The organism is Maribellus sp. CM-23, assembly GCF_021354595.1.
Taxonomy (GTDB): domain Bacteria; phylum Bacteroidota; class Bacteroidia; order Bacteroidales; family Prolixibacteraceae; genus Draconibacterium.
Window position 1 is genome coordinate 115343 of record NZ_JADWYJ010000006.1, and the last position, 57671, is coordinate 173013.

At 42.3% G+C, this 57671-nt stretch carries 52 protein-coding genes (2 of these 52 running past the window's edge); 13 read left to right on the forward strand and 39 right to left on the reverse strand.

The window, feature by feature from the left end:
• From INQ51_RS19200 to INQ51_RS19210, 4 genes are all read right to left on the reverse strand, one after another.
• Positions 1 to 1159, reverse strand: the 5' portion of a protein-coding gene (locus tag INQ51_RS19200; protein ID WP_233379574.1) for a DUF4157 domain-containing protein. The gene continues 245 nt to the left of window position 1, outside the view; only the first 1159 of its 1404 coding nucleotides appear in the window; it begins with the start codon at positions 1157 to 1159; its stop codon lies off the left edge, out of view.
• A gap of 211 nt (positions 1160 to 1370) precedes the next feature.
• A complete protein-coding gene (locus tag INQ51_RS19205) occupies positions 1371 to 2129 on the reverse strand; it encodes a DUF5018 domain-containing protein (RefSeq protein WP_233379575.1) in 759 nt (252 codons plus the stop codon).
• Positions 2130 to 2147: 18 nt separating this feature from the next.
• On the reverse strand, positions 2148 to 2282 hold the full coding sequence (locus INQ51_RS22550; RefSeq protein WP_262909959.1) for a hypothetical protein: 135 nt from the start codon (positions 2280 to 2282) through the stop codon (positions 2148 to 2150).
• Between the two features lie 33 nt (positions 2283 to 2315).
• The gene (locus INQ51_RS19210; protein ID WP_233379576.1) at positions 2316 to 3347 is read right to left on the reverse strand and encodes a leucine-rich repeat domain-containing protein; all 1032 of its coding nucleotides are present in this window, start codon (positions 3345 to 3347) and stop codon (positions 2316 to 2318) included.
• A gap of 581 nt (positions 3348 to 3928) precedes the next feature.
• Between INQ51_RS19210 and INQ51_RS19215 the strand changes: the two genes are divergently transcribed.
• On the forward strand, positions 3929 to 4135 hold the full coding sequence (locus tag INQ51_RS19215) for a hypothetical protein (protein WP_233379577.1): 207 nt from the start codon (positions 3929 to 3931) through the stop codon (positions 4133 to 4135).
• Between the two features lie 77 nt (positions 4136 to 4212).
• A complete protein-coding gene (locus INQ51_RS19220) occupies positions 4213 to 5175 on the forward strand; it encodes an NAD(P)-dependent alcohol dehydrogenase (protein ID WP_233379578.1) in 963 nt (320 codons plus the stop codon).
• Between the two features lie 122 nt (positions 5176 to 5297).
• Here INQ51_RS19220 and INQ51_RS19225 read toward each other — a convergent pair whose 3' ends face one another.
• The 10 genes from INQ51_RS19225 to INQ51_RS19270 form a co-directional block, all read right to left on the reverse strand.
• Positions 5298 to 5903: a short chain dehydrogenase gene (locus INQ51_RS19225; RefSeq protein WP_233379579.1), complete on the reverse strand. Its 606-nt coding sequence runs from the start codon at positions 5901 to 5903 to the stop codon at positions 5298 to 5300.
• 319 nt (positions 5904 to 6222) lie between these two features.
• The gene (locus INQ51_RS19230; RefSeq protein ID WP_233379580.1) at positions 6223 to 6612 is read right to left on the reverse strand and encodes a nuclear transport factor 2 family protein; all 390 of its coding nucleotides are present in this window, start codon (positions 6610 to 6612) and stop codon (positions 6223 to 6225) included.
• Between the two features lie 31 nt (positions 6613 to 6643).
• Positions 6644 to 7435 carry a hypothetical protein gene (locus INQ51_RS19235; RefSeq protein ID WP_233379581.1) on the reverse strand — a complete coding sequence of 264 codons (792 nt, stop codon included), beginning with the start codon at positions 7433 to 7435 and terminating at the stop codon, positions 6644 to 6646.
• Positions 7436 to 7887: 452 nt separating this feature from the next.
• Positions 7888 to 9054, reverse strand: coding sequence for a DUF819 domain-containing protein (locus INQ51_RS19240; RefSeq protein WP_233379582.1), 1167 nt, complete (start codon positions 9052 to 9054; stop codon positions 7888 to 7890).
• A 181-nt stretch (positions 9055 to 9235) separates the two neighbouring features.
• A complete protein-coding gene (locus tag INQ51_RS19245) occupies positions 9236 to 10354 on the reverse strand; it encodes a sodium ion-translocating decarboxylase subunit beta (protein ID WP_410796522.1) in 1119 nt (372 codons plus the stop codon).
• 540 nt (positions 10355 to 10894) lie between these two features.
• Positions 10895 to 11320 (reverse strand): biotin/lipoyl-containing protein, encoded by a 426-nt coding sequence (locus INQ51_RS19250; RefSeq protein WP_233379584.1) that lies wholly within the window; start codon positions 11318 to 11320, stop codon positions 10895 to 10897.
• Between the two features lie 60 nt (positions 11321 to 11380).
• Complete coding sequence (locus tag INQ51_RS19255) at positions 11381 to 11746, reverse strand: OadG family protein (protein WP_233379585.1); 366 nt, start codon at positions 11744 to 11746, stop codon at positions 11381 to 11383.
• Positions 11747 to 11758: 12 nt separating this feature from the next.
• Complete coding sequence (locus tag INQ51_RS19260; protein ID WP_119438474.1) at positions 11759 to 13318, reverse strand: acyl-CoA carboxylase subunit beta; 1560 nt, start codon at positions 13316 to 13318, stop codon at positions 11759 to 11761.
• 26 nt (positions 13319 to 13344) lie between these two features.
• On the reverse strand, positions 13345 to 13749 hold the full coding sequence (gene mce, locus INQ51_RS19265) for a methylmalonyl-CoA epimerase (RefSeq protein WP_119438475.1): 405 nt from the start codon (positions 13747 to 13749) through the stop codon (positions 13345 to 13347).
• Between the two features lie 215 nt (positions 13750 to 13964).
• Positions 13965 to 15275 (reverse strand): acetyl-CoA hydrolase/transferase family protein, encoded by a 1311-nt coding sequence (locus INQ51_RS19270; RefSeq protein ID WP_233379586.1) that lies wholly within the window; start codon positions 15273 to 15275, stop codon positions 13965 to 13967.
• Between the two features lie 307 nt (positions 15276 to 15582).
• On the opposite strand from INQ51_RS19270, the gene INQ51_RS19275 reads away from it, so the two are divergent.
• The 5 genes from INQ51_RS19275 to INQ51_RS19295 all read left to right on the forward strand — a co-directional run bounded on the left by INQ51_RS19275 (position 15583) and on the right by INQ51_RS19295 (position 20895).
• Entirely contained in the window at positions 15583 to 16095 is a 513-nt protein-coding gene (locus INQ51_RS19275; protein ID WP_233379587.1) for a ferritin, read from the forward strand.
• A 117-nt stretch (positions 16096 to 16212) separates the two neighbouring features.
• On the forward strand, positions 16213 to 18399 hold the full coding sequence (locus tag INQ51_RS19280) for a RelA/SpoT family protein (protein ID WP_233379588.1): 2187 nt from the start codon (positions 16213 to 16215) through the stop codon (positions 18397 to 18399).
• An 18-nt stretch (positions 18400 to 18417) separates the two neighbouring features.
• Positions 18418 to 19542: a glycerate kinase gene (locus INQ51_RS19285; RefSeq protein ID WP_233379589.1), complete on the forward strand. Its 1125-nt coding sequence runs from the start codon at positions 18418 to 18420 to the stop codon at positions 19540 to 19542.
• A 21-nt stretch (positions 19543 to 19563) separates the two neighbouring features.
• A complete protein-coding gene (locus INQ51_RS19290; protein ID WP_233379590.1) occupies positions 19564 to 19842 on the forward strand; it encodes a tetratricopeptide repeat protein in 279 nt (92 codons plus the stop codon).
• A 204-nt stretch (positions 19843 to 20046) separates the two neighbouring features.
• Entirely contained in the window at positions 20047 to 20895 is an 849-nt protein-coding gene (locus INQ51_RS19295; protein WP_233379591.1) for a tetratricopeptide repeat protein, read from the forward strand.
• Positions 20896 to 21246: 351 nt separating this feature from the next.
• Here the strand turns inward: INQ51_RS19295 and INQ51_RS19300 are convergent, their stop codons facing one another.
• From INQ51_RS19300 to INQ51_RS19415, 24 genes are all read right to left on the reverse strand, one after another.
• Entirely contained in the window at positions 21247 to 22692 is a 1446-nt protein-coding gene (locus tag INQ51_RS19300; RefSeq protein ID WP_233379592.1) for a capsule assembly Wzi family protein, read from the reverse strand.
• Positions 22693 to 24081 carry an exopolysaccharide biosynthesis polyprenyl glycosylphosphotransferase gene (locus INQ51_RS19305; protein WP_233379594.1) on the reverse strand — a complete coding sequence of 463 codons (1389 nt, stop codon included), beginning with the start codon at positions 24079 to 24081 and terminating at the stop codon, positions 22693 to 22695.
• Between the two features lie 233 nt (positions 24082 to 24314).
• Complete coding sequence (locus tag INQ51_RS19310) at positions 24315 to 25265, reverse strand: UDP-glucuronic acid decarboxylase family protein (protein ID WP_233379595.1); 951 nt, start codon at positions 25263 to 25265, stop codon at positions 24315 to 24317.
• A 202-nt stretch (positions 25266 to 25467) separates the two neighbouring features.
• A complete protein-coding gene (locus INQ51_RS19315) occupies positions 25468 to 26190 on the reverse strand; it encodes a sugar transferase (RefSeq protein WP_233379596.1) in 723 nt (240 codons plus the stop codon).
• Positions 26191 to 26323: 133 nt separating this feature from the next.
• The gene (locus INQ51_RS19320; protein WP_233379597.1) at positions 26324 to 27544 is read right to left on the reverse strand and encodes a glycosyltransferase family 4 protein; all 1221 of its coding nucleotides are present in this window, start codon (positions 27542 to 27544) and stop codon (positions 26324 to 26326) included.
• 35 nt (positions 27545 to 27579) lie between these two features.
• Positions 27580 to 29127 carry an alginate lyase family protein gene (locus INQ51_RS19325; RefSeq protein WP_233379598.1) on the reverse strand — a complete coding sequence of 516 codons (1548 nt, stop codon included), beginning with the start codon at positions 29125 to 29127 and terminating at the stop codon, positions 27580 to 27582.
• A gap of 219 nt (positions 29128 to 29346) precedes the next feature.
• Entirely contained in the window at positions 29347 to 31560 is a 2214-nt protein-coding gene (locus INQ51_RS19330; protein WP_233379599.1) for a bi-domain-containing oxidoreductase, read from the reverse strand.
• A gap of 163 nt (positions 31561 to 31723) precedes the next feature.
• The gene (locus tag INQ51_RS19335) at positions 31724 to 32839 is read right to left on the reverse strand and encodes a glycosyltransferase (RefSeq protein ID WP_233379600.1); all 1116 of its coding nucleotides are present in this window, start codon (positions 32837 to 32839) and stop codon (positions 31724 to 31726) included.
• The gene (locus tag INQ51_RS19340; protein ID WP_233379601.1) at positions 32839 to 33255 is read right to left on the reverse strand and encodes an acyltransferase; all 417 of its coding nucleotides are present in this window, start codon (positions 33253 to 33255) and stop codon (positions 32839 to 32841) included. The genes INQ51_RS19335 and INQ51_RS19340 overlap by 1 nt, the downstream gene beginning before the upstream one ends.
• A 116-nt stretch (positions 33256 to 33371) precedes the next feature.
• Positions 33372 to 34682 carry an O-antigen polymerase gene (locus INQ51_RS19345; protein ID WP_233379602.1) on the reverse strand — a complete coding sequence of 437 codons (1311 nt, stop codon included), beginning with the start codon at positions 34680 to 34682 and terminating at the stop codon, positions 33372 to 33374.
• Positions 34682 to 35821 (reverse strand): glycosyltransferase family 4 protein, encoded by a 1140-nt coding sequence (locus INQ51_RS19350; RefSeq protein WP_233379603.1) that lies wholly within the window; start codon positions 35819 to 35821, stop codon positions 34682 to 34684. Before INQ51_RS19350 ends, INQ51_RS19345 begins: the two co-directional genes overlap by 1 nt.
• Positions 35793 to 37160, reverse strand: a complete 1368-nt coding sequence (locus INQ51_RS19355; RefSeq protein WP_233379604.1) for a lipopolysaccharide biosynthesis protein — start codon at positions 37158 to 37160, stop codon at positions 35793 to 35795. The genes INQ51_RS19350 and INQ51_RS19355 overlap by 29 nt, the downstream gene beginning before the upstream one ends.
• Positions 37161 to 37763, reverse strand: coding sequence for an acyltransferase (locus INQ51_RS19360; RefSeq protein ID WP_233379605.1), 603 nt, complete (start codon positions 37761 to 37763; stop codon positions 37161 to 37163).
• 139 nt (positions 37764 to 37902) lie between these two features.
• Positions 37903 to 39183 carry a non-hydrolyzing UDP-N-acetylglucosamine 2-epimerase gene (wecB, locus tag INQ51_RS19365; protein ID WP_233379606.1) on the reverse strand — a complete coding sequence of 427 codons (1281 nt, stop codon included), beginning with the start codon at positions 39181 to 39183 and terminating at the stop codon, positions 37903 to 37905.
• A gap of 92 nt (positions 39184 to 39275) precedes the next feature.
• Positions 39276 to 40478, reverse strand: a complete 1203-nt coding sequence (gene wecC / locus INQ51_RS19370; protein ID WP_233379607.1) for a UDP-N-acetyl-D-mannosamine dehydrogenase — start codon at positions 40476 to 40478, stop codon at positions 39276 to 39278.
• A 325-nt stretch (positions 40479 to 40803) separates the two neighbouring features.
• Positions 40804 to 42609: an SLC13 family permease gene (locus tag INQ51_RS19375; RefSeq protein WP_233379608.1), complete on the reverse strand. Its 1806-nt coding sequence runs from the start codon at positions 42607 to 42609 to the stop codon at positions 40804 to 40806.
• 139 nt (positions 42610 to 42748) lie between these two features.
• Complete coding sequence (locus INQ51_RS19380; protein ID WP_233379609.1) at positions 42749 to 44167, reverse strand: UDP-glucose 6-dehydrogenase; 1419 nt, start codon at positions 44165 to 44167, stop codon at positions 42749 to 42751.
• A gap of 218 nt (positions 44168 to 44385) precedes the next feature.
• Positions 44386 to 46743 carry a GumC family protein gene (locus INQ51_RS19385; RefSeq protein ID WP_233379610.1) on the reverse strand — a complete coding sequence of 786 codons (2358 nt, stop codon included), beginning with the start codon at positions 46741 to 46743 and terminating at the stop codon, positions 44386 to 44388.
• Positions 46744 to 46965: 222 nt separating this feature from the next.
• Positions 46966 to 47766: a polysaccharide biosynthesis/export family protein gene (locus INQ51_RS19390; RefSeq protein WP_233379611.1), complete on the reverse strand. Its 801-nt coding sequence runs from the start codon at positions 47764 to 47766 to the stop codon at positions 46966 to 46968.
• Positions 47767 to 47859: 93 nt separating this feature from the next.
• On the reverse strand, positions 47860 to 48261 hold the full coding sequence (locus tag INQ51_RS19395) for a BT0820 family HAD-type phosphatase (protein WP_233379612.1): 402 nt from the start codon (positions 48259 to 48261) through the stop codon (positions 47860 to 47862).
• A gap of 20 nt (positions 48262 to 48281) precedes the next feature.
• Positions 48282 to 48809, reverse strand: a complete 528-nt coding sequence (locus tag INQ51_RS19400; protein ID WP_233379613.1) for a hypothetical protein — start codon at positions 48807 to 48809, stop codon at positions 48282 to 48284.
• A 265-nt stretch (positions 48810 to 49074) separates the two neighbouring features.
• Entirely contained in the window at positions 49075 to 49872 is a 798-nt protein-coding gene (locus tag INQ51_RS19405; protein WP_233379614.1) for a hypothetical protein, read from the reverse strand.
• A 139-nt stretch (positions 49873 to 50011) separates the two neighbouring features.
• A complete protein-coding gene (locus INQ51_RS19410; RefSeq protein ID WP_233379615.1) occupies positions 50012 to 50536 on the reverse strand; it encodes a UpxY family transcription antiterminator in 525 nt (174 codons plus the stop codon).
• Between the two features lie 183 nt (positions 50537 to 50719).
• A complete protein-coding gene (locus tag INQ51_RS19415) occupies positions 50720 to 51373 on the reverse strand; it encodes a peroxiredoxin (protein WP_233379616.1) in 654 nt (217 codons plus the stop codon).
• A 468-nt stretch (positions 51374 to 51841) separates the two neighbouring features.
• On the opposite strand from INQ51_RS19415, the gene rpmB reads away from it, so the two are divergent.
• The 4 genes from rpmB (at position 51842) to ftsY (ending at position 53584) form a co-directional block, all read left to right on the forward strand.
• Positions 51842 to 52084: a 50S ribosomal protein L28 gene (gene rpmB / locus INQ51_RS19420; RefSeq protein ID WP_119438515.1), complete on the forward strand. Its 243-nt coding sequence runs from the start codon at positions 51842 to 51844 to the stop codon at positions 52082 to 52084.
• 11 nt (positions 52085 to 52095) lie between these two features.
• Complete coding sequence (rpmG, locus tag INQ51_RS19425; RefSeq protein WP_233379617.1) at positions 52096 to 52284, forward strand: 50S ribosomal protein L33; 189 nt, start codon at positions 52096 to 52098, stop codon at positions 52282 to 52284.
• Between the two features lie 8 nt (positions 52285 to 52292).
• Complete coding sequence (locus INQ51_RS19430) at positions 52293 to 52445, forward strand: DUF4295 domain-containing protein (RefSeq protein WP_119438517.1); 153 nt, start codon at positions 52293 to 52295, stop codon at positions 52443 to 52445.
• 188 nt (positions 52446 to 52633) lie between these two features.
• Positions 52634 to 53584, forward strand: coding sequence for a signal recognition particle-docking protein FtsY (ftsY, locus tag INQ51_RS19435; RefSeq protein WP_233379618.1), 951 nt, complete (start codon positions 52634 to 52636; stop codon positions 53582 to 53584).
• Between the two features lie 18 nt (positions 53585 to 53602).
• Here the strand turns inward: ftsY and INQ51_RS19440 are convergent, their stop codons facing one another.
• Positions 53603 to 55672, reverse strand: coding sequence for an ATP-binding protein (locus tag INQ51_RS19440; RefSeq protein ID WP_233379619.1), 2070 nt, complete (start codon positions 55670 to 55672; stop codon positions 53603 to 53605).
• 150 nt (positions 55673 to 55822) lie between these two features.
• Here INQ51_RS19440 and INQ51_RS19445 point away from each other — a divergent pair, with 150 nt between their 5' ends.
• Together INQ51_RS19445 and INQ51_RS19450 are read left to right on the forward strand one after the other, a co-directional pair.
• Entirely contained in the window at positions 55823 to 56704 is an 882-nt protein-coding gene (locus tag INQ51_RS19445; protein WP_233379620.1) for a fructosamine kinase family protein, read from the forward strand.
• Positions 56705 to 56787: 83 nt separating this feature from the next.
• On the forward strand, positions 56788 to 57671 hold the 5' portion of the coding sequence (locus tag INQ51_RS19450) for an SIS domain-containing protein (protein WP_233379621.1). Its footprint extends 49 nt past the window's final position; only the first 884 of its 933 coding nucleotides appear in the window; the start codon lies at positions 56788 to 56790; its stop codon lies beyond the right edge, outside the window.

The following is a 57671-nucleotide window of genomic DNA, read 5'->3' on the forward strand; positions in this document are numbered from 1 at the left end:
GTTGTTGGTTCCAACCTACTTCCGGTACCTCCAATGCTCTGATTTCACGCATGGCTGCTGCTTCGTCCACGCCATTTCCCCCTCCTGTGGTCATGCCCTCTTTCCGGTCAAAAGCTGTTAAATCTCTTTTCGACAGCAAGCGCCAAACCTTGGTGGTAATGTCGGATAACTTTTGGGAGATTAAAAAAGGAGAGATTTCAGTGTATTGCATGCTAATCGATTCGATTTCCTGATAGACCGATCCCGGGTCAATTGTATAGCGGCCCTCTCCGGTTTCTTCGGTATGCTGGGCCTCTTCTTCTCCGGTAAGATTGCGGCGAATTAAAGACAGGAGCCCCTCTAAAAAGTCGGGAATGAAATTATATTCCAGGGATTTTATCGAAGCTTCTATCAGCGCTTCGGCTACCGTATGATCGCCTTGCGAAGACCCGGGCGTGGTGGTGGGAACACGTTCCTTAAAATTGATCCGGTCGACAAATGGCTGCCTGCTTTCTTCATCGATGTTCAAAACAACATTGGCCAGACCGAAAGCTTGTACTACATCGCTGTCAGAAATATTGGCCGGTTTTTTAGCCGACTTGTCAGTACTTTTTTGTGCAGAACCCAGCTTCGACGCACGTTCTCCCATCGTATCTGCTTCTTGCTCCAACCCGGCATCGTCGTTTACACTTACTCCGCTTTTCATTTGCATGGTCGCTTTCACCCTGCCTTGCTTTTGCTGCACCACATGCCAGGCTTCGTGGGGCAAGTGCTTTTCCTGCCCCGAAGCGATATGAATATCCGTTCCCTGTGCGTAAGCATGAGCCTGTAGTTGAGCCGGTTTATCCGAATGGTAATGCACTTTCACATCGTCCATCGGGTAGCCCGAAAGGTTTTCAATCCCTGTCTTCAAATCGTCAGGCAAACCCGTGTTGTTTTCTTTCTTTTGTACGGGCAGCGGTGCCTGAGCCGGGTGATCATCGGCCATCGCTTTCAACTGATGTGCAGGCGCGGTATGCGGACTATTATTGGCCATCTCATGCAGCTGCCTTTGCGTAACGGTCTCCGGCCGGTTATCGGCAAACTGAGAAACGGATTCGTTGCTGTCCTGTTTTTGAGAAGCGGCTTTGGCTACCGATTGGCTTTTGTTCTCCTGTGTTGTGTCGGCATACGTATTCATGGTTGGCTCTTTTTGAGGTTTCGATTATTGCCGGGGCCTGTTGTTGTGCACGGGCCTTATTCTTTCAAAGGTAGTTTAAAAGCAAAAATTATCATACAAATAAAAGGAATGGCAGCATTTAATTCTGCTTCGCTTATTGGTTAGGAAGTAAGTGAGGTGAATCCCGGCCGGTGTTTACGGGTGGGGCGGACTACTCGGGATCCAGTGTTTTTTATTCTTTTGCGATATAAATTATCACTTCTTTTATTCCGTTTTCCGGAATACCCGGTGTTTTGCTATAATCTACTCTGTCTTCTTCGTTAACTTCGCCATTGCCGTTGATATCCACGAACTTTAAATCTCCAATTTGCGAGGGGTGATTTTGTGGAGGATAATTGTCAATATCTTCCTGACTTTCAAAAATCCCATTTACAATGTAGCCATTGATTATGTTGACTGCTCCATTTTTACTTGCCCGAAAGTAATACCTTATATCCCGGTATCCGTAAAAAAGAGCCTCTCCGTTCTCATCGGTAGTGATCTCTTCAAGTGGCTGTTTTTCTCCCGATTCATTTTCTTTGAAAATTGAAATATTTGTACCAGAAGCCGATTCAGCCACAGGACTTTCTGCTGTCCTGTTTGTACAATCAAATACAATGAATTTCACGATTGGAAGAAGAACCGACACAGTATAATAATTTACATTCTTCTGGTCCTCTGATGTAACCGTATAGTCAACCGGTTCTGTAAAATCTGTAGTTGCTTTTGACGGAGGATATACAACTGCTCCTTCCGATATTTGAATTGTTGGGATTAGTCTCTCTACTTCAATGTCTACAGGTGCCTTAATTGTACCTTCATTCCCATCAAAATTAACATCTCCAAAGTTGAAGCTCATTTTTAAGAGCGAAGCCTCATTGTTTTTTACCTCCTCCTTTTGACAGGCAACCACGAGGAAGATAAAAAGATAAATTACGAATCTGATTTTCATTTTATGTTTGGTTTTTAGCTAAATCGGAATAACGGTCACTTGCAAGTTGTTGTTGTTGTTGTTGTCATGAATTTCGAAGAGCGTCAGCGTCTGCTGGATGAAGACTACAAAGAAAGGGCCGATCAACGCACCGCATGAATCCTGCTGTGCCATTAAGAATTGTTAGCAGCAAGTAAATTTTCATATTTAGTATGCTTCTGAGTAAATTTCACAAAATGGTAATAACTTTTTCAATGAAATTAATTTTTCACTTGAAAGATTGGTGTTAACAACATAAAGCTTTCTAAGATTAGATAGTTGACCAATATTAGATGGTAAATCGGTCATTGGATTATTAGACAAATCAAGTGTTGTCAAGTTGCTTAATTCGCCTATCCAATCAGGTATAGCAGTAAGATTTAGCTTTTGAGCAAAAATATGGGTTAGCATATTAAGTTCTCTTATTTGTTCAGGGAAATCTTTAATATTTGTGTCTGAAATTCCAATAATTTTAAGACTTGATAGTTCGGGTATCCAATTAGGTAGATGATTAATTGGATTTGAAGTAATAGAAAGCACAGATAAGTCTTTAAGGTTTCTAGTTTCATTTGGTAGTTCTTCTATTTTATTCGCATCCAAAACTAATGTTGTCAAATTTGTCAAATTACCGATAGATTTATTAATTATTGAGATATCATTGTTCGCTAAGTTCAGGAATGTCATACTCCTAATAGTAAACAAATTATCACTGAGTCTTGTAATGTTGTTATTGGCAAGCGAAATCCCTTGGAGTTGTTTTAGCTGTTCAAGGTTTGATGGTACTTGTATAAGATTATTATCTCCTAAATCTATTGAAACTAAATTCCTTAAATTATAACAATCAGGTAATGTTGCTATTTCGTTGCCACGTAGGTTTAATTGACTAAGACATGGTAGTTTACAAATACATTCAGGAAAAGCATTGAGGTTATTATACGATAAATTTAACTGTCTAAGATTTATGAATTGTGAGATTGAATCTGAAATATGGGATAAACTTTGATTTGTTAAATCAAGGATCAGAACAGATTGAGGTGATTCATACGCATAATCAAGATTGTTGAAGTAGCCTTGTTGTATTTTGGGATTTAATGTTTGAGATTGATTCTGAATTATCTCAGTAGTTTTCTTAGGTTCCCTTAGTTTATTTGTACAGTTAAATAAACTAACTAAGACTAGTATTATGCACAAATTTTTCATTTTGTCTCTTTCTATTTTTGCGGACGTATATGTATTTCATTTATTTCGCTATTCAAACCATTGCACGGATGTGATTGAAACAGCCTTTAAAAGCATTTACAACCGGAAATTATCCGTTATTCATTCAAGGGTGGCAAAAATCTCTCGCTGCTGTTCGTCTCGGGTGTCACCTGTGCTTGCGGGAACTAATTTAACAAAAGTTTTTGCGGATGCAAGGGGCAGTTGGCAGTATTCAGTATTCAGTCGCAGTTGGCAGTCTCAGTGCTCAGTGTTCAGGGAAGAGTGGGGAGAGTTCCAATTATCAATATCCAATGTCCAATAACCAAAATAGCACGTAGCTGGTGGTTTATTCTCGCATTTAAGCATTCACGCATTGCGGTTGAAGGATTGAGGGAGAAGTATTCAGTGTTCAGTCGCAGTTGACAGTCTCAGTGCTCAGTGAGGAAGGGATTGAATTTCCAATTATCAATCTTCAATAATCAATAACCAAATGCTCGCAGCTCGTAGCTCGAAACTCACAACTTGCAGCATCAATAAAATAAATACATCAGTGTATCGTTTGTTTGAGAAAGCCGATTAACATGAAATCAAAAAGAATTATTGCGGCCATTTTGGTGGCCTTTACCTTTTCTGTGTTTGCAAGTTCGTGTCGCAGTGTGGTTTTTACCGGTCATCCCAAAAGGGAGGTAAAAACCAACGCCAAGGGAGAAATTCCGCCGGGGCAAATGAAAAAGCTCACGGGCGAAAAAAGCGCAAAAAAGTATGCTCCCGGTCAGCGAAAAAAATAAGACCTGTTTTTATTCTCGCAACTTACGCTTAATTTGAGGAAGTTTTTGGTACAAACCAGAAGAAACGGAACAAATAAATGAAAGCGATAGTACGTGAGAAATATGGTAGCTGGCAGACCTTGCATTCCGCAGAGGTGGATATTCCGCTGCCCAAAGCCGGCGAAGTGCAGGTAAAAGTGCATGCCGTAAGTTTAAATGCTTCGGACGTGGAAAACATGAGCGGTTCGCCGTTATACATCCGCGCGTGGGGATTGTTTAAACCCAACTACAATATACTTGGTTCAGATATCGCCGGAACAGTGAGTGCAGTGGGAGAGGGCGCCGGTCGGTTTAAAACCGGGGATGCCGTGTACGGAGATGCGCTTTATTCCTGGGGCGGTTTTGCCGAATATGCCTGTATCCCGGAGAAAATGCTGAAATTAAAGCCCGCGCTTCTCTCTTTTGAAGAGGCGGCTTCGTTGCCACAGGCAGGTGCGGTGGCCGAACAAGGGATTCGTTTTAAACGCAGGTTGCAGCTGGGCGATAAAGTGCTGATCAACGGGGCCGGAGGTGGTGGCGGGAGTTTTGCTGTGCAGCTTGCCAAACTGGCGGGAGCCGAAGTAAGCGGGGTGGACAGTGCCGAAAAACTGGCGTTTATTCGTTCGCTGGGGGCAGATCATACCATCGATTACCGGGAGTATGATTTCACTAAAAACCGTCATTCGTACGATTTTATTCTAGATCTGGTAGCTTCGCACCCCATTTCTCATTACCGGCGTGCACTTACCCCGCGGGGAATTTACTGCATGGTGGGTGGTAAAATGCGTCATCTTTTCCAGACCCTGGTAGTGGGAAGCCTGCTTTCTTTATTGGGGAGTAAAAAACTCGGGGTGATCGGCGTAAAGCCCAATGAAAAACTGGAGTACCTCGAAGAACTTATCAGCGACGGAAAACTAAAGCCCGCCATCGACAGGGTGTATCCGCTTGAGCAGGTGCCGGAGGCCATGCAATACCTTTCGGAAGGAAAAGCAAAGGGGAAGGTGGTGATAAAAGTGAGATAGTGAGGCTGTTCTAAATTTGTCAGAGAATAAAAACTCATGACCAGCCCTCAAAAGCTTTAAAGATTTGGAACCGGTCATGAGTGGGATCGCTATTTTCGATTTCTGAACGGAAAACTAAACCGTTATTCAAATATCCGGATAACTTCTCCGGTAAACATTCCTTCCACACTACGCACGTAGCCGCTGGCAACTTTGTTCATCGGAACCGGAGTATGTCCTGGAAAAGCATCGCCCAATCTTTCTGCCGATTCTTCAACCAGTCCCGGAGCAACCACGTTCAGGCGCAGACCGTTTTCCAGCTCGGGGGCCACCGCTTTTACAAAGCTATGCAGCGCACCGTTCACCATGGCGGCATTCGAGCTCATATAAACCGGATCGTCGGCCAGAATTCCGGAGGTAAGGGTAAACGAAGCCCCGGGTTTTACAAAGTCTTTCCCGATGCGCACCAGGTTTACCTGCCCCATTAACTTGCTTTTTATGCCTACGTACAGGTCCTCTTCCGACATGCGGCTGAAAGGTGCCCATTTGGTAGCACCCGAGCAGCACACCACTGCATCGAGGTCGGGGACAGACGCAAACATTTGTTGGATGGATTCTGCATCGTTGATGTCTACCTGAATATCGCCGCTTGTTCTTCCGGCTGTTATTACTTCATGTTTTTTACCGAGCCGGCCGGCAACACTTTTGCCAATCGTTCCGCTATTTCCGCCAATTACCAGAATTTTCATTTTTCTTTGTTTTGAATCGTTTACTCAAAGAGACAAAATATTGTTCAACTCATGTGGTTGTTGTGTTTATTTTGTTCTTTCTGATAAAAGAATTTAAGATTGAAAATGTTCAGCAGACAAGTTTGATTAACGCAGGAAGACTAAAAAAACGACAATTTTCAGCATGAACTTTTGACAGCTACCAGGGGGCATAAAACAAGAGTAGTGAGCGTTGGTATTCTTCCGTTTCTCACTACTCTTCACTCAGTGCCTTTTTATGGCTACTGTTTCGTTTTGATTTCCATCAACTGTGTTGATGATGGATTTTATCTAATGTGGCTTAGCTTTTCATAATCTCAGCTGTGTCGACGGCCTGAAAGAAAGAAGCCGGTTTCCCGTCTTTGAAAGTCCAGGTGTGGGTTGCATTGGCTTTAAACGGTTTCCCGGATGCTTTCCAAACTCCCGAATAGTGACCCACCATTACGATCTTTTCTTTTCCTTCCACAAAATCGTCAATTTCAATTTTGAAGTTATCGTAGTACTTAGGCAGGTTCGAAAATACTTCTTCGGCAATAGCCTTTTGCCCCACATAGGTTCCGTCGCCTTCCACAAACGGAAAGCCGGTACATTCTTTCCATACAATGTCTTTGTCCCACATAGCCAGAACTTCGTCAATTTTTCCTTCAGCAAAAAGCTGGTATCCTTTTTTCAGTGTTTCCAAATTACTCATTGTGTTGTGTTTTTTAATTGTTTTTCTGACTTCAGCGAACTTTCATAATTAGTTGGGCAGCTTCCACGCCTCTCATGTCGCGTGTTGCAAGTCCCTGTTTTACGGCCAGTCCGGTCATCAGTTCCATGGGGCCGCCACCGCTGCCATCCATATCGTCAGCCAGTTGTTTGTAGCTGCTGTACATGCTGTAGGTCATGTGCGATGCAAGTGACTGACTGCCGGTGGGCAGGAGAACTCTGATCAGTCCCCAGGCTTCCTTTTGCCCGTTATCAACCAATTGCTGGTGCCAGGGTTTGAAAACCTCGCTCTCCACTTTTTCATAGCTGTCATCCAGTTGTTTCATTAGGTCAAACTTTAGCAGCGTTCCAATGGGCATGTCAAAATCGCCCTCTGTGCTATTGATCTCCTTGCAATACACCTGGTGTGCAATATCGCGCGAGATCACTGTTTTTTCCATCCATTCGCCTAACTCCTTGTCGCTTAGCTCGGGATGTGCTTTTTGCAGGTATTCGTTAAATTTTCCATTGGGAAAACCTTCTAACATGGCTTCGAGGCTCGAAAATAGGGTAACTGTAAAATACTGGGAACCTTGTTCCGACCCGCCCGGCGACATGGCCCAGAGATCCCATCCGATAATGTTTCCGTCAGCAACCCGCTGTTGGTGAATGTTGGTCCAGAATTGTTCCACCTCCAGGTAGTCAGAGTTTCGCTCATCGTTCACTTTCATAAACTCAAAGAGCAGGTACAGCGGTTCATTTTGTGCCTGAACAAATGCTCCCAACGAGAGCAATAAAACAAATGTTAACGTGGTAATCTTTTTCATTGTTTTAATATTTAAAGTGAGAAAACTTCCTCGCCGTGAACGCTTGCAACACTTAACTGAAAAAAAGACTTTAGCAGGAGTTTGACTTGAAAAAGTAGGTGAAAGGAGCATCAACAAAGAATTGCCTTCTTTATAAGTGTATGATTCCTATGAAAGTTACTAAGAAAGCCTGTAAAACACCAAATACTCTTTTAATAATGTTCTGGTACAGGTTATTGCTTTACATAAGTGGTAAAAATCCGGAATGGGGAAAAGTAGAAGTTTTGGTACATTGGTGAGGAGAAACCTATTTATGGGAAGGTTGATTTCGCTGCCGTCGGGGAGTAGTGTGTGGTCTAAAATGAAATCAGGCTTTAATTTTTTAAAAACCAGTAGTTTAACATAGATTTTTTTCGAATCAGACAGGCTTTTGTTCGATTGTAATATTAACAGAAAAGCAAAGATCTATAGGATCAGCTGAGGAACAAGGCAATGGACACGCCGATAAAGGTTCCGATGATGTATCCCAAAATGCCGGTAAGAATGCCCGGAGTGATGAGCTTTTTTTGACCCAGCGAAGCTGCCATGGGAGCCGCAACCGACGGTCCCATAATGTTGGCGGCTGACGAAACGACCACTTCGTATACATCGAGTTTGAAGAGCTTGGCCAGTGACAGGAGTAATAAAAAATGAAACAGCATGATGGTAAGGTAGAAGAGCAGCACCGGAAATCCTACCTTGAGGATGTCCTGAAGGTTGGTGGCAGCTCCGATCACTGCCAGGAAAATGTACATCATCCAAAGGCCAATGGAAAAAGCGGTATTCTCCAGCTTTTTTAGTGATTTTGGGAACAGGTTGGCCAGAACGATCGAAAAAACGGTGATAAGCAGTATGCTTAGGTTGAGCTCAGTTTGAAACAATTGCTGAAAGAAAGGGGAGACGATGGTTCCGGCACCGGCCACCAGCAGCGCTATAAAGATGGATACCGCAAATCGTTCGAGTGTGATTGCGTGCTTTTGTTCTTCTTTGGCTAGCAACTCAGGCTGTTCGTCATCGGATGTTTTTCTGAAAAAACGGGCAAGAAAACCAACAGAAGGTACCAGAAACAACAACAACACATATATGTTGGCGGCAAAATTATCGATGGCAAGCGTGGCTGTAAAAAGCGGATTAGAGCTAAAATTCAGGATTTCGGCGGTGGTTACAAAGTTGATGCTTCCGCCAATCAGGGTGGCTGCGATAATCCCTGCGGTGTTGGCACTTCCTTCACCCAAATCAATCAACTGATACGCCAGCAGACATCCAAGCACAATGCCTGCAGCACCTATGATGTAAGCCAGTAAAAGCTTTCCGCTCTCGCGAATGATTTTAACAAGGTTGGAACCAAACAACATCAGGGGAATGGCAATCGGTATAAAATAATCGAACACCATGGAGTAAACCTCGACTTTTATTTTGGGGTTGGAGGCTACCGGAACAACTCCTGTCATTGATAAAACCGACATGGAAATCATGGTCACCAGTATCCCGGAAACTTTTCCAAACCATTTTTTGTGCTCCGAATAAATTCCGAAAGCAGCGGCTCCGGCAATAATTAACAGGAGAATAAGATGTTTATCGGGTGCGATCAATGAATTCATTTTTACCTGGTATTTTTTTCAGCTTTTGAATATATCTGAATAATTCAAAAAAAGGAAAACAGTTGCCATTTGATTTTAGTTGAGAGAAAAGAAATTTTAGATGAGGACGAGTTTGTCAGAAACCAAAAAGGCCGCTGAAAAATTCAGCGGCCTTTTGAAATATTATAACCTCAAAGGGTTTTTACATCAAGAAACTCAAAAGAATACCGGCTGCTACTGCCGAGCCAATAACACCCGAAACGTTCGGAGCCATGGCGTGCATAAGCAGGTGGTTGGTTGGGTCTTCCTGTAGTCCCATTTGCTGAACAACCCTTGCACTGTCAGGTACTGCAGATACACCCGAAGCACCAATCATTGGGTTGATTTTGTTCTCTTTTTTCAGGAACAGGTTCATGATTTTTGCTCCGGCAACACCACCGGCAGTTGCAATTACAAACGAAGCTGCACCCAATGCAAAGATTTTAATGGAAGAAGGAGTCAGGAACACATCGGCCTGGGTTGAAGCACCCACAGTAAGCCCCAGCAAGATCGTAATGGTATCGATCAGCGGGTTGGCAGCTGTATTGGCCAAACGTTTGGTAACACCCGATTCTTTCAGCAGGTTACCGAAGAACAACATACCGATCAGCGGAAGAGCCGAAGGAGCAATGTAGGCTGTTAAAATCAAACCAACAATCGGGAACAGTACCTTTTCTGTTTTGGAAACCGCGCGTGGAGGTTTCATACGGATCAAACGTTCTTTTCTGCTGGTCATCAATTTAATTACCGGAGGCTGAATTACCGGTACCAGCGCCATGTACGAATAGGCTGCAATGGCGATAGGCCCGATCAGGTTTTTCACGGTTGTTCCATCGGCCATTACGTTAAGTCCGTTGGCTAACTTCGATGAAAGGAAGATCGCGGTTGGACCGTCGGCACCACCGATAATCCCAATTGCACCGGCTTCAGGAGGTGCAAAACCAAGGTAAAGAGCTCCCAGGAAAGTCAGGAAGATACCAATCTGCGCGGCTGCTCCCAACAACATTAATTTCGGGTTCGAAATCAACGACGAGAAGTCGGTCATCGCTCCAATACCCAGGAAAATGAGTGGCGGATACCATCCCTGAACCACACCCTGGTATAGAATGTTCATAACCGATCCCGGTTCGTATACACCCAGTTTCAGGTTGAAGTCAACCACCTGGAACATGGGAATGTTCCCGATCAGGATACCAAAGCCAATGGGTATAAGCAACATCGGCTCGAAGTCGTACTTTATGGCCAGGAACAGGAATACAAATCCTACCAGCATCATGACCATATTACCCCAAGCAATGTTGGCAAAGCCCGAGAATTCGTAGAAGTTAAACAGCCCTGAAACAGCGCCGCTGTAGTTCTTGTACTCAAATCCGTCGCCGGCGAGTTTTCCGTCCTTGGTTAACTGTAATTCACGTTGTGGAAGATGAATGGTTTCATCTACCATATCATAACCGGTAGAACGGTTGGGATCGGTATTGGCTCCCAGGTGCGTTACTTTAACGGGTTTAAAATCGAGCACTATTTTATCATCCGAAATCCGGTAATGGCCCGTAAAACGCGTTTTGGCCGAGTCGAGCATAAAAGCTCCGTCCTCTTCAAACGAAAACGTTTTGTAACGCTTTACCGTTTTGGGCTTTTCGGTTTGAGTTCCGTCCTCTTTATAAGTCGGAATCGGTACATATCCATCGGAATAATTGATCCATTTTCCGCTGGTAAGTACATCACTGAGTTTTTCGGGTTGCCCGGCAAATGCCGTTGTGGCCCCAAAAATCAGCAATACTATTAGTTGCAATATTTTTCTCATCTTCTAAAAAAGTAAAGGTTAACCAATCTCAATTAAAACGTCGTCTTGCAGTACGCTGTCGCCAACATTTACTTTAATAGAAGTTACTTCACCACCTTTGATTGTCTGAATCTGGTTTTCCATTTTCATGGCTTCCATAACCATCACATTCTGGCCTTCGTTAACTACGTCGCCCACTTTGATGTTGATTTTTAAAATGGTTCCCGGCAGTGGGGCAGTAACCTTGAATTTGCCTGATGATTCGGTTTTTTTGATCAAACCTTCACCTGGTTTTTGCTCTACCGGTTTACGCACCAATGTGGGTGTTTTTGAAGTTTTTACTTCTCCATGAATTTGAACTTCGTATATGGTACCGTTAACGTCCAGTTCTGCAACATTCTCTTCAATGCCTTTTAAGTGAACGTCGTATTGGTTACCGCTTATTGTGAATTTATATTTTTTCATCTGTTTATAATTGTTTTTTTAAGGTAACAAAATTGCTGTTTGGCAGCAGATATCTGATTCTTAACGCGGCCAGTTGTTGTTTACTCCATAAATTTTAGAACTCCACGGCGAATAGGCTTTTTTTACTTTTTTAATCGTAACAACATTGCTTTCTTCGTCGTGTAATTCGTTAAAATACATATGTAAAGCCAAACTGATAGCTGCGGTAACGTTACCTTCAACAAAATCGTTTTCAGTAGTTTCTTTTTTCTTCTTGTCTTCGCTGCTTGCTTTTTTGCGATTAAACTTCATGTTGATAATCTTTGGTAACCTGGAGAAAATCAGTACCAAAGCAGTAAGCGAGAACAACACGATAGAAAAACCTACGATTGCTACCGTGAATCCAAAGTCGTAAGAACTTGCCAATAAAATACTTAATGGTTCCATAAGGTGTTCTTTTTATAATGGAATATTTGAATGTTTTTTAGGAGGATTCACCAGCTTTTTGGTAGCAAGGCTTTGTAATCCGCGAATAATCCGGAACCGGGTGTTGCGTGGCTCAATTACATCGTCGATGTAGCCGAAAGACGCAGCCTGGTATGGATTGGCAAATTTCTCGTTGTACTCTTCTTCGTGATCCGCAATAAACTTGGCGCGTTCTGCCGGATCTTCGATGTCGCGAAGTTTACGTCCGTGAAGTACTTCCACTGCACCTGCTGCACCCATTACTGCAATTTCGGCAGTTGGCCATGCATAGTTAAGGTCGCCGCGAAGTTGCTTGCTCGACATTACGTCGTGTGCACCACCGTATGATTTACGCAATGTGATGGTGATTTTCGGTACAGTAGCCTCACCGTAAGCAAACATTAATTTTGCTCCGTGTGTAATAATTCCGCCGTATTCCTGCTTGCTTCCGGGCAAGAATCCTGGAACATCAACCAGCGTAATAATCGGGATATTGAAAGAGTCGCAGAAACGAACAAAGCGAGCTGCTTTAATCGATGCATTGATATCTAAAACACCGGCCAGGTAGTTGGGCTGATTGGCCACGATACCTACTGGTTGTCCGTCGAATTTAGCAAAACCTACTACAATGTTTTTGGCGTAGTTCCGGTGAATTTCCAAGAACTCAGAATAGTCAACCAATATGTGGATGATATCTTTTACGTCGTACGGGTGGTTCGGATTTTCAGGGATGATTTGATTCAGTGCATCATCCAAACGGTCTATTGGGTCTGTATTTTCGGTAACGATCGGGTCTTCCAGGTTATTCTGCGGAAGGTAGCTGATCAGTTTACGAAGGATCAATAAACCTTCTTCTTCGTTTTCAACAAGGAATTGAGCCACACCCGATTTTGAAGCGTGAACTTTACCACCACCTAAATCTTCTACCGAAATATCTTCTCCGGTTACTGTTTTTACCACTTTTGGGCCGGTAACGAACATGTACGAGTTCTGTTCGGTCATCATGATAAAGTCGGTTAGGGCAGGAGAGTATACTGCACCACCGGCACATGGGCCAAAAATGGCTGAGATTTGCGGGATAACTCCGGAAGCCAGAATGTTACGCTCGAAAATTTCGGCATACCCGGCCAGCGAGTTAACACCTTCCTGGATACGTGCGCCACCCGAGTCGTTGATACCAATAACCGGTGCTCCCACTTTCATGGCCATATCCATTACTTTGCAAATCTTTTGGGCAAAGGTTTCGGAAAGTGAACCTCCGAAAACAGTAAAGTCTTGCGAGAATACGTACACTACACGTCCGTCGATGGTACCGTGACCGGTTACAACGCCATCACCCAAAAATTTGGATTTTTCCATACCAAAGTTGGTACAGCGATGGGTTACGAACATGTCAAATTCTTCAAAACTACCTTCGTCCAATAACATTTCAATACGCTCGCGTGCGGTATATTTTCCTTTTGCGTGTTGTGCTTCAATACGTTTTATACCACCACCAAGCTTCGCTTCAGCTCTTAAGTCAATAAGCTTTTTAATTTTATCCTGGGTACTCATAAAAAAATCGGTTGTTTAATTGTAATCTATTCTTTTCCGCAGATTTCGGTTAATACTCCCATTGTTGATTTTGGGTGAAGGAAACCAATGTTTAAACCTTCTGCGCCTTTTCTTGCTTTTTGGTCGATTAGCCTCACGCCTTTTTCTTCGAGTTCGGCGAGCGAGTCATTCACGTTATCAACGGCAAAAGCCAAATGGTGTACACCCGGTCCTTTTTTCTCGATAAATTTTCCGATAGGTCCTTCCGGATCGGTTGATTCGAGTAATTCGATTTTGGTGTCGCCCACCATAAAAAAGGCGGTTTTTACTTTTTGGTCAGCTACTTCTTCTACAGCGTAGCATTTTAGCCCAAGCATGTTCTCGTAATATGGAATCGCTTCGTCAATACTGTTAACAGCAATTCCGATGTGCTCTATATGTGAAATATTCATAATTATTTAGAATGATTATAAAAGATTAATAGTCAATTTTTTAAACAGCTCTAAAGGTAGATGTAATAGTTTTCATGCTTCAATTGAAAATCAAAAACTGATTTATAACATACGCCGAATTCAGAATAAGTTAATATTCGAATGCGATTCATTTTGAACACATGATTTCTATCATAAAAAAAAGCAGACCTACGTCTGCTCTCCTATCTTTGGTTTTAATCTTGGTCCCAAACAAAATGGAAATGCGATCCAAATCTTTCGAAAGCATTCTTGTCCAGATTCTCCTGATGGTCAGGATGTGCAATCGAAATCAGCAATTTTGCCCTGTCTTGCAAGGTTCTTCCATACAGGTTTACAGCACCAAATTCAGTCACTACCCAATGGATGTTGGCACGTGTACTAACTACACCTGCACCCGGGGTCAAAATTGGTGCAATTTTACTGATACCTTTATTGGTGATCGATGGCATGGCAAGAATTGGTTTTCCGCCTTTACTTAACGAAGCACCACGCAGGAAGTCGATCTGACCACCCACACCCGAATAGTGTACGATACCGATAGAGTCGGCGCAAACCTGGCCTGTAATATCAATTTGTAAAGCCGAGTTAATGGCTGTTACTTTTGGGTTTTGGGCAATAACACTTACTTTATTGGTGTATTCCACATCCATCATGGCAACTCCGGGGTTGTCGTGGATGAAATCGTACAATGTTTTGGTACCCATCAGGAAGGTGGCTACCATTTTTCCTTTGTCGATGGCTTTGTTTTTACCGTTAACCACGCCTTTTTCTACCAAAGGAAGAATACCATCGGCAAACATTTCAGAGTGAACGCCCAGGTCTTTGTGGTTACCCAGCATGCTCAAAACGGCGTTAGGAATAGCACCAATACCCATCTGAAGGGTAGCACCGTCTTCCACCAGTTCAGCTACATAACGGCCAATTTTCCGGTCGGTGTCCGAAATCGGTCCGGGAGCAGCAATCACCAGTTCGCTGTTGTCTTCAACAAACAGGTCAATATCATCGATGTGGATCATTGCATCACCAAATGCACGTGGTACATTCGAGTTAACGATTGCAATGGTAGTATCGGCATTTTCTACCGCAGCCAGTGTGGCATCAACCGAAGTTCCCAACGAAACGTAACCAAATTTATCCGGTGTAGAAACCTGGATCATGACCACATTTACTTTTAGATAACCTTCTCTGATCAGACGCTGGGTTTCCTGCAGGAATACGGGGATGTAATCAGCAAAACCGGCTTGTGTTTGTTTGCGCACATTATGTCCGACAAAAAACGACTCTAACTGGAAGATTCCCTCCAATTCAGGATCGGCATAAGGAGCCGGACCTTCGGTGTGGATGTGCTGAATACGAACGTTTCTGAATTCTTTGTTTTTGCCCCTTTCAACGAGCGCTTTGATTAGCGGATGGGGCGTCACCGCTACGCTGTGCAGGTGCACACGATCGTTTGATTTAACAACTTTTACTGCTTCCGCAGCTGAGATGAATTTTATGTTCTTCATGTTTTTTGGATTTTTATAAATCAGCTTATAGTTCAGGCGCCAAAGGTAAGAAAACAATTATCTTTGGTCGTTTTTCGAATATTAATTATCAGTGTTCGAATGTTTTTGTAAACTTAGTGTTAATGAAGACTTTTTGGTCTCTTTCCCGGAGCAATTACTGTTGCCAAATGTACCCGTTCTTTTTGTTTGGATGAAAATCATCGATTGCATTAAGATCGTTAAGAAAGCGTCAAATACCGAGATTTAGTTTTATAATCTGTTGGCTTTTTCCTAATTTTAACGCAGAACAATAAAAACATACAAAATCATGTTGAAGGAAAAAATGTTAAGCGCTCTGAATGAGCAGATAAACGCAGAACAATACTCTTCTCTTTTATATTTGTCCATGTCAGCCTGGTTTCAGGACAAAGGGCTTCCCGGATTTGCCAATTGGATGTATGTGCAATACCAGGAAGAATTGACACATGCCAATAAATTTTTCAACTATGTAAACGAGCGTGGAGGAAAAGTTGAATTGAAAGCGATTGAGCAGATGCCAACCGAGTGGAGTGGTATTATTGAGGTGTACGAAGCCACATTGCAACACGAACAACATGTAACCACTTTAATCGATAACCTGGTAGATGTTGCGTTGGAACAGAAAGACCACGCCACGCAAAGTTTCTTGCAATGGTTTGTTGACGAGCAGGTGGAAGAAGAAGCCAACGTGAAGGAAATTCTGGATACGCTGAAGCTTATCAACGGCCAGGGCAACGGTATTTTCATGCTCGACCGTGAAATGCGTTCCCGTAAGTTTGTGGATACTACTGTAGCCAAGTAATTAGTACAATTATATAATAAGGAAGAGGCTACAGTGTTGTAGCCTCTTTTTTTTCACTCAGAAGAGGGTTAAGTCCGAAAAAGCCGGGCTTTTATTCAAAATAAAAAGCAAACGAACATGACAATCCAGGAGGAAATACTAACACGGTACGAGCATTTAAAGGAGTTTTGCCAACTTACCTGGGACGATGGATCCATGATTAGGTTGGAAAATGCCTTCGATTTTGCACGCGAAATACTGGGCGAGCACCGGTTTTCGCACAACGAAGTAATTCTGGGGCATTCGCTGGATGTGGCTTCTGTAATTGCCATGGAAATTGGCCTGGAGCCCGATTCGGTAATTACCGGACTTTTGCACAATGTTCGTTATGCCGGCTTAAAAGAAAAGGCAACACACGAAGAAATAGCCAGTAAGTTTGGCGAGCATATTTTTTCGATACTTGATGGCATGGCAAAAATCAATGCCATGGGCACCGATACGATCGATCTGCATTCGGAGAACTACCGGAAGCTGATGCTGGCATTGGCAGGTGACGTGCGTGTTATCCTGATAAAAATAGCCGACCGCCTGCAGGTAATGCGTAACCTTGAATGGTATAGTGTGGAACAGCAGCCGAAGCTGGTAAGCGAAACCCTGCATTTGTATGCTCCGCTGGCACATCGTTTGGGATTGTACAACATTAATTCTGAAATGCTGGATTTGAGCCTCAAATTTCAGAAACCCGAAGAATACAATTACGTAGTAACCCGCCTAAAGGAAACCGAAAAGGAACGGGCCGGTTTTGTGGCCGAGTTTGTAAAACCCATCGAAAAGAAACTGGCGAAAAGAGGCCTTCAGTTTTCGATGAAAGCGCGTACCAAATCCATCTCCTCCATTCATAATAAAATGAAAAAGCAGGACGTATCGTTTGATGAAGTGATGGATTTGTTTGCCATTCGGATAATCCTGGATTCAAAACCGGAAGATGAAAAAACGGATTGCTGGATGGCTTATTCCATCGTAACAGAGGAGTACCAGGCAAATACAAACCGTTTGCGCGACTGGATCACGATTCCGAAATCAAATGGTTATGAATCGTTACACACTACGGTGATGGGGCCGCATAACAAGTGGGTGGAGATACAGATTCGAACCCGGCGAATGGACGAAATTGCCGAAAAGGGACTGGCCGCACACTGGAAATACAAAGGCGGAAGGTCGTCGAACATTGATTCGTGGCTAACCGGCATCCGCGATGTACTTGAAAATCCGGGATTGAATGTGGTGGATTTTATCGATCATTTCAGAACCGATGTTTACAGCGATGAAATATTTGTTTTTACACCCAAAGGCGATTTGCGAAAGTTACCACAGGGCGCTACTTTACTGGACTTTGCCTACGAAATCCACTCAAAATTGGGAGATACCTGTGTGGGCGGATTGGTGAACGGAAAAAAGGTAACGCTGAAATATAAACTGAAAAACGGCGACCAGATTTCGATTGATACTTCGAACAACCAAAAGCCTAAGTTGGACTGGCTTGATTTTCTGGTAACCTCAAAAGCCAAAAACAGAGTTCGGAACAGTTTGAACGAGGAGCGCAATACACAGGCTGCTCACGGGCGTGAGATTTTGTTACGCAAGTTTAAAAACTGGAAGCTGGATTTAAACGACGATGCCATTCGGAAAGCGCTAAAGCATTTCAATTTTAAACTGGCCGTGGATTTCTATTACGAAATTGCGGGTGGCAAAATAGATCCGCTGGAGGTGAAGGCGCTGTTTGTGGAGAAAGAGGAAGAAGATGCCCGTAAAACGGTGGAAGAGTTGCTGCCGCAATCGCAAACAAAAGACTTTAATTACGGTGGCGGCGACGATTTTCTGGTAATTGACAACAATCTTAACAATGTAAATTATAAATTGGCGCAGTGTTGCAATCCTGTTTTCGGAGACCGTATTTTTGGCTTTGTTACCATTAAACACGGGATCAAGATTCACCGCGACAGGTGCCCGAATGCACTGCAAATGAAAGAACGTTATCCGTACAGGGTTATCAAGGCAAAATGGAAAGACCTGTCGAATAAAGGATCGTTTCTTACCACGCTGCACATTTCGGGAACCGACGAAGTGGGGATCATCGGTGAAATAACACACATTATCTCGAAGGATGTGGGCACACACATGCGGTCGATGAACATTGAAACGGAAAAAGGAAATTTTGAAGGGAAGCTTCAGGTATTTGTGCACGGTTTGGAGCATCTGGAGTTTTTGATTCAGCGTTTGCAAAAAGTGAAGGGAATTACCTCGGTTTTCAGAGGCGAAAAATAAAAGAAGAAAATACATTTTATGAAGATACTGATCGCACCCAATTCGATGAAGGGAAGCTTGAATGCCTTTGACTTTTGTTATGTGCTTGAAAAAGCATTTGGTAAAGTTTCCGGCGAATTTGAGGTGCACAAAGTTCCGGTAGCCGATGGGGGCGACTTTACCGGCGAAGTGCTGGCACAACGATTAAAAGCTACTCCGGTGCATCTGACCGTTACCGGGCCTTTTGGGAAGCCGGTTCAGGCAAAATATGCAATTTCAGGCAAAACAGCTGTTATTGAAATGGCCGACGCCTCCGGAATGAAACTGGTAAACAGCTCCGAATTAAATCCGCTGGAAGCATCTTCATTCGGAACGGGCGAACTGATTGCCGACGCTATTGATAAAGGTTGCCGTGAAATTTACCTGGCCATTGGCGGTAGCGCAACGGTTGACGGGGGAGTGGGCATGATGGAAGCGCTGGGGTTTCGTTTTTGGGATAAAAACGGAGTTCAGCTAAAAACCAAAGGCGGAATTCTGGGACAAATAGCCTCCGTTGAAAAACCGGATACCAAACAGGAAGTAACCGTTAAAATCATTTGCGATGTGGACAACCCTTTGTTGGGCAAGAGTGGCGCAGCCGCTGTATTTGGTCCGCAGAAAGGTGCTACTCCCGACATGGTGGTTGAGCTGGAAAACGGACTAAAAAACTGGGCCGGAATCCTGGAGTCGGAGAGTGGTACAGATTTACGGAATATTAAAGGTGCGGGTGCTGCCGGCGGAATTTCTTTGCCATTGATGGCTTTTTTTGATGCTGAAATCGTACCGGGAGCCGACTTTGTACTGGAACAGCTGAAGCTGAAAGAAGAAATTGAATGGGCGGATATCGTGATTACCGGGGAAGGAAAGATTGACGGTCAGACCCTGAACAACAAAGCACCTTATGCTGTTGCGAAGATGGCTCGTGCCTGCGGAAAACCTGTTTTTGCCATTGGCGGGAAAACAGAATCCGAAGCGTCCGATGCCTTTGACGGAATTTATTCGCTGGTAAACGGTGCAATGACTCTGGAAGAAGCCATGACGAATGCGCCAAAATTGTTGTATGCTTTTGGTAGTGAGTTTGCCAAGACAGTGAAAATTCTGGCCGGGATCAGTTCACACAAATAAAATGTTGTCAATCAATATAAAATGGAAATAACAGAACAATTAGATAGGGTAAAAGTGTTATTAAAGAATGAAAAAGCTTCGGAAGCAAAAGAGGCTTTTGATTTGATAGGTGCTTTTAACAGCGTGGACTATTTTTTAGTGAAGGGAAGTATTGAACAGAAATTTCAGCATTGGGGAGAGGCAATTAACGCCTACAACCGGGTGATTGAAATTGATCCGGACAACGAGGAGGCGAAAAATAATCTCCATTTGATTCAAAATATTTTGAACTTTTGGAATCCTGATCAATACAATCCTTAGCATACTAAAGGTGAACTGTTTAGTGGAAGGGTGTCAGCGTTCATTTTTGTGGTGTAGTTGGATTTGAACTCAATTGTCTGGTGGTATGACAAGATTCTTGCTGCCGGCTTTTTAGGTTTTTTCATCAGATTTGTTATTTTTGATGCTCATCCAAAAAAAACGTCAAAATTTTAGACTTTATAAGAATTAAACGAATTGAAAAAAATGAAAAAAGTAGTATTGTTATTTTGTGCAGTATGTTTTGCTGTGGTTTCGTTTGCACAGGATGCTGCGGAAAAAATTAATCAGGCCAATGATGCACTGCAGGCCAAAGAATATGCAAAAGCATTGGAGTTATACGAATCGGCAATGGCCAATCTTGGAGATGTTCAGGTACCTGAAGCCATCAATTTCAATATTGGTTTGGCTGCCTATAACGCGGACAAATATGAAAAAGCCATTCAATATTTCGAAAAAGCAGTTGTTGCCAAGGCAAATGTAGATAAGGCTTACGAGTACATGGCTGGTTCTTACGCCAAGTTGGATAAAACCAATGAAGCGCTGGACACTTACGCAAAAGCCATTGAAGCCAATCCGGAAGAAAAAGCAAGTTTGTCTTACAACGCCGGTATTGTGGCTTATAAAGGCAAAGCCTATCAAAAAGCTGTTGACTTTTTCACTGCTTCTGTAGCGGGTAATTACAAAGGCGAAACAGCCCAGTATTACAAAGCTGTTGCTTTGAATAAACTTAACAAAGATGCTGAGTACAAAGCAGCGTTGGAAGAAGGTGTAGCTAAATTTCCGGAAGATGACAAACTAGGCAAAGGTTTGGCCAATGTGTATGTATCAGAAGGAAACGAGTTGTACAAAAAAGGTGCAGAGATTTTAAGCGCGGCCAATACAAAAGTAAACGCCGGTAGCTTATCAACTGCCGACGAAGCTTATACAGCCGAAGTAAACAAGGCTAAAAAAGAATTTGCTTCAGCACTGGAAGTATTGGAAAAAGCTTTGAAACTGGATGCAAGCAATGCCAACGCAACAAAATTGATTGAAGCTTGCAAAGCAGCTATGTAGGTTAATTTTGGTTGAATAAAAGAAAACGCCTCGGGTCTTCCCGGGGCGTTTTTTTGTTGCACGACTGCAACGGTTTGGTGGCTATCTTTTTCGAGGATTCTTGATCTTGGAGATTATAGCTGTAGTGCTGTTTCTTTTTTTTGTAATCAGGTCTCTATGTAGCCTTTTCGTAACACTAAAGCTCTCGCATTAAACTCTGAATACTGGACTGCAAACTTCGTTCTCTAAGCCCAGGAAATTGAACTATAAACAGACACAAGACGCAAGACAAGTAATTTGTCAGGGGTATGAGTACTGAGTATCGAATATCAGTCCTTGAGTCCTTCAATCCCTCAGTCATTGGTCACAGGGTCATCTCAGGATATGCCATTTAACCGACAGCATAGCACCCAAACGGGTTGTTGATTTTCCCTGGTCGTACAAGCTGCCATGGTCAGCAGCTACTGAAGCGCCAAATTCCAGGCTTTTTCCGTAAGGTTGCCACGATAGCTCTAAAAGCGACATGGCCTGTTTCCGGGAAGGTTGGTAGGTGTCCAAACCTCCGCTTTTGTATTGACCGAAATTGTTGCTGTAGGTCAGCATCGTTTTCCAGCGAATGCTTTCAGACAGAAAACCAATGGCTCCGATGTGAAATCCTGAGAAGCGGGTATTTTCGAATCCCATAGAAATCCCTTCGCTGTTGTTTAGCGGGCCAAATAGTGGACTTACCATTGCCATTTGATGATAGGTAACCCCTGAGCGGTAAACACCGTGGTTAAAGTAATTATCCAAACCCCGGCCGTGTAATTCTCCATCAGGTTTCGGGACAAGGTGGGTACTTCCACTCTGATGTTTTGTATGAAAATATTCAAGCAGCAGGGACTTGATCAACGGCCGTTCCGATTTTCCTGTCAGGTACAGGCCATAAAGGTTGTCCTTGTAATTGTCCCATTCCATCCCTGATTTATCATCAAAAGGATGACTTAAGTAAAAGGTTGCGGTGAACCGGTTCCAGCCTTTTTTTATTTCCAGCTGATAGGTTCCGTAACTGTTCCCGGCTACGTTTGCTTTATCGGTTGGCAAAGCATTTTCACCTCCTGCTTTTCCCAATACATAATCAAAGTAAGCTTCCCATCCCTGAAGTTCTCCATAGGTAGGATGAGTACCGCCCCACATAACAAAGTGTTCGAGCCCGGCGGTTAAGTGCCAGGAAGCAGCTTGCCCAAAACGCAGGAACAAAGCTTTGCGGTGTAAATGGGTGTTTTCTACGTAGCGATTGTCGTTAAGCAACCCCTCTTCGTAAAAACCATAGATCGAAAACCAGGTGTTTACCGGAACAAAACGGTTAAAACCAGCCCGTATTTTCGGATGTGGGCGTGCATTGCGCGAAGAGGCCATGTTGCCATTGCTGGTTGATAATCCTTCGTATTTCTCCTGGTCAGCAAAAGCTCCAAAGCTTAATTGTAGGCTTTTCCATCCCAAACCGCCGTAGAGTTCGGTAAAGCGAACATCGCTATCGTTTGCCAGCAACAGGTTTAAACGTACGCCGCTGGAAATACGGAATGTAGATTCTCCTATGGTTTTGTTATAGTTCCCGTTGAACTCAAGGTTCTGAACCGTCTCGTTTTCGGGAGTGTAACGCCCCAGCTGATTGGCCCAAAACCAAAAGGGCAATCGGTTGTTGGTCCCGGCAAGCGTATTAAAGCGGAGATCCATGTTTTGTCCGCTGCCTTGATAAATACCTAAAAACAGAAAGGCAAAAAGTAATAGCCTTTTCCGAAGGATCTTTTTAGCAAATGATGGAATAACTGTTTTCATTTATACCGCGTTTTTCCAGGCTCTTTTACTGAATAAAGTCAACCAGATAATTTTTATGTCCCAGTTAAAGTTCCAGTTATTAATGTATTCCATATCGGCGTTCACGCGGTTTTGCATGGCACTGAGCCTTTTTGTTTCCCCCCTGTAGCCTCTCACTTGCGCCCAGCCGGTTATTCCCGGTTTTACATAGTGGCGTACCAGGTAATGATCGATCAGGGCTGAATACTCTTCGGTATGCTTCAGCATATGCGGCCGGGGCCCCACAACCGACATGTCTCCTTTTAAAACATTGATAAACTGGGGAAATTCATCGATATTGGTTTTGCGTAAAAAGCGCCCGATCCGGGTAATGCGAACATCGTTTGCGGTAGCCTGTACTTTATCCGCATCGTTACTGGGTTTCATACTCCGGAATTTATAACAGGAAAAAGTGCGGTTGTTGATGCCGGTTCGCTGTTGTTTAAAAAAAACAGGGCCTTTGGAGCTCAGTTTTATTGCAACTGCCAGAATGGGGAAGAGCCAGGAAAAGAGAAAAACAATCACCGAAAGGGAGAAAACAATGTCAAACAAACGCTTTTGTACCCTGAAGGCCACTTTGTCCAATGGGATTTCCTGCGGATTTAATACCAGCAAGTCACCGATCGATTCCACATCTTTTTGATGACTCCTGAACCACCACTGGCTTTTGGGAACAAAACGAAGCCGCACACCTTTCTGGTTGCAGATCTTCAATATCTTTTTGGCTTTTTCTTCGTTGTTTTCCTCGTTAAAGAGCGATATCGTATAATAGATAAAATGAATATCGTGTTGGTCAATTAATTCCTCCAAATCATTGGGATGTCCGAGGTAGCCTTCAATGTCAGTATTAACAGAACCAATATAGCCCGAAAAACGAAAACCCAGTGTTGGATTGCTGTCAATGATTTTCTTCAGAATTTCTCCTGTTTCGTTGCATCCGATAACCACCGTGTTTAAGGATTTGGTGCTGTCTTTCCTGCGGTACCTCAGGTAATGATAGAAGACCCAGTAAAACAGGATTTTTCCCAGGTAAAACAGGAGGGTATATTGAAAGAAAAATACCCGTAAAAAATTCCCCGGGATAAAAACAAATTCGATTACGGCTGCAACCAGGTAAAATACCAGTTGCCGTTTGGTAATTCGGGCCAGACGATTAAAAATGCTGTCACGAAGGAACAGGTTTTTTTTGGAAAATACCAGGTACGATATGATCCATGCCAGGTTTCCGTGTAAGAGGTAAATACTCATGGTACGGTAGTCCCTGGCTGATATATCAAAACTGAGCCACGCCATAATGGCCAATGCCGTGTTTAGAAGGACCAGATCAATTGCCAGGTAAAGAATAAGTAGTTCGGTTTCGCGGGATTTCATTTAAGTTTCTGTTTCTGCTAACAGCTGTCAAAGTTATTGTTTAACACGTAATATTTGCTGCTTTATAACAGCTTACCGGTTAAATCAATAAAAAAACTGATTCAGACAGCTTGACAAGTATTAACTCGGGTTTGTAAAAAACTGTTTCAATTCACTGATGGCATTTGTAACCCAATGATATGGAATAAACAAAGTGTAGGTAGTAAATATTGTTTAAAAAAGAAAATGATTGTCTATTCCTCCAATTGTTTCAGCAGCTGTTCAAAATAAGCAATCGTATTTTTTAGTCCTTCCCGAAGTTGCACTTTAGGTTCCCAACCGTTAAGAGCTTCCCGTGCAAGAGAAATGTCGGGACGGCGTTGCCTGGGATCATCGGGCGGTAAGGGCTGAAAGACTATTTTTGACGAGGAACCGGTTAGCTCCAGTATGGTTTCAGCCAGTTCGTTCATGGTAAATTCGTTGGGGTTTCCAATGTTAACCGGCCCTAAAAAGTCATCCGGAGTTTGCATCATTCGCACCATTCCTTCCACCAGGTCGTCGACGTACTGAAAAGAGCGGGTTTGTGATCCGTCTCCAAAAATAGTAATGTCATTTCCCTTTAAGGCCTGTACGATAAAATTGGAAACAACCCGGCCATCGTTGGGATTCATGTTGGGGCCATAGGTGTTGAATATGCGTACGATCTTGATTTTAACATCGTTCTGTACGTGGTAATTCATAAACAGCGACTCGGCGCAGCGTTTGCCTTCGTCGTAACACGAGCGGGGACCTATGGGATTTACATTTCCCCAGTATTCTTCGGGTTGCGGGTGAACGGTAGGATCGCCGTACACTTCGCTGGTACTGGCCTGCAGTATCCTGGCTTTTACACGTTTGGCCAGGCCCAGCATGTTAATAGCCCCCATTACGGAGGTTTTAATGGTTTTGATCGGGTTGTACTGGTAATGCACCGGACTGGCCGGACACGCCAGGTTGTACACCTCGTCCACTTCTGCAAAATAGGGGTGGGTAACATCCTGCCGCACGAGTTCAAACATCGGGTGCCCCAGCATGGGCAGTATGTTCTGTTTCGATCCGGTGAAATAGTTATCGAGGCATATTACGTCGTGCCCGTCGTTTAAAAGTCTCTGGCACAGATGCGACCCGATAAATCCCGCACCTCCGGTAACAAGAATTCTTTTCATTGTATCACTTGTTTTGGCTAAAATTTGGCTGCTTCAATGTTACTTATTATTTGGAGAAGTAACAAGGAAAACGATTGTATACTGATGGGTTGAGGGATTGATGGATTGAGTTAAGGCTTGATACAAGATCCTTGATTTTGGATGCATGATTTCTATTTCACTAACATTCTAATCTTCTGACATTCTAATATTCCAATCTTCCTTAATGTCCGCCTCCTTTTAGTACCACCACAATGCCACGCCAGATCACATAAAGGTCGGTCATCAGAAGTTGAAAAGGGGAGTAGTGCAGGTAGCGGTACACGTATTCGTATTCATACAGGGGTTTCCCGAATTCAGAGGTACCTTTTCTTACGTGTCCGTAGCCAAGCAAACCGCCGCGAATCAAACGGCGTGTGACATTCCCCTGTGCCAGGTCGCGCTCGTAGTGATGCACTGCCAGCGGACGCGGCCCCACAAACGACATATCGCCTTTAAGGATCAGGTAGAACTGCGGAATTTCATCGAGGTAAAACTTCTTGACAAAGGCTCCGACATGGGTTCTGGCTTCGGGCATCCACTCGTTTTGGTAGGCATGCCAGTCGCCGATCGCCTGCAGTTCTTTGTTGATGTAGCTTTCCTTGATCAGCCGGATCTTCCATTTTTTGAACCTGCGACCGTGACTCATGCCGTAGTAATAAAAGAAAAGCGGGCCTTTATTTTCTTTGATCAGCAAGCCTTCCACCCAGTTGGCAATAAGCAACAACAAGAGTATGGGGGAGGCCAGCAGCAGAAAAAACAAGGCCACAGCCTTATCAAACAAGAGCTTTGGAAAAGGCACTTTTAGCGGTTCCTTCAAGGCAAAAATCTCGGCATATTTTTCCCTGATCCCGGGAGTGGGAGGTGTATAGGGAAATGCCTCTTTGGGTTCTTCAATGGTTGTCATTTCTGATAAATTGATAAACTGTTAAACTGAGAAATTGTAAAATTTATCGTTAGTAAGAGGGGAATATATTGTTATTTATTCACCACGAGGTGCAATCTAGTGGCATCTTGCTGAGGTATTCATCAAAATGTATTTATTTAGGATTCGAGTTGATGTTATTTCTAACTATCTGAAGTAAACTGTCGGCCAGCTTCTTTCTATCAAATGCCTGAGCCAGCTTGCGCCCACCTTGTTGACACTTTCTGTATTGTTCAGGAGTTCCTATTGTTTCCAACTTATCTAAAAAGTCATTGCTATTTTCGGGTTCATAGAACAGGCCTGCTTCATATTGTTCTACAATGGATCTGGCTTCTCCGTCAACACCAATTAGTATCGGGATTTGCATTGCTGCATTCTCAAATATCTTCGAAGGAATGACGGTTTTAAATAGATCGCTTTTTCGCAGATTAATCAAAGCAATGTCTATAATGGAAAGGTAGCTTACCACCTTATTTTTAGGAACCGAATCCAGCAGGGTGATGTTTTTAATTTGTTCTTGCTTAACCTTGTCTACTAGCTTTTGCTTTTCTGCACCATTCCCCAAAAAAAGAAAATGGTAGTTGGTATTTTCCAATTGCCTGGCACAATCAGCTAAAAAGTCCAGCTTGTGTGCCATCCCATGCGTGCCAATATAGCCGAGGATGGTTTTTCCTTGTAATCCCAACTCGTTCAATAATTGCTCGTCTTTTTGAGCGGGTTTAAAGAGATCCAAGTTAGCTCCATTTTTAACGACATGAATTTTTTCAGGAGTAACTCCTTTTCGGATCAGGTTTGTTTTAAAAGCATCGGTTACTGTTATAACTTTTGATGCACTTCTGTAGCACCAAAGCTCTTCTTTCTCAAAGTAACGAATAAAGATGTTGTCTTTCATGGCGCCAACGGTTTTGATAGACTCTGGCCATAGGTCACGAACCTCCATGATCCATGGTTTCCGCTTCCAAAAGGAAAGTGTACGGCCTGCCAGTGCCGTAAAGAATTGAGGAGAAGTTGCAATGATCAAGTCTGTTTTTTGAAACAGACCGGCAAAAAAAGCAGAGAAAGAGAAGGAGATGTAGTCGAGTGTTCGTTTGATAAAACCTTCGTTTGCTGTAATGTAGGTCCATACCCGTATCACCTTGATTCCATCAACGTTTTCGCGGCTGATACGTTTGTTTTGGTAGCCATCATAAACCTTCCCCTGTGGAAAGTTGGGATAGCAGGTGATTACAGTCACATCAGCTCCTTGTTTGACCCATTCTTTGCAATGTTCGTAAGTTCTTGTTGCCGGAGCATTTACTTCCGGGGGAAAATTATCGGTTAAAAATAAAATGCGCATGTTCTGTTGATATGGGATGCTTGATTCAGGATTGATTAATTCCTGATTTTGATAAAAGTGGTTAGTTTGTGTTGAAAAACAACTTCGAGTTTGTAATAATCAACGGATTGATTATAGCCATTTGGAAGTTGTGCTTTGATCAGTGAAATTGTTTCAGCTCCTTCAAAGCTTATACAAGTATCATTGATCCAAATCTCATTGTTCTTTCTTATTGGTTTTAAGGTTGGGCTAACGTGAAAGTAAGCCGTCCCTTTGGTTTGACTACCGGTTAAAACATCTTCAACCTTTATTGCTTGTTCATCAAACTGCCAGCTCCGCTGATGACTTGTTCCAATACTTCTGAACCCATCATGAGTGGCTGTAACTCTGTTTTTTTCTTCTTTTATGACTTTAACATTGGCTCTTTGAGCAACCCGAAATGAGGACCATACCTGGGATGAATTACGCTCGTTAACGGCTACTGTATTATGTGCAGGTGTGCCTCGTTCTGCCAGTCGGATGGCATTGGATTCATAGGTTGAAATGCCTGTATCTATTAAAAACGGCTGATGATTTACGTTCAAAATAAAGTTGAAGGTATCGGCATGGGCATGGCCGGGTTGATAGCCGGGTTTAATCCCTTCAATATCTATTATACATTCGTAGTTTGTTCCGTTATAGCGGCGATAACCAGAATCTTTCAGTTCAAAGTTCCACCCTTCGACTTCGCTCAGGGCGACTGGTTCAATGTTCAAAGACTTTGCATACTCATTCAGTTGTCCAGTAGTTGGGGCGATACCTGGGGCTGAGTCATTGAGTAAGGGAATACGACCATCAGAAAGTGTGATCGTATTTAGCCATGTCAGCATTTGCTCCGCCTTCTGTTTGAGTTGTACCAACAGTTTGTCTTGCTCATCAAAACAGGTGTTGTTTTGAACCAGGTTTATACAATCCAATAAGCGATCCAGTAAAATTTGATGGTACATTGGGCTTAGCTCGAAGTGTGCGCCATCATCGAGTAGCTGTTCTTCCAATTCCTGAATCAGTAATCTTCGGGCTACTTCCCAAAATCGCTGTTCTTTAAAGTAAAAGGCTCCAAAAAGTAAGCTGAAAGCATCTTCCAATAAATGATTCCCCATCAGGTGATACTCCAAATTATCAAGGAGGATCAGGTATTGGGCATAGAGAGAATTGTTTATCTGTGGAATCGCATCAGATTGCCGCGTCGTTGTTCCTCCTCGCAATGACGTTCGACTTAAGAATTTGATCCAGTTGATTCCACGAAGAGCAATGGGGTAGGGCTCCAGTCCTGTTGGATTTTGAGGGAGATCGCTGATGAAACATTGTATCAGCTGGTTTCCTGTTTCAATGTCCATATTGGCTTGGAGTAGGTAATCCATGTAATTGAGGTTGTAAGCCCAAAGCTTCCCGTACTTTGACTCCCCCCAGTTTATTGCTGATGGATATTGAACGGATTGGTTTAAGAACGTGTAAGTTGCCGATTCATAGGATGCAGGCTTATCAATCCATGGTGTGAATATTAATGGTTCGGCCTTTTTCTCTATCGAAAGAGGATACCTAAACCCAGTTGCTTTACGCCACATCTTTCTGAATCGGTACCAAAGTTGGTAACGTATCTGAATGGGACGAAGATGAACGATGGTATGGTATATCAGGAAAAGTTTGTTCATGTCATAATTTGAGTATCAACATGGGGGATGAGATTGCTTTGTTGTCTCCGTTTCACTCCGACTTCTCGCAATGACGGCCACTTTGAAAACGTCATTGCGAGCATCGCAAAGCAATCTGTTACCCCCAAGCGGCTATAGCTCTACCCACCTTCCTTCTTTTAAACTTTGGATGGCTGCAAAGCTGGCCTGCGTTGTGTTAATTATTTCGTCAAAAGGAATAATGGGAACACCACTTTTAACGGACTCTATCAATTGTTTAAACTGGTTTTTATGCCCCTTGTCCAATCTTGTTTTTTGTTTCGAAAAGCCCTTGACTCCATAGGCTTTTAAGGTGCGCCAGTTATCGATAATGAGTGTTTTTTCCTGTGCGAAAGCCTCAATACGTTCTTTGGAATAGGCTTTGCTTCCATTGGCAAAATAATTGATTACGGCACTCGACCCGTTTTCATATTTGAGCAAGATACTGGCATTATCGGTATTTTCTTCGGGGTTGACACCCATGCTGTTCATACAGACGGCTGTTACCTTACTTCCGGCTAGATAGGTGCATAGATCAATGTAATGGCAAGCTTCACCAATGATCCGGCCTCCGCCAATCGTTAAATCGTGCACCCACACTTCAGGAGGAATGAAGCCTGCATTCATGGTCGCCACAATATTTTTGGGGCCTTCACCCAAGTGCTTTTTCATTGTCTGGGCGAGGGGGGCGAAACGACGATTAAAGCCGACGACTACCATTGGATTGTCATTTCGAAGGAGGGACGACTGAGAAATCTGTTGCTTATCTGCGTCAACCGAAACAGATCCCTCTCTTCGTTCGGGATGACAAGCAATGACGATCTCCTCCAATTCTTCTTCCGTCAGACACAGCGGTTTTTCAACAAAGACATTTTTCCCTGCTTTCAGGGCTTCCAATGTCATCGAGGCGTGCAGGTTGTGTCGGGTAGTAATCATTACCGTGTCAATGTCTGAGTCGTTTAGGAGTTCCTTGTAATCAGAGCTGGCAACAGCTATATTTCCCTTTTTAGCCAATGTTTTTGCTGATAACCCTCCGGCACTGGCAATGGCTTTTAATTGAGCTCCGGCAGCATTCATTCCGGGAATAATGGTTGAAGACGTGAAGTTACCGGCTCCAATGATTCCAAAAACTCCTTTGCCCGGCGCTACCCCCTTACCCCCTAAAGGGGGAATTCTTCCCTCTGATGATTTTCTTAGCGATACCGAACTGTTTCTTTCTGAGTTCTCCGGGTAAACCAGTATACTGGCGATGGACCCTTTTTTGCGCATGTCGCCATAAATTTCGTCGTATTGCTCTAACGCAACTTGTTCGGTGATTAGGGGTAAGACATCCAGTTTCCCACTTTCCATGGCTTGAAGGATGGCTTCAAAATTTCGTTGTTCTGTCCAGCGGACGTAGGGTAGTGGGTAGTCTTGACCTTTTTGCTCGTAATCTTCATCGTACCGGCCTGGGCCATAAGAGCACGAGACTTGAAAGGTTAATTCTTTCTTGTAAAAATCGTCGCGACGGATGTTTAATCCAATCACACCCACCAGGATGATCCGTCCGCGCTTGCGGCTCATATCGGCAGCCTGGTGGATTACTTCATCGCTTTTAGCCGAAGCCGTGATAATTACCCCATCAGCACCTGTTTCATTGGTGGCCTGTTGTACAAATTTTACAGGATCAGTTCCCTGGGCCGGATTAAAGGCCGTGATCCCTTTCGAGCGAGCCATGTCCACCTTTTGCTGGTCGAAGTCGTAACCAATGACCCGGCAACCGTTAGCTTTTAACAATTCGGCAGTAACCAGGCCGATTAAACCCAAGCCAATCACAACAATGGTTTCTCCAAATGTTGGATTGCACAAACGAATGCCCTGCAGACCAATCGATCCAATGACCGTAAAGGCTGCTTCTTCATCGCTGACACCATCCGGAATTAAGGCACAAAGGTTTTCAGGTACACAGACATACTCGGCATGGTTGCCATTGGAGGCTATGCGGTCGCCCACTTTAAACCGGTGAACCCCCTTGCCTACGGCTTCAACCACGCCTACATTGCAATAACCCAAAGGTAAGGGTTGATTCAGTTTGTTAAAGACAGCTTCCAGTGTGGGCAAAATGCCTTCCGCTTTCATTTTATCCAGCACTTGCTTTACCTTATCCGGTTGTTGGCGGGCTTTATCAATAAATCCGGCCTTGCCAAATTCAACCAACATGCGTTCGGTGCCCAAAGAAACCAAGCTTCGTGTGGTTTTTATCAATAAACTTCCGGCCTTTACCTGTGGGGCAGGGACTTCTTCTAATATGGTGTTACCTTTTTTGAGGTCTTGAATTATCTGTTTCATATTTAATTGACTTTAATTTAATGAGATCCCAACGCGCTTTGCGCTCGGGATCAACTCAACTGAATCATTTCTATGCGCCAAAGGCTTTAAAAATGATCGTTTCGTTGACTTCTTCTAGTATTGTGTTGCCTTTTTTGAGGTCTTGTATAATTTGTTTCATGATTTACGCGTGTTCTATAATTTCTATATACTTTCTTGCTCTTTCTGAAGCTGTGTCAAAATTTCTTAACTGTTTTACGCCGTTTTTTATAATTTCCTTCTGTTTGTCCTTATTATTAATGAGTTCAGAAATCTTATTGGCGATATCTTCTGGATTTAACGGATTGAAATATACCGCAGCTCCACCACATAATCCTTGGGCGAACGATAAGTTCGATGTTAAAATGGGTTTCTCCATTCTCATAGCTTCCGGATACGAAGCCGAAAAACATTCCAAAAGAGTAGGCAGAAACATAAAATCTACTTGTTTATAAAGATTTGGGCATTGATATATATTTACCTTACCAAGGAAAACGATATGATTTAAAACTTCCGGATTTTGCTCGTTCAATTCACTTTTATCAATAGTGAGTATAAAACGAAATTTCATCTCTGGTTCTTTATGCATTAAATGTTTAACTACTTTTGGAATAATATTTAAATTTTTGTGTGGATAGTTTGAGGCAATGGTAAGTAAACTATAACCATCAAAATCCGGTAGTTGTATTTCTTTACTCCATAAGTGTGGGGTGTCGAAAATCTGATTATAAAAATTAGTTACAGTGTATATTTGCTTCTTATTCCCGAAAATTTTCTGTAACGAGGATGTCACATCATGCGTTTCTGTTATTAATATATCACAGAATCTCTTGAAATTGTGAAGGTGAATAATTTCACTAATTTTTAATTTAAATTTTTCTTTTGTCGAGAGTATATCAAAAAAAGGAGAATTTTTGTAAATATATTGTGGCTTTGCATAACCTGCTATATGAGTGGTTTTGGGTTTCCAGTAGGTTGGCCCAAAAACTGAAAAAACCTTATCTGGTTTTATTTTATTTTCTAAACTATCGAGAAAAGAATCTTTCCCTATGGTGATGTTAAGAATTCCCAGGTCAATCGCATAATTATAGAAAGTAAAATTAGGCGAAAACTCTTGTGTATTGATTTGTTCGCTTAACGCTGTTGACAGCACCACATGAAAAAAATGTTCAGTGTTTTCTTTTATTTCTGTCAGAAAGGAATGGGCAACCTGGAGAGCGCCACCTTTTTTAAGATTAGAGGTATTGATAAGGAGTTTCATTAGTCTTGACGAATTTTATCAGAATCTAAATACTTTTTCCATTTTAACGCCTGTTCCTGTATATTCCCAATTACGGTACACGGATTCCCAATGGCAATAGAATTTTTAGGAATCACCCCTCTGACAACAGTACCTGCTCCAATAATAACATTGTCTTCTATTGTTGTATTAGGCATAATGATACTTCGTTTACCGATAAATACATTATTCCCAATCTTAATAGGTCTTTCAAGGGCAATGTCTGTTTTGGGTTTTTCTCCAATAGAAATTAAAGCTGTTGTTACCGAATAATCGTGGGTTAAAAAGAAACAATCGTTTGAAATTACGATACGATCACCTAATTCAACTTTCGAAAAATTATCAAATTTAACATCCTTTCCAATATATCTTGGAGTTCCGTAAATTTTTAGTCCCATCCTTTTTAGTAAAGGAGTATAGAGTCGCATGTATAACCGGTGATTTACATAGGAGCTGAGGTAGATTATAATTTTAAACAAATAGAATATAGTTTTTTTTATTTTGTGTTTCATTTTTAAAAAATTATTTTATGTTTAATATTTAGCCATTTAAATAATAGCATAGGAATAGTAATAAACATGATAAACATAGTTAATTCTTGTGCCAAATAACCTCTACTTATCATTACGTAGGTAAAGCCATTAAAAAGAGCTAGGTTAAGCAAATTATATTCGTTCTTGCTCTGTTTGTAAAACTGTAGCCAGAATAGTTTGGATAGCCAACCCAAGAAAAGCCCGTTAAATATGATACCAAGCCACCCGAATGTGTAGAAGGAGTCTCCATAATTCATAAAAGCGATTCCATAATCAGTCGTTCCCCATATTTTCGTATTGGCATCTTTCAAATATTCAGCGTTGGGTTTGTCGGGCCACCAACTTCTGGGTATTGGCATTGTTAGTGCTGTAAAAAAGGGCTCTAGGGGCACATATTCTTTGGATTTCAGTGTTTTGCTGATCAATGCGCCGGATGAATAAAATATCCGTGTGTCATTAAGTCCTAGCTGTATCAACTCTGATACTTCCTGATCTTTTATTTTTGATAAATCCAATCCTCTTTGATAGGATCTGCTACCGCTGATTGCTCCCATAATAAGTACGACAGAAATAAATACTGTGAGCCAGAATAATGGATTGGGGCGTTTCTCTTTCGCTAGGTAATATATACTTATTAAAGTAATGAATAAATAGATTAAACGGAATCTTGCCCCTGCAAAAACAAAGACAATGACTGATAAAAGAATGGTCAAAACTAAGATTAATTTATGGGATAGTTTTTGTGTCTTCATGACATTTATCTGGATAATTGCCACCCCAGCTACGCAAAAGTCAACAATTTGCCCCAAATAGCCACTATTCCCCTCAATTTTTCCATTGTTTGGAGTGTTACTGCCAAAAATCATCAAAACTTTATAAAAATTGAAGTCGTGGAATGCAATAAAAGAAAGGAAACCAATTAAGAAAATAATAACACCTATGTATAGTGTTGATTTCCCATTGGTCTTGAAATTAAAGCCAAATGTTTTTTTTTGAGTAAACTTGTAAGAAACTAAAATTGAAAGGAAAGAGAGTAATGCACCTGTCCACGATAAAACGAAATAATCTGCCATTTCGATGCCAGCATATTTCGTATCATTATTACTTATCATAAAGTATGGGCCAATAATGGTGTAGAATAAGAAAGTCAACGCAATAAACGTCATAGGAGACCAAAAGATAGTCCTGTTTCTATTCAACCAAGCCGACAGTATTACATAAAGTAATATTACTGCAGCTACTAAGAATAGAAGGATACCAATTGGTTCAATGTTTTGTATGAAATTATTCATTAATTTTTACCAGTTTGAAGTGTATTTAAAAATTTTGAATATCTGTTTCCATATGCTTCCCATGTTAAATTTTCGATCGATTTACCTACATAATCTCTTAAAACACCAACTCTTTGCTCATTTGATTTTTCAAGTGCCAGTTTGATCGTATTAGCCAAATTATCTGCATTAAGATCAGGAGTCTGAAACATAAAGTCAGATCCTCCAATTAATTCCTTTAAGTTGGTTCCTCCTGTATCATATGAATAAACAATTGGAAGTCCACAGACCATAGCTTGAGCCTGTACAAGTGCTAATCCTTCTGCTCTAGAAGGTAGAACAAAAATCTTTGATACTTTATAATACTCAATTAGTTCGTGTTGTGGTATCGGTTCAATATGTGTAAAAAGAGGAGATGACGGCAATGGAAGATCACCAAAGATAGGTCCAACATGAAGTAGCCTAACTTTTAATTTATTTAAACATGCATCGGCTAAAATATCACAGCCCTTAATATAACGCCAAGAGCCAACAATAATAACATCAAATTTTTCTGCCTTAAGCTTCATCGTTGGATAAAACATTTTAGTATTGACACCGTAAGGATTAATAAGGATTTTTGATGGATCTATATTATGCTTAACGAAACTATCAAATGAATGATGAGAGGGAACGACGATTTTGTCAGCATAATCATAATTTACTAATTCATTTTGAATAACGGTTTTATAGATAGACCTTGCTTGAGGTACGTGCTTCAATACAGCATCTTGTTCGATAACATGTTTTGTTCCACAATCTGTGATAATGTATGCCCCATATTTTTTTCTGGCTTTTATTGAGGATTTCACAGCAATAACACTACTTCCGATAAGTATGTCACATTTTTTTAAAGATAAAGATGTTAGTCTGTCTAGCAAATCATCCAGTATGGAAATTAAAAAAGGTTTTAGCTTATATTTAAAGGATATTTTTCTGTGAATAAATAATAGTCCAATTAAGGGGAAAAATGAAATGACATTTGTTGGGGAAAACCCAAACTTTTCACATCTTTTTTTGGGCATTGCAGTATAAAATATTACGTTGTGCCCTTCATTCTCCAAGGCAATCGCGACATCAAGCAAATGTGATCTAGCGGTTGAAACTACAGCAATTCGCATATTTAGCTTTTATTATTTGAGTTATATCTTTATAAATACGTGAAAAAGAATCTTGGGTCAGTTTAAGTGAGGCATTAATGGTATAAATGCTAAGTATAGTATCCATAATAAGAAGACTAAGTACAAGATAAATCAATGAATTAAACTGAACGATTGATCTTGCGATACCAATTGCCAGAATAGATGTTAATATATAATACAATCCAAGTCTTAGATGGTTATTAGTTGCCATCAAAGTAACACTGCTTGAATACCAGAAGTTATTAGTAATTAAAACTAAAATAAATGCAAGCATAAGCTTTCTATCAAATACTATTGCTCCATTGGTCCAAATTGTATAGATCCATTCTCCAAAAAATATGAGAAATATAGAGATTAGAATGGCGATTGTAAATGAAATTGCCACAGAAAGTCTATGGATTTTTCTAACTTTTGAATAATCTTTTTTCCCAAATGCTAGAGTAAATTCAGGCCAAACAGCAGTTGCAATTGAGCCCATGGCTGTTTTAATAAAATTAACCATGGTTCTGGTAGTTGTAAAAAGTACTAAGTCACTCGCTCCAAAAAATTTATTAACCAATAAGGTGTATCCTTGAATGATTATAGCATTTCCTACGGGGAAAGACATAAAGAAAATTGAAGGTTTAACAAATTGCTTAAGAAGGCTAAGATCCAGATTATTGTAAAATTTTATCTTGAATTTGAAAAATTTCTGTGCGTCAGCGTATTTTAAAAATAGTAAAACAAATTTAGGAATAACATATATCCATACAATGAATAAAATGTTCCATTTGGCCACAATTCCTGTAAATAAAATCATTACTTCAATTAACCTAGTCAGATTATCAAAGATTACTCCTCTGGAGGCTAATGATCTAGCTCTATATATTGCATTTAAAGAACCATTTAACATATTTAGAAATACCATTAAAGAAAGAGCTAAGATTATTTTCAAAGCTATATCACTTTCTAAAACATGTAAATCAAAGAACTTTGATATATCTACAAATCGAGCAGATATTATTATGGATGACAGAATAATAATTCCAATTGATATTATAAAGAAAATATTATTCAATAGGAGTTTCGTACACATTGATATGTTCCCACGAGAGTATTCTAATGAGAATTGATTGCTAATGACTGTATTAAGACCTAAATCAGTCATTAATAAAAACGTAGAAAAGGCAGATATAACAAGCCAGTCACTATAAAGGTCTGTTCCCCAATATCGTAAGAAGAAGGGAACAAGGATGATTTGATTGAATAAATTAATAACAATCCCAAAGACGTTTGCTCCAAAATTTTTAACTATTGGATTTTTAAAGTTAATGACCATTTAGTTTTTTTTTGCAAGTCTAACTTGGATATATTTAATTAAGTCACCACCCAATAAGGACTCAACGATGATTTTGGAATGTACATTTTTTCTCCATTTCAAATGTTCTGCTGGATTTCCGGCAACGACACTCTTTCCCTCAACATTTTTGACAACTACACTTCCTGCACCAATAACGGCACCTACTCCAATTTTTCGACATGAAGGCAATATAAGTGCATTTGTAGATAACCAGGCAAAATCTTCAATTTTAAGTCCATAGGTTTTATATTCCCACTCTTCAGAATCAATATTATGTGAACATGTTATAATCTCAACATTGGCCCCTATAATTACATTATTACCAATTTGAATAGGGATTCTTAAATCAATTTTATTGGTGTCAATTGATACATTATTACCTATTGATAAATTGGGATTTGCTTTGCAGGCTAGTGAAAATGGAATTAAAACATCGCTGCCAATATCTGCCCCTTTTAATCTAGCGATATAACGATTTACTGAAAATTTTAAATATTTTAAAAAACGTGGATAAAGCCCAGCTATAAAATGAATCATTGACCTATCTTGGATTCTTCTTTGATAAATTGTGCGATCAGTCATCGTTTATGTTTCTATGAATTTAGACTTATATTGGTTTTAACTTTTCAATCGCATTACTATTTTTCTGCAAGCCATCCCATCTCCATAAGGGTTATTTGCTTTCGATCCCGATAGCCATCGGGACTGAATTCGTTTCACTTCATTCAGCATACAGGAACTCAACTATTCGATTACATGCTTGCCCGTCGCCGTATGGATTATTCGCTTTACTCATAGCTTCGTAGGCCTTCGGCTCGCTGATTAATGCAGATACTTCACGAATAATCACTTCTTTATCGGTTCCCACCAGTTTAACGGTTCCGGCTTGAACGGCTTCCGGGCGTTCGGTGGTGTCGCGCATCACCAGTACGGGCTTCCCTAAGCCTGGAGCTTCTTCCTGGATGCCGCCCGAGTCGGTAAGTACCAGGTAGGCTTTGGACATGAGGTGAACAAAGGGAAGGTAGTCGAGGGGCTCGATGAAGTAGGTGTTCCGGGTATTAGACCCTTCGACTCCGCTCAGGGTGACCTTTTTACCAAATACGTCGGAAATGGCGTTACGGACATTGGGGTTGAGGTGCATGGGGTAGACGAAGTCGACGTCGGGGTGTTGTTCGGCGAGGTGTTTAATGGCTTCGCAGATGTTGAGGAAGCCCTGGCCGAAGTTCTCGCGGCGGTGTCCGGTAATTAAGACAAGCTTACGTGGTGTGCGGGGAGGCAGCGTCGCTTCGCTCGCTGAGTTCTGCATATCGGCATGAGGTCGCTTCGTCGCTTCTTCGTCGCTTCTCGCGAGGTCGTGCCATGAATTTAATTTATCTAAAGGAAGTCCAACGTCAACAAGTGCTTTTGTTATTGTTTCGTTGATGTTGTGGTCGGTTTTCATTTTGTTGATTACCCAGTAAAGCGCATCGATAACGGTATTGCCGGTGATGTGAATGTTGTCTTCACTTACTCCTTCATTCAGCAGGTTTTGCTTGCTGAGTGGTGTGGGGGAGAAGTGATAGCTCGCCAAACGACTGGTGAGCTGGCGGTTCATCTCCTCTGGCCAGGGGCTGTATATGTTATGCGTCCGTAATCCGGCCTCGATATGGCCTACCGGTATTTGTTGGTAGAAAGCAGCCAGTGCAGCCGTTGTTGAAGTAGCTGTATCGCCATGAACCAGTACCAAGTCTGGCTGTGCTTCTTTTAGTACGTCGCGCATACCTAGCAATACCCGGGAGGTTACATCATAGAGATCCTGCCCGGCTTTCATAATGTTCAAGTCGTATTGCGGCTTGATCTCAAATAACTGCAACACCTGGTCGAGCATTTCGCGGTGTTGCCCGGTAACACACACCAGGGTTTCAAATTGCCCGGGATGCTTCTCAAATTCCTTGACGAGTGGCGCCATTTTTATGGCTTCAGGGCGCGTACCGAAGACCAGGAGGATTTTCTTTTTTGTCATAGTTGTTTTGATTAAAATGGGTGGTTTCACCACCTCACCGCTGTAGACGCGGTCCCCTCCTCCTGGCAGGAGGAGAAAGTTCGTGCTAAAAATTATCTTTTGAAGACTCCGGCGAAGTCGAGGATTATTTTGTCGTTATTGTATTCCAGTGTTTTGAATTCATTATGAGCCACCAAAAAGGCGATAATGTCTGCTTTCTCGTAGGCTTCGCGGTAGTTGGTAAGTTTAAATACCGAATGTTCTTCGATATTGGGCTCAACCACCAGGAAGTTGTTTTGTTCGCTTTGCATCACCTTCTGAGCAATGTATTTGGCGGGACTTTCGCGCAGGTCATCAATGTTAGGTTTAAAGGCCAGCCCCATAATGGCAGTCGTGGGTTTGCGTCCGTTTTTAAGCTCAAATTCCAGCATGGCTGTTTTTGTTTTTTCGGCACACCAGAAAGCCTTGTAATTATTTATCTCACGTGCGGTATTGATAAGCCGTGATTCGCGCGGGTAATCCGAAACAATGAAATAAGGATCTACAGCGATACAATGACCTCCAACTCCGGCACCGGGTTGAAGGATGCTAACGCGGGGGTGCTTGTTGGCCAGTTCAATGAGTTCCCAAACGTTGATTCCTGCCTTGTCGCAGATAAACGATAATTCGTTGGCAAAAGCGATCTGTGCGTCACGCGAAGAGTTTTCTGTGAGTTTGCACATTTCGGCTGTTCGTGCGTTGGTGCTGTGCAATTCACCTTGTACGAAGGTGCGGTAAAACTCTTTGGCTTTTTCTGTGGAATTTTTGTTGATTCCTCCGATCACCCTGTCGTTATGAACCAATTCATACAACACATTTCCGGGTAATACGCGCTCGGGGCAATATGCAATGTGTATTTTGTCTTTTAACTCTGGACGTTTCTGAAAAATCAGATCTGCCATTTTTTCGGTGGTTCCTACCGGGGAGGTGGATTCAATGATATAAGTATCACCTTCCTTTAAAAAAGGCAACACCGCCATGGTGGCACTTTCTACAAAGGAGATATCGGGTTCATGGTTTCCTTTGAAAGGAGTGGGGACGACCACCAAATGAACATCTGCTTCAACCGGTGTTGTTGAAGCTTTAAAGAGACCCTTTTCAACCCCTTCTTTGACGACTTCTTCCAAGCCTGGTTCGATGATGTGAATTTTCCCTTGGTTGATGGTTTCAGCCACTTTGGGGTTAACATCCACACCGTGTACATGGATTCCTTTTTGTGCAACGACTGCTGCTGTTGGCAGTCCGATATAGCCTAAGCCGATAAATTGTACTTGCATTATTTATGGTTTAATTTTTTTGACTTGATTTTTGTGTTTCCCGTTGTAATACCTGAGTGTTAGCTAAACGAAGGGCTAGTAGTTTATGAATGGATACTTGATTCTTAATATTCGATTCTGGGTGCCCGATACTTGGTGTCTCGGTTTTCAATTGCGGAACTGAAGGTATAATACTTAAATACTTTAAGGTTCAGAGTTCAAAGAATACATCTGCCATCTAAAATCGTTAATCATCATTCGAAATTCGACGCTTGAATGCTAAAATGAGTAAATGCTAAAATGTTCCAATATCCAAGGCTCTTTACTCCATGCTCTTTGCTTTCTTCTAAAAACTCCAGATGTAAGGGATCAGCAGTACGCTGAGGATAAAGACCATTACCTGCAGCGGGAGGCCAATCCGGACGAAATCGTTGGCGGAATAGTGGCCAATGGATTTGATGATCAGGTTGGCACGGTAGCCACGGGCGGTCATGAAGCTGGAGGCTCCGGCAATGGCAATGGCCACAAAAAAGGGCTTCGGGTCTACGTTCAACATCTGGGCAGCAACGATAGCCACTGGAAACACCAGCGCTACGGCTGCATTGTTGGATATAATTTCAGTAAAAATAGTTGTAAACAGGTAGAGTAGGGCGAGTACTCCCCAGGGACCGAGCGAGCGTACGGTTTCGATAAACTCGCGTGCCAGCGCCTGCGCGATGCCGGTATTTTGTATGGCAGCGCTCACGGCAAAAGCCGATGCAATGGCGATAAGCAGGTCCCAGGTAATGTTTTTGGTGTAGTTCTGTGCGGGCAATATCCGCGTCCAGACAAGCAACATGGCAGCCACCGCTACCATTACAAAAATGTTGAGCCGAACACCAAAGCCCCAGCTTACCATTTCGTTGATAAGGATACCGGCCACCATGGTGAGTAGAATGAACAGCGCGATCCAACGTTTACGGCTGGTCTTTTCAACGGGCATGTCTTGCATGTAGTTGACCAAGTAGAACATGGAACGGCTGCCCCAGTTTTTCTCAAAATGGTCGGTGGCGAGCAATACCAGGTTGTCGCCCACTCTTAATTCGAGCTTGTTGAGGTTGGCGGTAATGCGTTCTCCGTTTCGGTGCACGGCCAGCACTGCTGCGTTAAAGTGCTCAAAAAAGTTGAACTCAGCCAGTGTCATCCCCAGTCCGGGGAAGCGCGGTGCCAGCACCACCTCGTAATTTTTTAATTCGTTCGGATCGGTATCTTTCAGAAAATCGACTCCTTTTAAGCGGATTTCCTTGTGGGTGAGGATGTAGTTCAGACGATCGGAATTGCCGGTCAACAGCAACTCATCACCCGGGAGCAGTGTTAATTGTCCGTGACCGGGGCGAATGATTTTTCCTTCGCGTTCAACCGAGTAAACTTCCAGTCCGTTTAAACTGTTCAGCATCCCGTTGTTGATGGTTTCGCCTATGAAATGACTGTCTTCGTTAAGCAGAACGTTGTAATAATAGTCTTTTACGCCTGCTTTCTTTTTGGCTTTGGCAAGCACCCGTTGTCCGGGGAGCAGGCGGTTCCCCAGCACCGACATGTAAATAAAACCAAAGGCGGCGATGATCAGCCCGAGTTTTGCCAGTTCAAAAAGATGAAAGCCCTTGTAGCCGTTTTCGATCATCAAACCGTGCACCACCAGGTTGGAAGAGGTGCCGATGAGTGTACACATACCCCCAAAAATAGCGGCATAGGCCAGCGGAATCAGCAGTTTCTTGTAAGGAATGTTCATCATTTTAGCCCATTTTAACAGGATAGGAGTGGTGTTAACCACAATGGGCAGGTTGTTTAAAAAGGCCGACAAAAAGGAAACCGGCACCATGATCCGGGGGAGCATAAAGGTCATCCTGCTCTTTTTGCGCGGAAGATAAGCTTGTGCCAGCCGTGTAATCAGCCCCGATTGTTTGATTCCTTCGTTTACCAGGAAAAGCACCCCGATGGTGAGAACGCCGGGATTTGAAAATCCACGGATCATCTCCTGTGCCGATATGATTCCGGTGGCCAGAAATATAACGGCAGCACTAAAAAGAATCAGCCCCGGGCGCAGCCATTGAAAAAGGAATGCCGCCAGGATGTAGACGATTACAATTATTGCTATCAGGATGTCGATGTTCAAAGCTGGATTTTTAGTTTACAGTCTCAGTCTCAGTTTTCAGTTATTCGATACTGGATGCTTGATACTCGATTCTGGATACTTGATGCTGGATTCTCGAAGCTCGCGGCTCGTAGCTAGTAACTAGTGGCTCGCAGCTAATTTACCCTTTCCCGATTCCTTTGTATTCAAAACCGGTCTTTTTCATTTCGGATGCTTCCAAAAGATTCCGGCCATCGAAAACAAAGGCTGGTTTTAACATGTGGGTATAAATTTTTTCCCAGTCGTAGGTTTTAAACTCGTCCCATTCCGTGAGAATGGCAATTGCGTGTGCATTCTCCAATGCCAGGTAAGGCTCCTCGTGAATCGTGATCAGTGACTGAAGGACTGACAGATCGAAGGATTGAGTTGGATCCTGTGAGTAAACATACTCCAGGTCCTTGAATATCTGCTCTTTTTTTACTTTGGGATCGTAGATGTGGATCTCGGCCAGGTCGTCGAGCAATTCTTTGGCCACATAAATGGCGGCTGACTCGCGGGTATCGTTGGTGTCTTTTTTAAAAGCCCAGCCCAGGAAAGCGATTTTCTTGCCGGATACCGTGTTAAAAAGACTGTCGATGATCTGTTTGGCAAAGCGGTGTTTCTGGTAGTCGTTCATTTTTACCACGCCTTCCCAGTAATCGGCTACTTCAGGCAGGTTAAAATGGCGGCAGAGGTACACCAGGTTCAGAATGTCTTTTTGAAAGCAACTTCCGCCAAAGCCAACGGATGAGCGCAGAAATTTAGACCCGATACGAGTGTCGGCCCCAATGGCATGTGCAATCTCGTCCACATCGGCACCGGTTCTTTCGCACAAGGCCGAAATGGCATTGATCGATGAAATACGTTGTGCCAGGAAAGCATTGGCGGTTAGCTTGGATAATTCGGAAGACCACAGCCGTGTGGTAATGATCTGTTCGCGCGGTACCCAATGTGCATAAATATCCACCAGTGCCTGGATGGCTGCCAGCCCGTCTTCGTCCTGATCACCACCGATAAGGATGCGATCGGGATTGTGCAGGTCGGTGATAGCTGTTCCTTCGGCCAGAAATTCAGGATTAGAAAGCACCTGGAATTTATTGCCGTTTCCTTCGGCCTCCAATATGGTTTTAATGGACTGTGCGGTACGAACAGGCAGGGTTGATTTCTCCACTACGATCTTTCCTTCGGGGGCGATGCGTGCAATTTGCCGGGCCGAAAGTTCCACATATTTCAGATCGGCGGCCATGCCTTTTCCAACCCCGTAGGTTTTGGTAGGAGTGTTCACTGAGATGAAAATCATTTCGGCTTCGCGTATACCGGCTTCCACTTCGGTCGAAAAAAACAGGTTGCGGCCGCGTGCCTCTTTTACCACCTCCTTTAATCCCGGCTCGTAAATGGGAAGCTTGTCGAGATCGGTGTCGTTCCATTCGGCAATTCGCTGGGGATTAATGTCTACCACATTTACTTTTATTTCCGGGCACTTTTGGGCAATAACGGCCATGGTTGGCCCGCCAACGTATCCGGCGCCAATACAGGTTATGGTTTTTATGGTATGCTTCATCTGTTTGTATGTATTATCGTTCTTGTTTATTCGCATTTGCCGGATGAATCGTCACCTCCGTTGGCTGATAGATGCCTTTCATGGAAGCGCTCATCCCATCCCGTTCTCGTTTCCTGCTGTAAAAATGCGAATTTATATGAATTCTTACTATGAAAATTTATCATGTTGACAGCATGTATTCAATCTTCTTAAACAGGTATGATCCTCCGGGTAACTTATCAGGCAGAATATCCTTTCCCGTATGCATACTTATAGGAGTAGGCATATCCATAACTTATTCGGCTGATTTTTACATCGTTGATGATCAAGGCCGGATTCTTCATTACGCTTTGCTCTGCAATTTCGTTGATGAATTTAAGCTGGTCCTTTCTACTTACACCGTATCGCAAAACAAAAAGATTGAGATCGGTGGATTTACTGGTTATTAATCCATCGGTCACCCGCGATACCGGAGCATTGTCAATGATAATGTAATCGAACTGTTCCTTTAAAGCCTCCAGCAGTTTGTTGAAGGCTTCCCGTTCGAGCAACTCTGCCGGATTGGGAGGTACAGGACCCGACGTTACAACGCTTAGGTTGTCGATGTCGGTGGCCTGAATAATATCTTTGATTTGGTTTTGTCCCGAAAGATAGGTGCTTAACCCGATGTTGTTCTTCACGTTAAAGATTCGGTGAAGGCGCGGTTTTCGCATGTCGGCGCCAACCAATACCGTTTTTTTGTCATTCATTGCCAGTATACTGGCCAGGTTTACAGAAGTAAACGTTTTCCCTTCGCCTGGTTGTACCGAGTGTAAGCCAATTATTTTTTGATTGGTACTGGTAAATTTATATTGCAGGTTGGTGCGGATGGTTCGGTACGATTCAGTAATCGGTGCTGTTGGATCGTTGATCACGACCAGCTCCGAATTGTTTTTACTGTGAAAAACATTTCCCAAAATACTGAGTGGGGTAAGTTTTTCAATGTCTTCCTGAAGCTGGATGGTGTTGTTGAAAAAGTCGCTCACCAAAATAATAATGGCAGGGACAAGCAAACCGAGGAAAGCGCCGATCAGCAAGAACAGGAAGGTGCTTTTGTTTAAAGGGATAAGGCGTTCGTACTGGGCCGGGTCAATAATGTGTATGTCAACCACGGCTGCGGCCAGCGAAATCTCCAGTTCTGCCCTGCGTTGCAATAAAAAGGTGTAGATCTCATTGGTGAGATCGTATTGACGCTGAATATTGATGAGCTGTTGTTCCTGCTCCGGCATGTTGTTGAGCTGCTTGTTGATGCGGTTGTACCGGTCGTTTAGCGATTTTACCGACACTTCGGTGTTTTGGACCAGGTTAACCAGTATCTCGCGCAACTGCACCGTGACCTGCTCAATTTCCTGGTTCATGAGAATAAGGGTAGGGTTGTTTTCGCGAGCGCTAAACTCCATTATTTTTCGGCGGCTGTAAAGGTCGCTGAGCTTCAGAACCAGTGCATTTAGTGTGGCATCCGTAATGCCTACCACCGATGGAGCAATTAGCTGGTCGGCACTTTGAATATTGCCCAGGTAGCGTTGAAGACTTTTGAAATATTCCAGCTGCATTTGCAACTGCGATTTTTCTTTTTCGATTTCCTTGAGCTGCTCCATGATCAGGCTTCCCTGACTACTCAGGTCGATGATCTGGTTTCTGGATCGGAATTCGGTAAAGGTATTTTCTGCCTTGTTCAGGTCGCTTGAAATACCCGACAACTGACTGTCAATAAAATCAAGCGAACGCTTTTGCGTTTGGGTTTGCAGCTCCAGCTTTTGTTCCAGGTATACGCGTACAAGTTCATTCAGGTAATGAATATCGCGCAAAGGCTCTGTACTTTCCAGGCTTAGCTTGATTACTTCGCTGTCTTTGCTAAAATTGGCATTTACTTTCTTTAAATAGGCAAGTGTAAGCTTGTTTTTATCGATAAAGGAGAACTGGTATTCCTTTCCGATCAGGTTTTCTGGATTTTCCTTTGGGTGCAGGGTAAATCCAAAATATTCATTTTTAAACGGTTTGTTGTAGTCGGCAACTTCATTGAATTTTATTTTCAGGGGCCGGTTGTCAACAATCACATCATCGTCGACTTCTACACGAAACTGGGTGGATGACAGGGGAGTAATAAATATTGAAACACCTTCAGGATTCAAGGCTTCTTCTGCTTTATTCAGCATATAAGGATCGTTCAGGTAAATGCCATTCCAAACAAACACGTTTTTTTGCAGCCAAAACGTTTGCCAGCTAAGATTGTCGATGGCCTGATTGTTCAAGGTATAAGAATGAAGGAATTCGATTTCATTCTGAAGCATCACTTTGTTGGTACCTCCCATCATGTTTTCCATGAACATGTTTTGGACATCCAGGCCTTTTTGCTCGCTGGTTACCAGTAAGCTGGTGTCAACCTGAAATTTTTTGGGTGTATACTTTACAAAGAAATAAGCCCCGGCTAGGCCTAAAAACAGGCAAATGGCCAGCCAGTACCATTTTCCCAGTACAAGGAAAATAAGTCGTTTTATGTCAATCTCGTCATCCTGAACGGAAGTCAGTGATTGGGTGTTTAAAGTGTTATTTGACATGTGGTTATTCATTTTTATTTAGAGAAACAGTGTCTATCTAGTTTTTGTCCGGCTTTTTGCAATTATGCGGTTTGATGGTTCAAAACAAATATTTTGCAAGAAATAAACATTGTGAATATCAACGATGTTACGGGTACAATTAAAAGGAAACATTTCTTGTAACAAAGGACAACCTTCTGCTGTAGGTGGGTCTGTTTTTAGCTTTGGGCTGATTGTTACCTGTTACCTCAAAAGCCCGATTACCGCCAGCAACAAACTGGCTGAAGAAATAATCATGGAGTAGGCTTGTGCGTTGAGTTGGAAGTTTTTATGCTTATCGGGTTCCACAAAAATGTAATCGTTCGGATGAAGATAAAATCCTTTCTGTGCCCATGAATTGGAAGCCGACATGTCCAGTATCATCGCTTTTTGACCATCGGGTTGGGGCCTGATTACCATGATGTTGGTGATGTTGGCATAATCGGTATTGCCGTTGGCCATGGCCAGTGCTTCCAAAATGGTGAAGTTGTTGTTGTAGTTGTAATAAACTCCGGGACTTTTTACTTCGCCCATTATCGTTACCTTGTAATTTAGAAGCTTTACTTTCACAATGGCTTCTTTCAGGTATTTATCGGCGTATTGCTGAACAATCTTTTCAATTTTTGAGTTGGGGTTGCCGGCAACAGGTATTTCGCCAATAATGGGCAAGGTTAAGTTCCCCAGGTCGTTTACTTCAAAACCGTATAAATAAGCTCCCTGCGGAGTTGTATACTTCTGGTACGAGTTGGAGCTCTGCATTTCCATGTTTGATTCCGGGTTGAAAAGAGCGTTTACTTCGGCATTCATTGATTTGATGCTGACATACAGAATGTCTCCCGGTTCAATGATGTATTCGGTGGCAGTGTCGGCCAGTGCCTTTATCATCTGGTTGTTGTGTACATCTTTCATGTACATTAGCTCTTTACTGCTTCGGCAGGAAAAGAACGACAGTGACATTGCGATTCCAATAAGCGGAATCATCTTTTTTATCTGTATCGTTTTCATTTTGATAAATAATTGATAATAGGTGTATGTTTAAAGGTGAAGAATAACATTCGAAAGTGAATTACTTTTAGCCCTGATATACAGGGATTTCATTCACTTGATCTTCCACCATTTTTTTTCTGATTTTTTATCGGTAATGCGGGATTCTTCCGGGTGCAATGCCTGGAAAATATCAGTCCATTGCGGCATGCCGCCAAAATTTCGGTCATCGATGTAAAGATCGGCCAAAATTTTCCGGCCAATGTTTTCGGTTAATTTTTCTTCCGGGTAATTACGGTTTATGGCATAAAACTCCAGGCCTTTGTCCCGGCAGAGCTCAACTGCATCATCAAGTTCCTGCCCGGTTCGGTAGGTCCATAGAATTAGCTTGTGCCCCTTTCTTTGAAGCGCTTTCAATGTATCAAAGGCAAAAGGAAGCTCTTTCCCTATTTGCGGATATTTGTGTTCTACAATGGTGCCGTCAAAATCTACGGCAATTATCAATGATTTCTTCACGCTAACAGCTTTTTACTTGTTTACTCTTTTGTCCAAATTAAAAAAGAAGAATTGGATTTTAAAAACGCTTCTTTTTCCTCGGGGAGTATAATTAAATACCGGATTTTTCGATCAACGTATTTTTCCGCTTTTTGAATTAATTCTGAAACGTACGTTTGGTTGATCTCTTTTCCTATCAATAAAAGGTCTACGACACCCGAATCGCGTCCTATCGCCAGGTCGCCAATGAGGTAGGTTTCTTTCAGGTCGCCTATTTTTGATGTAACATGCTCAATGATCTGGTCGATGCCAATCGTCTTTCTTAAAATGTTGTGAATATCAGCAAACAGTGGATGACGCGTATTGGCCCGGAAAAATTTTTTATTCCCCAAAAGTTCAGATGTTAGTAATCCCGCTGATTCCAGGCGGTTTAGTTCAATCCTTATGGCGTTGGTCGACTCACCAAACTCTGATTCCAGGTTGCGCAGGTAACTTTTGGTTTCCTTGTTCAGAAAAAATTTTAACAAAAGCTTTATGCGTGTTTTGCTGGTAATAATGGTTTGAAGCATGTTGTTGTAATGAGGTAAGAAATTGGTATTTCTGTGCTTGGTTGGAGTGACGTTGCTTCTTACAGCTTCGCCTCCTCAGTTACATTAAAATGCATGAGTGGACGTTAATTTTTTGAGTAGCAAAAATACTCATTCTTGTTTTCGACCGACAATAATACGTAATAAAACGGGCAATAGTATTCAGCCTAGAAGAAAAACCTTAAAATCGGAATTTGTGAATCAGATTTTAAGGTTTTTGCTGATGCGGACTTGGGAAAAGGATCCATCAACGTGAAAACGGAAGGGGATCCGCACTACTTCCTTTTCCGTGTCGGCGGCTTTTCCCGCTGCCGTTTGTTTGAAAGTAGAATCCGAGTTTGAATTCGGTATAGATTCCTCTGAGGTCGGCGCGCGTACCATCGTTATAATAGTTGTATACACCGTCCAGAAAATCGTAGTTGGTATAGTTGCAGCTGAGTGTGGTATTGATAAAGAAGTTTGGGGAGAAGTAGCTTTTTACCCCTGCTGAAAGAAACAATAGCATGGACGATGTTGAGAAGTTGGTAAAATCTCCTGTGCCTTTTCCAAAGATGGATCCCAATTCCGGGTCCTGGTATTTTAACTCAACACCGTACTGAAGGTACCCAATACCTGCTCGAAGAAAAGGCTCGGGCATCCGGGAGGTATTGATATTCTCAAATGACCGGAAATAATACCCTACAAAGAATCTTTGTCCCGTTAAACGATTGGTGTATTCCACCGGATCGTCGATCGGGTTTTTCATTTTATAGTGAAACCCTTCGGCCGTAAAATCGGGATTGTCGTTTTCTCCCCGAATATTGGTAAGAAATACATCTGTACCGATTTCCCAGTGGTTCAGAAATAGTTTTGAAATTTCCAGGTCAATGGCAAGTCCTGGTTTATGGTCAAATTCTGTAAGGTGCTCTTTGAAATCGGGGGTGATCTCCGTAATCATTTTGGAGGCCCCAACTTTGGTTCCGATTATGATGCCTGAAGTTGGATTTTGCGCAAAAGCAGTTGAATAAATCAGTAAAAGAAAAGTGACAATGTTTATTTTTTTCACCTGGGTTGGATTTTACATTTTTAACATTCAACAAAACAAAATATTTATTTGCGTTATTGTCTTGTTTTAGTGGATTGAAGATTCGGAGGTAAGATAAATTTATCGTTTGATGCTTTTATACTCGCCGAGATAGGTCTTCCTAGTCTTCGGGGATTGCACTCAGATATTCTGACGGAACTTCGACAGTGAAGCTTTGTTCGATTTGCTCGATTTGAAGTAAAAACTTGTTTTTTCCCCTGATATCGGCCAGTTCGCCTCGCAGGCCCACCAACGGTCCCTGGATGATTTCCACCTTTTTGCCGGGACTAAAAGTTTCGTGGTTAATTTCTACCTCAAATTCGTTTTGCTCCAGCATCTTTTTCAGAGCCACGATTTGTTCTTCCCTGATTTCTGCTGCTGAACCTTCGAGCGTAATGTAGCAAACAACATTGTTGGTTCGCAGTACGCGGTCGTAATCGTGCCGGGTGATGTTAACAAAACAATAGCCAGACATGAGCGGGAGTTCCACCCATTTTTTGCGGTCTTTCCATTGCCTGAGCTTGCGCTGCAGTGGCAGAAAACTTTCGATGCCCTGCCGGAGAAGATCGTCGTGCGCTTTTTTCTCGGCACGCGAACGGGTATAAATGGCGTACCATCTTTTTATTTCGGGATCCTTCTGTATCATATTTTTTGTGCCTCCGTAAGAGCGTGCAAGTAAGTTAAATCTGATTGTTTTTTCAAATCAGAATACGGAAAAGCTTCAATGGCAGGTGGTAAAAAGAAAAATGCTTGAAGGATCAAAAATAGCCAAGCGTAAGGGGAGTAACGAAAAATGCCCTGCAAAAGCAAGGCATTTTTGGTATCGTAATTAAACGTCGAGATCTTTTTTGGCAAGGTAAAAGTCAACCATTTCGTAGTCGCTCTTCTCGCGCTCTTCCATTTCTGCTACTGTTTTTGGAGGTGGAACGATCACTTTTTCGCCCGGTGTCCAGTTTAGCGGAAGTGCTACGCTGTATTTGTCTGAAACCTGAAGCGCTTTCAGTACCCGCAGAATTTCGTCCATGTTACGGCCCACATTTAGCGGGTAGTACATAATCAGGCGGATTTTTCCTTTAGGATCAATAAAGAATACGGCGCGTACGGCAGCTGTTTCACTTTCGTTGGGTTGCAGCATTCCGTACAACTGAGATACTTTCATGTCGATGTCGGCAATAATGGGGAAGTCGAAAAGAACACCGGTGTTCTTTTTAACATTGTTAACCCACGCAACGTGTGCATGAATACTGTCGATACTTAAACCAATGAGTTTACAGTCCAATGCTCTGAATTCGTCTCCACGAACCGCAAAGCCACTCATTTCGGTGGTGCAAACCGGGGTGAAATCCGCCGGGTGTGAAAAAAGGATGGTCCAGCTGTCTTTAATGTATTCCGAAAATTGAATGGGACCATAGGTGGTATTGGCTTTAAAATCGGGAGCCATGTCGCCAATTCTTGGCATTGAGCTTACGTTTTGTTCTTCCATGATTTTTAAAATTTTTATTTTAAGTGTACCTAACAAATTTACAATATTAAAAGAACATTCGCTTGATAAAGGTTGTGTCTATTTCATTGTAATTCTTGATGTTTCTTTGGAAAAATCTATTGTTTTGTGCAGAATTGAACAAAAGACCGAAGTGGTAAAAGAAAGGGTGTTTGGAATTTGTGCGAAGGAGGTATTTATAAAATCATTACTTTCGCCTGTTATTCAGTAAAATATGATTTCCGGATATGATCTTTAGTTGAAAATAATTGTTGAAAAGCCACCTTTGAAGAACCGTTTTTGTGTGAATTTTGAAATTTGTACCGACTCAGGGGGGAATAATCAACATTTTTTTGTTAATTGTTTTTGCAAAAATTGGTGTAACTATTTGATTGTTTTCCAAAAAAGTATTTTCTTTGCACTCCGTTTTGAGTAACGTGTTAGTTTTGATCATCAAGAAATTAAAATAAAATGTCACGAGTTTGTCAAATAACAGGGAAGAGAGCAATGGTGGGAAACAATGTTTCGCACTCTAAAAGAAGAACAAAAAGACGCTTCGACGTTAACCTGTTCAAAAAGAAGTATTATTTGCCTGACGAAGATCGTTGGGTGCAACTTACTGTTTCTGCTGCCGGCATGCGCACCATTAATAAAAAAGGTTTGAAGACCGCTTTGGCCGAAGCGCAGGGAAAAGGTTTTATCGATAACATTTAAAGATCTGAGCGATGGCTAAAAAAGGTAAAGGCAACAGAATCCAGGTAATCCTGGAATGTACAGAGCACAAAGAGAGTGGTATGCCCGGAACATCAAGGTATATTACCACTAAAAACAGAAAAAATACTCCGGATCGTATGGAAATGAAAAAATACAATCCGATTCTGAAAAAAGTAACGGTTCACAAAGAAATTAAATAAGTTGAAACATGGCAAAGAAAGCAGTTGCAACATTACAGAAAGGAGCCGGTAAAGGCTATTCAAAAGTGATTAAAATGGTGAAATCGGAAAAAACCGGTGCCTACACTTTTAAGGAAGAAATTGTTCCGAACGACGACGTTAAAACTTATTTTAAAAAATAAGAAAATATACTGTATAACAGGAAAGCTTTCATATTAATGAAAGCTTTTTTTGTGCATTGTTGGTGGTTGTAAAAACAGGATTTTGCGGCCCTGTTGTTTTCCCTGTTAAGAATTTGAGGCGAGCTTCGCCAGAACCGGGAACAATCAAAATAATTGTATTACTTTAGCCTGCAAATCAAATTAAAACAATGGGCTTATTTGGCATTTTTAGCAGAGAGAAGAAGGAGAGTCTGGATGAAGGACTTTCTAAAACCAAAGAAAGCGTATTCAAAAAATTAAGTCGTGCCGTTGTTGGTAAATCAAAGGTTGACGACGAAGTGCTGGATAATCTGGAAGAAGTATTGATTACTTCGGATGTGGGCGTTGATACCACGCTTAAAATTATCGGTCGTATTGAAGAACGTGTTTCGCGTGATAAATATATGGGCATTGGCGAGTTAAACGGCATTCTGAAAGAAGAGATTGCCGCCTTGCTCGAGGAAAACAATTCGGCTGATATTGACGATTTCGATCTTCCCAAATCTGATACACCTTATGTAATTATGGTGGTGGGTGTTAACGGTGTGGGTAAAACCACAACCATTGGCAAACTGGCCTATAATTTCAAACAAGCCGGTAAATCGGTTGTGTTGGGAGCGGCTGATACATTTAGGGCTGCTGCCATAGATCAACTTGAAATATGGGCCCAAAGAGTAGACGTACCCATTGTGAAGCAAAAAATGGGCTCCGATCCTGCTTCCGTGGCATATGATACATTATCGTCGGCTGTGGCAAGTAATGCCGATGTGGTGATTATCGATACCGCCGGACGTTTGCACAACAAAGTTGGCTTGATGAACGAGCTGTCGAAGATCAAAAAAGTGATGCAGAAAATTGTTCCGGATGCCCCGCAGGAAGTATTGCTAGTGCTGGACGGTTCAACCGGGCAAAATGCTTTTGAACAGGCCAAACAATTTACAAAGGCTACAGAAGTGAGTGCGCTGGCGCTTACAAAACTCGACGGAACAGCCAAAGGGGGAGTGGTGATTGGTATTTCCGATCAATTTAAAATTCCTGTAAAATACATTGGCATAGGCGAAAAGCTTGAGCATTTGCAGATCTTCCGTCGCCGGGAGTTTGTCGAATCGCTTTTTTCGTAAACCGATCCCAAGGCAAATCTATACCAACTCTTCAGCAGAGGCCAGGCAGGTCTGGATGGTTTGAAGAAGTTTATCCCGGTTTATCGGCTTTTCGATGCATGCATTGCATCCGGCTTTTAACAACGCGAACTGACTGCTTTCCGGTGATTCGGCTGTTTGCCCGATGATGCAAACTTTCGAATTGAAAGTGCGGATGGTCTGAGTGGCCGTTTTCCCGTTCATTTCAGGCATTTTCATATCCATTAGAATGAGATCGGTGTCTGGTTCCTGTTTGATCAGTTGTACGATCTCTTCCCCGTTTTTGGCTCTTTTTATGCTGGCCGCAATATCCTGAAGCACATGCACCAGGAGACGGTAGGAAATCTCGTCATCCTCGGCTATCAAGATCCGGAGATTGTTTAAAACCGTATCGTTTAGAAGATGGCTGGTTAAGCGTTTCTTCTCACAGTCATGCAGGTGGTTCAGGTTGGGAAGAATCACCCCAAAAGTACTGCCTGTTCCGGGAGTTGAATGCAAACTGATCGAACCGTCCAGGAGTTTTACATATCCTTTCGAAATGGAAAGCCCTAACCCGGAACCTTCATAGCCGCTGGAATGCGAGGGATCAGCCTGGATAAATTGTCCAAATACTTCGTTGTGCTTTTCTGCGGGGATTCCGATGCCTGTGTCGGCTACTGATAAATGAAGTTCATTCGATTTAAATTCGTATTCAACGGTCACTTGCCCGGCCTTCGTAAACTTGATGGCATTTTTGATCAGGTTCATGCCAATCGAATTCAGCTTTTGTTCATCGGTACAGAAGTAATTGTCACTTTCCGGATTTTTGTCCAGGAATAGCAGCACAATGCCTTTTCGCTGAGCTTCGATGATAAAAAAGCGTTCCCATTCTCTGATCATTTTTCGAAAATAGATGCTCTGAATCTTTACTTTTTCTACGCCTGCTTCAATTTTCGATATTTCAATGATGTTGTTGATCGTTGTTAACATGCGTTCGCCACTCTGCCTGATTATATCAATAAACTGGAGCTGTTCTTCATTGTTTTGGGCATGTTCTTTCAATAGCTCAGCAAAACCAAGAATACCGTTCATGGGAGTTCTGATTTCGTGGCTCATGTTGGCTAAAAAGGCCGATTTCATTTTTTCACTTTCAACGGCCTTCTGTTTTTGCTCTTTTAATTCTGACAATATGCGGGAGTTGAGTTCCAGCTGTTGTTGCAAATCCCGCGTCTTCTTTTTAACTCTTACCTGTAGTAACCGGTTTGCTGCCATTAAAAGAAGAATACTCAGCGAAGCCAGAACGCCTACAAAGATGATGTACCTCAAATAAGTTGTCCAGTCGTTTCTTTCCTGGTAATACGGAGCGATCCATTTGTCGTAAATACGATTGTATTCGCCGTTTGCCATAATAACCTCAAGGCCGTTGTCCAGAATGTCGGCCAATTCGGGGGCCGAACGGTTTACTTTGAAGCCGATACTTTGTTCCAGCAAAACATGAGAGGTGTTGTAGATGTAGTCTTTCCCCATTAGATCAGCAAAATACAAACCTCTGGCTCTTTTGGAAATGGCACAGGTCACATCCGGCCGGTCAAGACTGCTGATCAGGTTGCTGTAATTGTTAACGTATAAAAACTCGGCATTGGGATTTAAGGAAAGAATGTAATGCACTAAAACATCGTTTTTATACAGGCTTATCAACGGTTTATGGGCTGTGCGAATAAACTCAGGTGTAATTTTTTTTACAAAATTGCGGTTGTAAAGAAAACAGTGAGACGTATTGACGATGGAGCGCGTATAAAGATATTCGTTGTCGGGATATCCCGGATAGTTGGCACCTCCGATCGCCTGTATTTCGTTGTTCTTCAGTTTCGCGTTTATTTGGTCCCAGGTACCGGTTTCCAGTTCAATATCTATATCATAAAGAGTGCTGATGGCTTTAATTATATCAACATTAAAACCGGTGATTTCATTTTTTGAATCTTTAAAGCTGTAAGGGGGATAATTATCGCTGATCATTACTTTGTATTGGGAGAAAGCATTTAAATGCATAAAACAAAGTAGAACTAAAAGAGTCTTGGTTAAGGTTTGCATCTTTTTGGTCGCTTTTAACAAATCTAAAAAAAAGATTTAGTTTTTTTAGTAGCCAGAAATCATAATTCATCCCATTAAGCTGGAATCTTCCTTTGCAAGCTCCGTTTAAATAGTATTATTTTAAGTGTTGAATCACAATTTAAAGGATCAATGAATCTGTTTTGGAGAGATGTAGAAAGTACAATGTCGGGGGCATTGAATACAAAGGTGCAAATTCTTTCGTCGAAAAGTTTGGGCGGAGGATGCATAAACAATACTTCAAGGTTGCAAACCAATGTGGGAGAGTTTTTTTTGAAATCGAATGCCAACTGTGCGGCTGATATGTTTGAGCGGGAAGCTGAGGGAATGAAAGAGCTTGCAAAAGCCACCGATGCTCACCTTTTGGTTCCTGCGGTTGTTTGCTATAAAGAGGTGAATGAAACGCCTGGATTTCTGGTACTGGAGTATTTGCATAGCGGATATCCGGAGAAAAATACGGATGAAATGCTTGGGAGGGGACTGGCCCATGTGCACCGTTTTCAAAACAAGCAGTTTGGCTTTGATCATAATAATTACTGCGGAGCCACACCTCAGCATAATAAATGGAACAGCAGCTGGGTTGAATTTTTCCGGGATCAAAGAATCGGTTTTCTGCTGAAGCTGATAGAAAGAGAACGCGGGCTGACTCCGGGTGAAAAATCGACCTATGAAAAACTGATGGAACAAATTCCCGGGTTACTTCCGGCGGATGTGGAACCTTCGCTGATTCACGGTGATTTGTGGTCGGGAAACTACATGATTACTCCGGGTGGTCCGGCACTCATCGACCCGGCTGTGTATTATGCCGACAGGGAAATGGAATTTGCCATTATTACCATGTTTGGAGGCTTTTCGCAGCGGTTTTTTGATGCCTACAACGATGTGTATCCTCTACAAAAAGATTGGCGGGAAAGAAACCGGCTTTATCAACTGTACCACATTCTGAATCATTATTTTTTGTTTGGAGGTGGCTATGGTTCCCAGGCCTTGTCGGTAGCCAAAAGTTATTTGTAGTTTGTTAAAACAGCGTAAATGATTTAGTATTAGGGGCCTTTTTTGTATATTGAAGATAAACATGTACAGAAAACAACATGGTGTTGAACGAATTATATGAAATTCCTTACCGTTCGGGGCTTTGCTATCAGAAAAACAAGGGGATAATACTTCCGGAAGGTGTTCCTTATATAGGCATGGGCGCTTCGTACATCGCATCCAAAACTTTTCGGTATCTGGGAATCGATCTGTTTCCGGAAAGAGCTTCGGATTATTTTAATTACCTGGTTAAAAACCGGACATTGTCCAATGGCGTTTTAATTTCCCAGTCGGGAGAAAGTTCTGAGACACTTTGGTGTGCCGATTATTTTTCGTCGTTTACTGCGGTTGTAAACAGTGAAGAAAGTAAACTGGCGGCGCATCTCAATTGCAAAAATCAAATTCTGCTACATTCCGGCATCGAAAAGCGTATTCCTTCCAAAACCTACTTAAATACCCTCTTGGTTTTATACCTGGGTTTTGGTTTTGATCCGCGAGAGGTTATTCAGGTATATAAAAAGGAACTTTCGTATTTTGAAGAAACCGGTGCCGAACTGGGTGAATTAATACGCCGCAGAATAAAAGGCTGGAACAAAAAGAGCATTTACATTCTGGGAAACGGGCCCAATATTACGACCGCCGACCTGGCTGCCATGATTCTAAGTGAGGTTTTAAAGAAACCGGTACAATCAATGTCGGCTTCCAATTACGACCACGGATACAAAGAAACATCCAAGAATACTCTGGTGATTGCCATCAACCACAACGGGCCGGAAAAAACCAGGACCCGGCAGCTTTTGAAGACCATTGAAAAAGCCGGAGGAGAGGTGTTTGAGTTAAAGGATGCCAAAGTAGATGCGGTTTACAGTCCGCTTACGTATCCGCTGATCTTCTTCTTTGCGGCTGAGTACTTGCTGGATAAATTGAAGGTAAAGTCGATTTTTGAGGT

What these genes read in the sequence shown, in the direction of transcription:
- INQ51_RS19255 (WP_233379585.1), bottom strand. Translation starts at nt 11,746, where the DNA reads ATGGAACCATTAAGTATTTTATTGGCAAGTTCTTACGACTTTGGATTC.
- INQ51_RS19225 (WP_233379579.1), bottom strand. Translation starts at nt 5,903, where the DNA reads ATGAAAATTCTGGTAATTGGCGGAAATAGCGGAACGATTGGCAAAAGT.
- INQ51_RS19335 (WP_233379600.1), bottom strand. Translation starts at nt 32,839, where the DNA reads ATGAAACTCCTTATCAATACCTCTAATCTTAAAAAAGGTGGCGCTCTC.
- INQ51_RS19445 (WP_233379620.1), top strand. Translation starts at nt 55,823, where the DNA reads ATGAATCTGTTTTGGAGAGATGTAGAAAGTACAATGTCGGGGGCATTG.
- wecB (WP_233379606.1), bottom strand. Translation starts at nt 39,183, where the DNA reads ATGACAAAAAAGAAAATCCTCCTGGTCTTCGGTACGCGCCCTGAAGCC.
- INQ51_RS19400 (WP_233379613.1), bottom strand. Translation starts at nt 48,809, where the DNA reads ATGCTTCAAACCATTATTACCAGCAAAACACGCATAAAGCTTTTGTTA.
- INQ51_RS19380 (WP_233379609.1), bottom strand. Translation starts at nt 44,167, where the DNA reads ATGAAGCATACCATAAAAACCATAACCTGTATTGGCGCCGGATACGTT.
- wecC (WP_233379607.1), bottom strand. Translation starts at nt 40,478, where the DNA reads ATGCAAGTACAATTTATCGGCTTAGGCTATATCGGACTGCCAACAGCA.
- INQ51_RS19300 (WP_233379592.1), bottom strand. Translation starts at nt 22,692, where the DNA reads ATGAAAACAGTTATTCCATCATTTGCTAAAAAGATCCTTCGGAAAAGG.
- INQ51_RS19330 (WP_233379599.1), bottom strand. Translation starts at nt 31,560, where the DNA reads ATGAAACAGATAATTCAAGACCTCAAAAAAGGTAACACCATATTAGAA.
- mce (WP_119438475.1), bottom strand. Translation starts at nt 13,749, where the DNA reads ATGAATATTTCACATATAGAGCACATCGGAATTGCTGTTAACAGTATT.
- INQ51_RS19240 (WP_233379582.1), bottom strand. Translation starts at nt 9,054, where the DNA reads ATGAATTCATTGATCGCACCCGATAAACATCTTATTCTCCTGTTAATT.
- INQ51_RS19230 (WP_233379580.1), bottom strand. Translation starts at nt 6,612, where the DNA reads ATGAGTAATTTGGAAACACTGAAAAAAGGATACCAGCTTTTTGCTGAA.
- INQ51_RS19320 (WP_233379597.1), bottom strand. Translation starts at nt 27,544, where the DNA reads ATGCGCATTTTATTTTTAACCGATAATTTTCCCCCGGAAGTAAATGCT.
- INQ51_RS19345 (WP_233379602.1), bottom strand. Translation starts at nt 34,682, where the DNA reads ATGAATAATTTCATACAAAACATTGAACCAATTGGTATCCTTCTATTC.
- INQ51_RS19220 (WP_233379578.1), top strand. Translation starts at nt 4,213, where the DNA reads ATGAAAGCGATAGTACGTGAGAAATATGGTAGCTGGCAGACCTTGCAT.
- rpmG (WP_233379617.1), top strand. Translation starts at nt 52,096, where the DNA reads ATGGCTAAAAAAGGTAAAGGCAACAGAATCCAGGTAATCCTGGAATGT.
- INQ51_RS19385 (WP_233379610.1), bottom strand. Translation starts at nt 46,743, where the DNA reads ATGTCAAATAACACTTTAAACACCCAATCACTGACTTCCGTTCAGGAT.
- INQ51_RS19340 (WP_233379601.1), bottom strand. Translation starts at nt 33,255, where the DNA reads ATGGGACTAAAAATTTACGGAACTCCAAGATATATTGGAAAGGATGTT.
- INQ51_RS19245 (WP_410796522.1), bottom strand. Translation starts at nt 10,354, where the DNA reads ATGGTCATGATGCTGGTAGGATTTGTATTCCTGTTCCTGGCCATAAAG.
- INQ51_RS19360 (WP_233379605.1), bottom strand. Translation starts at nt 37,763, where the DNA reads ATGACTGATCGCACAATTTATCAAAGAAGAATCCAAGATAGGTCAATG.
- INQ51_RS19275 (WP_233379587.1), top strand. Translation starts at nt 15,583, where the DNA reads ATGTTGAAGGAAAAAATGTTAAGCGCTCTGAATGAGCAGATAAACGCA.
- rpmB (WP_119438515.1), top strand. Translation starts at nt 51,842, where the DNA reads ATGTCACGAGTTTGTCAAATAACAGGGAAGAGAGCAATGGTGGGAAAC.
- INQ51_RS19210 (WP_233379576.1), bottom strand. Translation starts at nt 3,347, where the DNA reads ATGAAAAATTTGTGCATAATACTAGTCTTAGTTAGTTTATTTAACTGT.
- INQ51_RS19235 (WP_233379581.1), bottom strand. Translation starts at nt 7,435, where the DNA reads ATGAAAAAGATTACCACGTTAACATTTGTTTTATTGCTCTCGTTGGGA.
- INQ51_RS22550 (WP_262909959.1), bottom strand. Translation starts at nt 2,282, where the DNA reads ATGGCACAGCAGGATTCATGCGGTGCGTTGATCGGCCCTTTCTTTGTA.
- INQ51_RS19260 (WP_119438474.1), bottom strand. Translation starts at nt 13,318, where the DNA reads ATGAGTACCCAGGATAAAATTAAAAAGCTTATTGACTTAAGAGCTGAA.
- INQ51_RS19350 (WP_233379603.1), bottom strand. Translation starts at nt 35,821, where the DNA reads ATGCGAATTGCTGTAGTTTCAACCGCTAGATCACATTTGCTTGATGTC.
- INQ51_RS19410 (WP_233379615.1), bottom strand. Translation starts at nt 50,536, where the DNA reads ATGATACAGAAGGATCCCGAAATAAAAAGATGGTACGCCATTTATACC.
- INQ51_RS19250 (WP_233379584.1), bottom strand. Translation starts at nt 11,320, where the DNA reads ATGAAAAAATATAAATTCACAATAAGCGGTAACCAATACGACGTTCAC.
- INQ51_RS19430 (WP_119438517.1), top strand. Translation starts at nt 52,293, where the DNA reads ATGGCAAAGAAAGCAGTTGCAACATTACAGAAAGGAGCCGGTAAAGGC.
- INQ51_RS19270 (WP_233379586.1), bottom strand. Translation starts at nt 15,275, where the DNA reads ATGAAGAACATAAAATTCATCTCAGCTGCGGAAGCAGTAAAAGTTGTT.
- INQ51_RS19440 (WP_233379619.1), bottom strand. Translation starts at nt 55,672, where the DNA reads ATGCAAACCTTAACCAAGACTCTTTTAGTTCTACTTTGTTTTATGCAT.
- INQ51_RS19310 (WP_233379595.1), bottom strand. Translation starts at nt 25,265, where the DNA reads ATGAAAAGAATTCTTGTTACCGGAGGTGCGGGATTTATCGGGTCGCAT.
- INQ51_RS19295 (WP_233379591.1), top strand. Translation starts at nt 20,047, where the DNA reads ATGAAAAAAGTAGTATTGTTATTTTGTGCAGTATGTTTTGCTGTGGTT.
- INQ51_RS19280 (WP_233379588.1), top strand. Translation starts at nt 16,213, where the DNA reads ATGACAATCCAGGAGGAAATACTAACACGGTACGAGCATTTAAAGGAG.
- INQ51_RS19305 (WP_233379594.1), bottom strand. Translation starts at nt 24,081, where the DNA reads ATGAAATCCCGCGAAACCGAACTACTTATTCTTTACCTGGCAATTGAT.
- INQ51_RS19325 (WP_233379598.1), bottom strand. Translation starts at nt 29,127, where the DNA reads ATGTGGCGTAAAGCAACTGGGTTTAGGTATCCTCTTTCGATAGAGAAA.
- INQ51_RS19355 (WP_233379604.1), bottom strand. Translation starts at nt 37,160, where the DNA reads ATGGTCATTAACTTTAAAAATCCAATAGTTAAAAATTTTGGAGCAAAC.
- INQ51_RS19205 (WP_233379575.1), bottom strand. Translation starts at nt 2,129, where the DNA reads ATGAAAATCAGATTCGTAATTTATCTTTTTATCTTCCTCGTGGTTGCC.
- INQ51_RS19390 (WP_233379611.1), bottom strand. Translation starts at nt 47,766, where the DNA reads ATGAAAACGATACAGATAAAAAAGATGATTCCGCTTATTGGAATCGCA.
- INQ51_RS19290 (WP_233379590.1), top strand. Translation starts at nt 19,564, where the DNA reads ATGGAAATAACAGAACAATTAGATAGGGTAAAAGTGTTATTAAAGAAT.
- INQ51_RS19415 (WP_233379616.1), bottom strand. Translation starts at nt 51,373, where the DNA reads ATGGAAGAACAAAACGTAAGCTCAATGCCAAGAATTGGCGACATGGCT.
- INQ51_RS19285 (WP_233379589.1), top strand. Translation starts at nt 18,418, where the DNA reads ATGAAGATACTGATCGCACCCAATTCGATGAAGGGAAGCTTGAATGCC.
- INQ51_RS19215 (WP_233379577.1), top strand. Translation starts at nt 3,929, where the DNA reads ATGAAATCAAAAAGAATTATTGCGGCCATTTTGGTGGCCTTTACCTTT.
- ftsY (WP_233379618.1), top strand. Translation starts at nt 52,634, where the DNA reads ATGGGCTTATTTGGCATTTTTAGCAGAGAGAAGAAGGAGAGTCTGGAT.
- INQ51_RS19315 (WP_233379596.1), bottom strand. Translation starts at nt 26,190, where the DNA reads ATGACAACCATTGAAGAACCCAAAGAGGCATTTCCCTATACACCTCCC.